This is a genomic window from Streptomyces sp. Ru71 (genome assembly GCF_002920535.1).
In the GTDB taxonomy this organism is placed as follows: Bacteria; Actinomycetota; Actinomycetes; order Streptomycetales; family Streptomycetaceae; genus Streptomyces.
The window spans coordinates 1-57,671 of record NZ_PQSS01000026.1; the positions used below are offsets into that span (position 1 = coordinate 1).

At 72.1% G+C, this 57,671-nt stretch carries 40 protein-coding genes (1 of these 40 running past the window's edge); 17 read left to right on the plus strand and 23 right to left on the minus strand.

What is annotated here, in order from left to right; genetic code table 11:
• Positions 1-416: 416 nt before the first annotated feature.
• Complete coding sequence (locus tag C3489_RS17575) at positions 417-1,256, minus strand: 5,10-methylenetetrahydrofolate reductase (RefSeq protein ID WP_103782790.1); 840 nt, start codon at positions 1,254-1,256, stop codon at positions 417-419.
• A 3-nt stretch (positions 1,257-1,259) separates the two neighbouring features.
• A complete protein-coding gene (gene betA / locus C3489_RS17580) occupies positions 1,260-2,930 on the minus strand; it encodes a choline dehydrogenase (protein WP_103782791.1) in 1,671 nt (556 codons plus the stop codon).
• A gap of 157 nt (positions 2,931-3,087) precedes the next feature.
• On the opposite strand from betA, the gene C3489_RS17585 reads away from it, so the two are divergent.
• Positions 3,088-3,885 (plus strand): IclR family transcriptional regulator, encoded by a 798-nt coding sequence (locus C3489_RS17585; protein WP_103782792.1) that lies wholly within the window; start codon positions 3,088-3,090, stop codon positions 3,883-3,885.
• Positions 3,886-3,967: 82 nt separating this feature from the next.
• On the opposite strand, the gene C3489_RS17590 is transcribed toward C3489_RS17585, so the two are convergent.
• The 5 genes from C3489_RS17590 to C3489_RS17610 form a co-directional block, all read right to left on the minus strand.
• Entirely contained in the window at positions 3,968-5,101 is a 1,134-nt protein-coding gene (locus C3489_RS17590) for an aromatic ring-hydroxylating dioxygenase subunit alpha (RefSeq protein WP_103782793.1), read from the minus strand.
• A 158-nt stretch (positions 5,102-5,259) separates the two neighbouring features.
• Positions 5,260-6,420 (minus strand): NAD(P)/FAD-dependent oxidoreductase, encoded by a 1,161-nt coding sequence (locus C3489_RS17595; protein WP_103782794.1) that lies wholly within the window; start codon positions 6,418-6,420, stop codon positions 5,260-5,262.
• The gene (locus tag C3489_RS17600) at positions 6,417-6,779 is read right to left on the minus strand and encodes a bifunctional 3-phenylpropionate/cinnamic acid dioxygenase ferredoxin subunit (protein WP_103782795.1); all 363 of its coding nucleotides are present in this window, start codon (positions 6,777-6,779) and stop codon (positions 6,417-6,419) included. The genes C3489_RS17595 and C3489_RS17600 overlap by 4 nt, the downstream gene beginning before the upstream one ends.
• Before the next feature lie 266 nt (positions 6,780-7,045).
• Positions 7,046-7,678, minus strand: coding sequence for an MBL fold metallo-hydrolase (locus C3489_RS17605; RefSeq protein WP_103782796.1), 633 nt, complete (start codon positions 7,676-7,678; stop codon positions 7,046-7,048).
• Positions 7,678-8,763, minus strand: coding sequence for an S-(hydroxymethyl)mycothiol dehydrogenase (locus C3489_RS17610; protein ID WP_103782797.1), 1,086 nt, complete (start codon positions 8,761-8,763; stop codon positions 7,678-7,680). The genes C3489_RS17605 and C3489_RS17610 overlap by 1 nt, the downstream gene beginning before the upstream one ends.
• Before the next feature lie 222 nt (positions 8,764-8,985).
• On the opposite strand from C3489_RS17610, the gene C3489_RS17615 reads away from it, so the two are divergent.
• Positions 8,986-10,173, plus strand: coding sequence for a hypothetical protein (locus tag C3489_RS17615; protein ID WP_103782798.1), 1,188 nt, complete (start codon positions 8,986-8,988; stop codon positions 10,171-10,173).
• Here C3489_RS17615 and C3489_RS17620 read toward each other — a convergent pair.
• Positions 10,154-11,041, minus strand: coding sequence for a N,N-dimethylformamidase beta subunit family domain-containing protein (locus C3489_RS17620; protein WP_146075329.1), 888 nt, complete (start codon positions 11,039-11,041; stop codon positions 10,154-10,156). The genes C3489_RS17615 and C3489_RS17620 overlap by 20 nt on opposite strands.
• 395 nt (positions 11,042-11,436) lie before the next feature.
• Here C3489_RS17620 and C3489_RS17625 point away from each other — a divergent pair, with 395 nt between their 5' ends.
• From C3489_RS17625 to C3489_RS17635, 3 genes are all read left to right on the plus strand, one after another.
• On the plus strand, positions 11,437-12,165 hold the full coding sequence (locus tag C3489_RS17625) for a GNAT family N-acetyltransferase (protein WP_103782800.1): 729 nt from the start codon (positions 11,437-11,439) through the stop codon (positions 12,163-12,165).
• Between the two features lie 66 nt (positions 12,166-12,231).
• A complete protein-coding gene (locus C3489_RS17630) occupies positions 12,232-13,320 on the plus strand; it encodes a PP2C family protein-serine/threonine phosphatase (protein ID WP_258054769.1) in 1,089 nt (362 codons plus the stop codon).
• A gap of 130 nt (positions 13,321-13,450) precedes the next feature.
• A complete protein-coding gene (locus C3489_RS17635) occupies positions 13,451-13,768 on the plus strand; it encodes an ANTAR domain-containing protein (RefSeq protein WP_103782801.1) in 318 nt (105 codons plus the stop codon).
• A gap of 26 nt (positions 13,769-13,794) precedes the next feature.
• Here C3489_RS17635 and C3489_RS17640 read toward each other — a convergent pair whose 3' ends face one another.
• Positions 13,795-14,751 (minus strand): helix-turn-helix transcriptional regulator, encoded by a 957-nt coding sequence (locus tag C3489_RS17640; protein ID WP_103782847.1) that lies wholly within the window; start codon positions 14,749-14,751, stop codon positions 13,795-13,797.
• A 283-nt stretch (positions 14,752-15,034) separates the two neighbouring features.
• Here C3489_RS17640 and C3489_RS17645 point away from each other — a divergent pair, with 283 nt between their 5' ends.
• Positions 15,035-15,388: an STAS domain-containing protein gene (locus C3489_RS17645; protein ID WP_103782802.1), complete on the plus strand. Its 354-nt coding sequence runs from the start codon at positions 15,035-15,037 to the stop codon at positions 15,386-15,388.
• A gap of 42 nt (positions 15,389-15,430) precedes the next feature.
• Here the strand turns inward: C3489_RS17645 and C3489_RS17650 are convergent, their stop codons facing one another.
• Positions 15,431-17,605, minus strand: coding sequence for a twin-arginine translocation signal domain-containing protein (locus C3489_RS17650; RefSeq protein ID WP_103782803.1), 2,175 nt, complete (start codon positions 17,603-17,605; stop codon positions 15,431-15,433).
• A gap of 168 nt (positions 17,606-17,773) precedes the next feature.
• Between C3489_RS17650 and C3489_RS17655 the strand changes: the two genes are divergently transcribed.
• Positions 17,774-19,756: a beta-N-acetylglucosaminidase domain-containing protein gene (locus tag C3489_RS17655; protein ID WP_103782804.1), complete on the plus strand. Its 1,983-nt coding sequence runs from the start codon at positions 17,774-17,776 to the stop codon at positions 19,754-19,756.
• Positions 19,757-19,850: 94 nt separating this feature from the next.
• Here C3489_RS17655 and C3489_RS17660 read toward each other — a convergent pair whose 3' ends face one another.
• Together C3489_RS17660 and C3489_RS17665 are read right to left on the minus strand one after the other, a co-directional pair.
• Positions 19,851-20,333, minus strand: coding sequence for a (2Fe-2S)-binding protein (locus tag C3489_RS17660; protein WP_103782805.1), 483 nt, complete (start codon positions 20,331-20,333; stop codon positions 19,851-19,853).
• Between the two features lie 8 nt (positions 20,334-20,341).
• Positions 20,342-22,624, minus strand: coding sequence for a molybdopterin cofactor-binding domain-containing protein (locus tag C3489_RS17665; protein WP_103782848.1), 2,283 nt, complete (start codon positions 22,622-22,624; stop codon positions 20,342-20,344).
• A 222-nt stretch (positions 22,625-22,846) separates the two neighbouring features.
• On the opposite strand from C3489_RS17665, the gene C3489_RS17670 reads away from it, so the two are divergent.
• A complete protein-coding gene (locus tag C3489_RS17670; RefSeq protein WP_146075330.1) occupies positions 22,847-24,055 on the plus strand; it encodes a CdaR family transcriptional regulator in 1,209 nt (402 codons plus the stop codon).
• Positions 24,056-24,171: 116 nt separating this feature from the next.
• Positions 24,172-24,921, plus strand: coding sequence for a L,D-transpeptidase family protein (locus C3489_RS17675; RefSeq protein ID WP_258054749.1), 750 nt, complete (start codon positions 24,172-24,174; stop codon positions 24,919-24,921).
• Positions 24,922-24,934: 13 nt separating this feature from the next.
• Here C3489_RS17675 and C3489_RS17680 read toward each other — a convergent pair whose 3' ends face one another.
• Entirely contained in the window at positions 24,935-26,581 is a 1,647-nt protein-coding gene (locus C3489_RS17680; RefSeq protein ID WP_103782807.1) for a sigma-70 family RNA polymerase sigma factor, read from the minus strand.
• A gap of 536 nt (positions 26,582-27,117) precedes the next feature.
• Here C3489_RS17680 and C3489_RS17685 point away from each other — a divergent pair.
• On the plus strand, positions 27,118-28,626 hold the full coding sequence (locus C3489_RS17685) for an MFS transporter (RefSeq protein WP_107499745.1): 1,509 nt from the start codon (positions 27,118-27,120) through the stop codon (positions 28,624-28,626).
• A gap of 68 nt (positions 28,627-28,694) precedes the next feature.
• Here the strand turns inward: C3489_RS17685 and C3489_RS17690 are convergent, their stop codons facing one another.
• From C3489_RS17690 to C3489_RS17700, 3 genes are read right to left on the minus strand one after another with little or no spacing between them, the layout of a single operon-like run.
• A complete protein-coding gene (locus C3489_RS17690) occupies positions 28,695-31,451 on the minus strand; it encodes an alkaline phosphatase family protein (RefSeq protein ID WP_103782808.1) in 2,757 nt (918 codons plus the stop codon).
• Positions 31,452-31,455: 4 nt separating this feature from the next.
• Entirely contained in the window at positions 31,456-32,814 is a 1,359-nt protein-coding gene (locus tag C3489_RS17695) for an ABC transporter permease (RefSeq protein WP_103782809.1), read from the minus strand.
• Positions 32,811-33,758, minus strand: a complete 948-nt coding sequence (locus tag C3489_RS17700; RefSeq protein WP_103782810.1) for an ABC transporter ATP-binding protein — start codon at positions 33,756-33,758, stop codon at positions 32,811-32,813. The genes C3489_RS17695 and C3489_RS17700 overlap by 4 nt, the downstream gene beginning before the upstream one ends.
• Before the next feature lie 318 nt (positions 33,759-34,076).
• Between C3489_RS17700 and C3489_RS17705 the strand changes: the two genes are divergently transcribed.
• Positions 34,077-42,713 carry a DNRLRE domain-containing protein gene (locus C3489_RS17705; protein ID WP_103782811.1) on the plus strand — a complete coding sequence of 2,879 codons (8,637 nt, stop codon included), beginning with the start codon at positions 34,077-34,079 and terminating at the stop codon, positions 42,711-42,713.
• A gap of 22 nt (positions 42,714-42,735) precedes the next feature.
• Positions 42,736-43,278 (plus strand): SMI1/KNR4 family protein, encoded by a 543-nt coding sequence (locus C3489_RS17710; RefSeq protein ID WP_103782812.1) that lies wholly within the window; start codon positions 42,736-42,738, stop codon positions 43,276-43,278.
• 93 nt (positions 43,279-43,371) lie between these two features.
• On the opposite strand, the gene C3489_RS17715 is transcribed toward C3489_RS17710, so the two are convergent.
• The 5 genes from C3489_RS17715 to C3489_RS17735 all read right to left on the minus strand — a co-directional run bounded on the left by C3489_RS17715 (position 43,372) and on the right by C3489_RS17735 (position 47,536).
• Positions 43,372-44,319 carry a hypothetical protein gene (locus tag C3489_RS17715; protein WP_103782813.1) on the minus strand — a complete coding sequence of 316 codons (948 nt, stop codon included), beginning with the start codon at positions 44,317-44,319 and terminating at the stop codon, positions 43,372-43,374.
• A 67-nt stretch (positions 44,320-44,386) separates the two neighbouring features.
• Positions 44,387-45,751, minus strand: a complete 1,365-nt coding sequence (locus C3489_RS17720) for an APC family permease (RefSeq protein ID WP_103782814.1) — start codon at positions 45,749-45,751, stop codon at positions 44,387-44,389.
• Positions 45,748-46,650 carry a carbon-nitrogen hydrolase family protein gene (locus C3489_RS17725; protein ID WP_103782815.1) on the minus strand — a complete coding sequence of 301 codons (903 nt, stop codon included), beginning with the start codon at positions 46,648-46,650 and terminating at the stop codon, positions 45,748-45,750. The genes C3489_RS17720 and C3489_RS17725 overlap by 4 nt, the downstream gene beginning before the upstream one ends.
• A 59-nt stretch (positions 46,651-46,709) precedes the next feature.
• The gene (gene rpmG / locus C3489_RS17730; RefSeq protein ID WP_103782816.1) at positions 46,710-46,874 is read right to left on the minus strand and encodes a 50S ribosomal protein L33; all 165 of its coding nucleotides are present in this window, start codon (positions 46,872-46,874) and stop codon (positions 46,710-46,712) included.
• A gap of 104 nt (positions 46,875-46,978) precedes the next feature.
• On the minus strand, positions 46,979-47,536 hold the full coding sequence (locus tag C3489_RS17735) for a pyridoxamine 5'-phosphate oxidase family protein (RefSeq protein WP_103782817.1): 558 nt from the start codon (positions 47,534-47,536) through the stop codon (positions 46,979-46,981).
• A 313-nt stretch (positions 47,537-47,849) separates the two neighbouring features.
• On the opposite strand from C3489_RS17735, the gene C3489_RS17740 reads away from it, so the two are divergent.
• From C3489_RS17740 to C3489_RS17750, 3 genes are read left to right on the plus strand one after another with little or no spacing between them, the layout of a single operon-like run.
• A complete protein-coding gene (locus tag C3489_RS17740) occupies positions 47,850-49,184 on the plus strand; it encodes a uracil-xanthine permease family protein (protein ID WP_103782851.1) in 1,335 nt (444 codons plus the stop codon).
• Positions 49,185-49,213: 29 nt separating this feature from the next.
• Complete coding sequence (locus tag C3489_RS17745; RefSeq protein WP_103782852.1) at positions 49,214-50,602, plus strand: amidohydrolase family protein; 1,389 nt, start codon at positions 49,214-49,216, stop codon at positions 50,600-50,602.
• Entirely contained in the window at positions 50,599-51,309 is a 711-nt protein-coding gene (locus C3489_RS17750; RefSeq protein WP_103782818.1) for a sulfite exporter TauE/SafE family protein, read from the plus strand. Before C3489_RS17745 ends, C3489_RS17750 begins: the two co-directional genes overlap by 4 nt.
• 219 nt (positions 51,310-51,528) lie before the next feature.
• Here the strand turns inward: C3489_RS17750 and C3489_RS17755 are convergent, their stop codons facing one another.
• Together C3489_RS17755 and C3489_RS17760 are read right to left on the minus strand one after the other, a co-directional pair.
• Positions 51,529-52,533, minus strand: coding sequence for a LacI family DNA-binding transcriptional regulator (locus tag C3489_RS17755; protein WP_103782819.1), 1,005 nt, complete (start codon positions 52,531-52,533; stop codon positions 51,529-51,531).
• Positions 52,534-52,634: 101 nt separating this feature from the next.
• Positions 52,635-54,266, minus strand: coding sequence for a glycosyltransferase family A protein (locus tag C3489_RS17760; RefSeq protein ID WP_181139721.1), 1,632 nt, complete (start codon positions 54,264-54,266; stop codon positions 52,635-52,637).
• Positions 54,267-54,753: 487 nt separating this feature from the next.
• On the opposite strand from C3489_RS17760, the gene C3489_RS17765 reads away from it, so the two are divergent.
• The gene (locus C3489_RS17765; RefSeq protein WP_103782821.1) at positions 54,754-55,965 is read left to right on the plus strand and encodes a glycosyltransferase; all 1,212 of its coding nucleotides are present in this window, start codon (positions 54,754-54,756) and stop codon (positions 55,963-55,965) included.
• A 215-nt stretch (positions 55,966-56,180) separates the two neighbouring features.
• Positions 56,181-57,671: the 5' portion of an RNA polymerase recycling motor ATPase HelR gene (gene helR, locus C3489_RS17770; protein ID WP_103782822.1), read on the plus strand. 666 nt of this gene lie beyond the right edge of the window; only the first 1,491 of its 2,157 coding nucleotides appear in the window; the start codon lies at positions 56,181-56,183; the stop codon falls past the right edge of the window.

The window sequence follows — 57,671 nt, forward strand, 5'->3', positions numbered from 1 at the left end:
GACAGGCCCGGGGGGCGCCAGCCGCCGAAGCCGGAAGGCCAGGGACGACACCCCAAGACGGCGGGTCGAGAGGCCCCCCAAGACAGGGCGGGGGGTGGCGGCCCCCAAGACAGGCCGGGGGTGCCAGCCCCCAGGACGGGGCGGGGGGCCGTAGCCCCCAAGACAGGGGCCCGGAGGGCAAAACCCCCAGACGGGTCCGCGGGGCGGCGCCCCAGGCGGGGCCGGGGGCGCCAGCCCCCCACGACGGGAGCCGGGGGGGCGCCAGCCCCCAAGACGGGCGCCGTGGGGCAACGCCCCAAGACAGGACCGGGGGCGGCAGCTCCCAAGACGGGGCCGGGGGCGACAGCCCCAAGGCAGGGGGCCGGGGCGCCGGCCCGCAGGCCGGCTGTCGTGCCTACGGGCCGTCGGCATCCGGCTCAGTCGCCCAGTCGGTCCAGTGCGGCGCGGCGCCACCGCTCCGTCTCCGCTATCTGGTTGAAGGTGAACAGGTGCAGGCCGGCCACCCCGGCCGACGGTGCCGTGAGGGCCTGCGCAGCGCGGTCCAGGAGCCTGTCGGGCGCATAGCCGCCGGGCGTGGCGAAGCGCACGAACCACGAGGCGTGCTTGGTGAGGAAGCGCGTCGACTCCCCCACCCCGATCTTCGCCGCCATGGCGAGCAGCTTGGCCCGCTGCACGGGCCCCGCGACACCGACGTACACGGGCAGCGTGACGTCCCGGCGCCGGACGCGGGCGATCCAGTCGCCGAGCACGCGCGCGTCGAAGCACAGGTTGCTGACGACGTACGTGGCGTGCGCCCGCTTGTCCCACATCGCCTGGATGGTGATGTCGTCGTGGATCAGCGGATGGCTCTCGGGGTAGCCGGTGATGCCCATCCGCGCGAAGGGCCTGCCCAGCTCGTCCAGCCGGCGCAGCACCGGCAGCGCGCCCTGGTAGGGCCCGGCCGGCGGGTCGGCGTCGCCCGCCGGCACGAAGACGTCGTCGACGCCCACCGCGCGCAGCCGCTCGGTGACGTCCTTCAGGTGTGTGTCGTCCCGCAGGAGCCGCGCGGGCACGTGCGGGACGACCCGGTACCCGTGCTCCGCGAGCCGCCCGGTGAGGGCGAGCGTCGGCTCCAGGCCCTTGACCGGCGACGCCGTGACCGTGATCACGACGTCGCGCGGGACATGGGCGAGCACCTTCTCCTCGGTCGCCTTCGCCGGCAGCACCTCGTAGCGGACGCGGCCGAGCAGCGAGCGCAGGGACCCGGCGGCGGCCATCGGCTACCCGACCTGCTGCTGGGCGTCGCGGTGCCGGTAGTACGCGGCCTTGGACGGCTCCAGCGGTGTCCTGCCGAGGATGAGGTCGGCCGCCTTCTCGGCGACCATCATCACGGGCGCGTAGATGTTGCCGTTGGTGACGTACGGCATGACCGACGCGTCCACCACGCGCAGCCCCTCCGTGCCGTGCACCTTCATGCTGAGCGGGTCGACGACCGCCATGTCGTCGGTGCCCATCTTGCAGGTGCAGGAGGGGTGCAGCGCGGTCTCGCCCTCCTTGGCCACCCAGGCGAGGATCTCCTCGTCGGTCTCGACCGAGGGTCCGGGGGATATCTCGCCGCCGTTGTAGGGAGCGAGCGCGGGCTGGTTGAGGATCTCGCGGGCGACCCGGATGGCCTCCACCCACTCCCGGCGGTCCTGCTCGGTGGACAGGTAGTTGAAGCGCAGCGCCGGGTGCACGCGCGGGTCGCGGCTCTTGATCTTCACTGAGCCGATGGCGTCGGAGTACATGGGCCCCACGTGCACCTGGTAGCCGTGGCCGCCGGCCGGCGAGGAGCCGTCGTAGCGGACCGCGACGGGCAGGAAGTGGAACATCAGGTTGGGGTACTCCACGTCCTCGTTGCTGCGCGCGAAGCCCCCGGCCTCGAAGTGGTTGGTGGCGGCCGGGCCCTTGCGCATCAGCCACTGCAGCCCGATGAACGGGGCACGCCACTTCGCCATGTACGGCTGCATGGAGACGGGCTGCTTGCAGGCGTACTGGACGTACACCTCCAGGTGGTCCTGCAGGTTCTCGCCGACGCCCGGCAGGTCGTGGACGACGTCGATGCCGAGGGCGGACAGCTCGGCGGCGTTGCCGACGCCGGACAGCTGCAGCAGCTGCGGGGAGTTGATCGCGCCGCCGCACAGGATGACCTCGCCGGCCCTGACCTGCTGCGGGGCGCCGCGCCCGCGCCGGTACTCGACACCGACGGCGCGCTTGCCCTCGAACAGGACGCGGGTGACGAAGGCGCGGGTGGTCACGGTGAGGTTCGGCCGCTTCATCACGGGCTTGAGGTAGGCCTTGGAGGCCGACAGCCGGCGCCCGCGGTGGACGTTGCGGTCGAACTTGGCGAAGCCCTCCTGCCGGTAGCCGTTGACGTCGTCGGTGGGGGCGTAGCCGGCCTCCTGGGTGGCTTTGAGGAAGGCGCCGAACAGGGGGTTCTCCGCCGGGCCGCGCTCCAGGACGAGGGGCCCGTCGTGACCGCGGAACTCGTCGTCCGGGTCGGCCGCGAGGCAGTTCTCCATGCGCTTGAAGTACGGCAGACAGTGGGCGTAGTCCCAGGTCTCCATGCCGGGGTCGGCGGCCCAGCGCTCGTAGTCCATGGGGTTGCCGCGCTGGAAGATCATGCCGTTGATGCTGCTGGAGCCGCCCAGCACCTTGCCGCGGGCGTGGTAGATGCGCCGGCCGCCCATGTGGGGCTCGGGCTCGGACTCGTACTTCCAGTCGTAGAAGCGGCTGCCGATCGGGTAGGTCAGCGCCGCGGGCATCTGGATGAAGACGTCCCAGGGGTAGTCGGACCGACCCGCCTCCAGGACGAGCACCCGGTTGCCGGGGTCGGCCGAGAGCCGGTTCGCCAGTGCGCTGCCGGCCGATCCACCGCCGACGATGACGAAGTCGTAGTGCAGGACAGCCATGGGGGCCTCGTCTCACTCGGTCGCGCCGTCGATACGCGACGGATGCTAGTACGGGTCGCGCTATACGCACCAGGTTGCGGACGGCGCAACTTGCAAGATTCTTTGTTCACACTGCGTTACTTGCATTCGCGTTGTTTACCGCGCGTATAGTTCCGCTATGAGCAACTACAGTCCGGATACCGAAACGAACGGCTCGCCGTCCGGCGGTGTGCAGTCCGTCGACCGTGCCATCAGCGTGCTGGAGATCCTCGCCCAGCGGGGAGAGGCCGGCGTCAGCGAGGTGGCCGGCGAACTGGAGGTGCACAAGTCCACCGCGTTCCGCCTGCTCGGCGCCCTGGAGGCGCGCGGCCTGGTGGAGCAGGCGGGCGAGCGCGGCAAGTACCGGCTCGGCTTCGGCATCGTGCGCCTGGCCGGCGCCGTCACGGGGCGTATCGACATCACCCAGCAGGGCCGGCCGGTGTGCGAGCGCCTCGCCGAGGAGATCGGCGAGACGGTCAACATCGCCGTGATGCAGGAGCACTACGCGATCAACCTCTACCAGGTGCGCGGTACGGCCGCCGTGACCGCGCACAACTGGGTCGGCCAGCTCACCCCGCTGCACGCCACCTCCAGCGGCAAGGTCATGCTGGCCCACCTGCCGGCCAAGCAGCGCGCGGCGCTGCTGGCGGAGTCCGGCCTGAAGAAGGTGACCCCGCACACGATCTCCTCCAAGGCGAAGCTGGAGAAGAACCTCGCCGAGGCCCGGGAGCGCGGGTACGCCTGGACGCTGGAGGAGCTGGAGGTCGGGCTGCACGCGATGGCGGCGCCGATCCGGGACCGGGAGGGCCAGGTCATCGCCTCCATCAGCGCCTCCGGGCCGGCGTACCGGTTCACCGAGGAACGTATGCACGAGCTGGCTCCGGTGCTGGTCAAGGGTGCCGAGGAGATCAGCCACCGCATGGGGTACCTGGGCTGAGCGCCCGGGACCGCCCGCCGCAGAAGAGCCGCACGGCCCGCGTACGCCCCCCGCGCGGGCCCCGGGCGCCCCTTGCCCTACGTCACCTCGGCTGCTGCGTCCCGAGCCGCTCGTTCACCCACTCGTGGAAGGCGCCGATGTGGTGCTCGCTGGGCACCAGCACGCCGCCCTTGGCGTACAGGCGCGAGCTCATCCCGGGCTGGGTGCGCTCACAGGCGTCGAAGTCCTGGCGGTTGACCCGGTCGAACAGCTCCACGGAGCGGCTGACGTCCTTGCCGCTCTCCACCACGCCGGGCAGGTACAGCCAGTCGCACTCGACGATCGTGCGGTCGACGGCGACCGGGTACATCCGGTGGAAGATCACATGGTCGGGCACCAGGTTGATGAACACCTGCGGCTTGACGGTGATCGCGTAGTAGCGCCGGTCCTGGTCGTCGGAGACCCCGGGGATGCGGTCCAGGCCCTCGGAGCCGTCGACCGTGAAGCCCTTGACCTCCTCACCGAACTCCGCGCCGTGCCCGACGTAGTACTGGGCGGCGTAGCCGTCGGCGAACTCCGGGAGCACCTCGGTCAGTTCGGGGTGGATCGTCGCGCAGTGGTAGCACTCCATGAAGTTCTCGATGATGAGCTTCCAGTTCGCCTTGACGTCGTAGACGATCCGCTTGCCCACCGCGAGGTTGTCGATGTCGTAGCGCTCGATCGACTCCACGTCGCCGAGGCGTTCGACGACCGCGCCGATCACGTCCTCCTCGAAGGACGGCGGGTTCTCCGCCAGGCACACCCAGACATAGCCGAGCCACTCCCGTACGGCCACGCTCACCAGGCCGTACTCCGTGCGGCCGACGTCGGGCATCTTGGTGAGGTTGGGCGCCGCGACGAGCTTGCCGTTCAGGTCGTAGGTCCAGGCGTGGTAGGGGCACTGGAAGGCGCGCTTGACCTCGCCGCTGTCCTCGGTGCACAGCTTGGCCCCGCGGTGCCGGCACACGTTGAAGTAGGCGCGGACGGACATGTCACGCGCGCGGGTGACGAGGATGGACTCGCGGCCCACGTCGACCGTGCGGAAGGCGCCGGGCTTGGGCAGATCGGAGGCGCGCGCGACGCAGAACCACATCGCCTCGAAGATGCGCTCCTGCTCCTGGGCGAAGACGCCCGGGTCGGTGTAGGAGGAGCCGGGGAGGGTGGCGATCAGGCTGTCCGGCAGGCTGGTCGAGGTCACGGGGCACTCCTCGGGGGAACGTCACGGGTCGGTGGGGCACGCGCCGGGAAGTGCGTCTTCGACCGGCGTCGTGCGGGAGAGGCGATACGGAGCGAGTTGCGTTGAGCGCAACCTCATTCAGGATGTGCAACGCAGCATCGGGGCCCGCGTGAGCGGTGTCAAGAGGTCGCGGCGAGCTGCTTGCGCCAGCGGGTGAACAGGCGCGGCTGGTTCATCCCGAGCGCGGCGACGGGCGTGCCGGCTCGCCGGTAGACGGCCAGGAAGCTGCGCTCGTCGGTGCGCCCCTCCTCGACCGTCACGCTGTCGGCGCCGGCGGCGTGCCCGACGAACTGGATCTTCACGCCGTACTGGTCGGACCAGAAGTACGGTGGCCGGGGCGTCCCCGGTTCGCTCGCGCCGTGCGCGAGCAGTGTGGCCACGGCGGCGTCGGGCCGCTCCAGCGCGCCGGTCCAGTGCTCGACGCGGCGGTGGGTGCCGGTGTGCGGGTCGTACCAGTTGGCGCAGTCGCCGACGGCGACCACCTGGGCGAGGCTGGTACGGCCGTCGGAGCCGCAGGTGACGCCGTTGTCGAGGGCGACGCCGGAGCCGTGCAGCCAGTCGACGCAGGGCCGTGCCCCGACACCGACGACGACGATGTCCGCGGGGACGGTGCGCCCGTCCTCCAGCAGCACGGCGTCGACGCGGCGCTCGCCGCTCAGTCCCTTGACGCCGACCCCGCACAGCAGCCGTACGCCGTGGTCGGTGTGGAGGGCGGAGACGACGGCGCCCATGTCCGCGCCGAGCGGCCCGGCGAGCGGGGTGGGTGCCGCCTCGATCACGGTGACGTCGAGGCCGAGGGCGTACGCGGTGGAGGCGACCTCGGCGCCGATGAACCCGCCGCCGATCACCACCAGCCGTCCGCCGAGGGCCAGTTCGTCCCGCAGGGCGCGGGCGTCGTCCAGGGTGCGCAGCGTGTGGACGCCGGCGAGGCCGTCCGTGCCGGGCAGGGTGCGGGCGGCGGCGCCGGTCGCGAGGACGACGCCGTCGGTGCGTATCTCCCGGCCGTCGGCGAGCCGGACGGCCCGCCGGTCGCGGTCCAGGGCGGTGGCGCGGGTGCCCAGCACCCACTCGGCCTGGAGCTCCTCGCCGTCCCGTTCCAGGGCCAGGTCCCCCTCACCGAGGGTGCCGGCGAGGAACTCCTTGGACAACGGGGGCCTGTCGTAGGGGCGGTGGGGCTCGTCGCCGATGACGACCAGCCGGCCGTCGTACCCCCTCTTCCGCAGTGCGCGCGCGGCCGACAGACCGGCCAGCGACGCGCCCACCACGGCGACCGTCCTCACGCGGGGCCTCCGGCCAGGCGGGCGGCGACGCAGGGCGGCAGGTTGGGTGCCTCGGTGGACAGCCGGACGAAGATCATGCCGTCCTCGACGACGACCTCGTGGGTGCGGACCGGGAGCTTGGCCGGCGGGGCGTCGACGGCCCCGGTCCTGAGGTCGAACTTGGAGGCGTGCAAGGGGCATTCGACCTCGCATCCCTCCAGCCAGCCGTCGGCGAGCGAGGCGTCCTGGTGGGTGCAGGTGTCGTCGATGGCGTAGAGCTCGCCGTCGTCGGTGTGGAAAACCGAGACCGGCGGGTCGATGTCGAGCCGGTGGGCCTCGCCTCGCGGCAGATCCGCGAGACGGCACGCGGGAATCATCATGACACCTCGGTGCGTATAGCGAAACGGATTGCGATTAGCGCAACGTCAGTCTGCGGGCCGCCGAGAAGCGTTGTCAAGGCATTCACCGCCCTGGTTGCGCGGGGTCGCCCGGCGTTTTCCGGGCATGCTGGGGCGCCTGCGAAAGCGCAGGTCACAGGCGTACGGGAGGTGCGGAGGGCGCGCTGCGGCGGGCGCCGTCGCGAAGGTGCGGCGACGGCCCTGCCGCCGGTGCCGGGGCAGGGCCGCTGGACGCCGTTCGGAGCGGCTCAGAAGCCGCGGTCGATCCACTCCTGCAGATGCGGCGCCTCGGCGCCGACGGTGGTGGTGTCGCCGTGGCCGGTGTGCACGACGGTGTCGTGCGGCAGGGCGAGAAGGCGTTCCCTGATCGAGGCGATGATGGTCGGGAAGTCGCTGAAGGACCGCCCCGTGGCCCCCGGCCCGCCCGAGAACAGGGTGTCACCGCTGAACAGGGCGGTGAGCTCCGGGGCGTGCAGGCACACGGCTCCCGGGGCGTGGCCGGGCGTGTGCAGCACGGTCAGCTCCGTGTCCGCGACCGTGAGGCGCTGCCCGTCGGACAGTTCGCCGTCGGGTTTGCGGTCGGGGTGGGCCTGCTGCCACAGCGGCAGATCGTCCGGATGCAGCAGGATCGGGGCGCCGGTGCGGTCGGCGAGGGCGGGCGCGGCGTCGATGTGGTCGTTGTGCGCGTGGGTGCACACGATCGCGCGCAGGGTGCGTCCGCCCAGGGCCCGTTCGATGGCGTCGGCGTCGTGGGCGGCGTCGACGACGATCGCCTCGTCGTCGTCGCCCACGATCCACACGTTGTTGTCGACGTCCCAGGTGCCGCCGTCCAGCGAGAACGTGCCCGAGGTGACCAGGCGCTCGATGCGGGCGCCGGGCATCAGAGGACCACCACCGAGCGCAGGACGTCACCGTGGTGCATGCGCTCGAAGGCCTTCTCGACGTCGTCCAGCGCGATGGTCTCGGTGACGAAGGCGTCGAGGTCGAGGCGGCCCTGGAGGTAGAGGTCGACGAGCATCGGGAAGTCGCGGGAGGGCAGGCAGTCGCCGTACCAGGACGACTTCAGCGCCCCACCCCGGCCGAAGACGTCCAGCAGCGGCAGCTCCAGCTTCATCTCCGGGGTCGGCACGCCGACCAGCACCACGGTGCCGGCGAGGTCACGGGCGTAGAAGGCCTGCCGGTAGGTCTCCGGACGGCCGACCGCCTCGATGACGACGTCGGCGCCGAAGCCGCCGGTCAGCTCGCGGACCGCCTCGACCGCGTCGGTCTCCTTGGAGTTGACCGTGTGGGTCGCGCCCAGCTTCTCGGCGGTGGCCAGCTTGCGGTCGTCGATGTCCACGGCGATGACCTTCGCCGCGCCCGCCAGCTTGGAGCCGACGATCGCCGCGTCACCGACGCCACCGCAGCCGATCACGGCGACGGTGTCGCCGCGGCCGACGTTGCCGGTGTTGATGGCCGCGCCGAGGCCCGCCATCACCCCGCACCCGAGCAGGCCCACGGCGGCCGGGGAGGCGGCCGGGTCGACCTTGGTGCACTGTCCGGCCGCCACCAGGGTCTTCTCGGCGAAGGCGCCGATACCGAGGGCCGGGGAGAGTTCCGTGCCGTCGGTCAGGGTCATCTTCTGCTTGGCGTTGTGCGTGTTGAAGCAGTACCAGGGCCGGCCGCGCAGACACGCGCGGCACTGGCCGCACACCGCGCGCCAGTTCAGGATGACGAAGTCACCGGGCGCCACCTCGGTGACGCCCTCCCCCACCGCCTCCACGACGCCGGCGGCCTCGTGCCCCAGCAGGAAGGGGAAGTCGTCACTGATCCCGCCCTCGCGGTAGTGCAGATCGGTGTGGCAGACCCCGCAGGCCTCGATCTTGACCAGCGCCTCGCCCGGACCGGGGTCGGGCACGACGATCGTTTCCAGACTGACGGGGGCACCCTTGCTGCGTGCGACGACAGCGCGGACCTGCTGAGCCATGGTCACTCCTCGGCTGACAGAGGATCGAGATGTTGCCTATTGCGATACGCATCTCGTATTTCGCAACACAGCATTGCGGAGAGGGGGGCGGGGGTCAAGGAATCCGGCAGCGAAGGGCCGAAAGGCAGAACAGCACACCCGGCGGCCGGGGTCGATCCACCCCACTCCGAGTGAAGCCAGGGCCTAAGCTCAGGCGTCACATTGCTTCTGAGGAGTTGTCACTTGATCAAGCTCGCCGCCCCGGTCACTCCCCCGCTGCTCTCGGGCGCCACCCTCGCCTCGGCCACCAGCGTCGCGCAGTCGCTGTACTGGGAGTCCGTGGACCAGTACTGGTACGTGTGCCAGCCCGACGACACGCCGGAGGACATGGACCGGCTCACCGTCTCACGGCTCACCGCCGACGGCGCCCTGGTGGACAAGATGGTCGTCGGCCGGGCCGGTCACGGGGCCAACCTGGGCGTCGAGCGCGACGCGACCGGCACCTACCTGTGGATCGACGCCGTGCCGAGCGGCGGCTGGGCCACGGCACTGGCCCGCGTCCCATACGTCCCGAACGGCACCGCCGACGCCTCCGCCCCCGCCGTGGTGCGCACCCCGCGCACGGGCGTGTACCGGGTGTCGGCGACGGTCGACCCGACCCGGCGGCAGCTGATCTACCGCTGGCAGTCGAACGACGTCGCCTCGCCCCAGGCCACCGGCGGCATCGACCGCTACGACCTGGCCGCCGCCGCTGCCGGCCGGTTCACCCCGCTGCAGACCCTCTCCTACGGCGCGTCCGGCAAGACGCTCCAGGGCTTCACCGCGCTGGGCGACCAGGTGTACCACCTGTACGGCGACCAGGGTCAGGACAACGCCACCCTCACCTGCACGGACTGGGCCACGGGCACGCTGCTGCAGTCCCAGCACATCACCGCCTTCGCAGGCCTGGCCTACCGGGAGCCCGAGGGCGTCTGCGTCTTCGAGAACAGCCCCGGCGACCCCTCGGCCACCCTGGCCTTCGGCATCGCCGCGCGGACCGACACCGGGGTGCGCCACCTCAACGTCGCCCGCTTCCCGCACCCCGGCACGAACCCGTGGGTGCCGGTGGCCTACAACACCGCGCTCTACAAGCCCAACAGCGACAACTACACCCCCCAGTACCGGCTCGCCGGCGACCAGGTGTTCCTGCACTTCTCGCTGTCCAAGGTCGACGGCACGGCCTGGGGCCAGGGCGAGACGCTGTTCCAGCTCCCGCTGCGCGCCCGGCCGGACCGCACCCAGCGCCTGCTCGGCGTGGTCAGCGGCTCGGCCGTCACCGGGGACACGATGGCCGTGCGGTTCGAGGTCACGACCGACGGCAAGGTGAGCGTCTGGGACGAGCGCAGCCTGGTCGGCTGGATCGGCGGGGACGTCAGCTTCTGGGTGTGCTGACCGGGGCGGCGAGGACCCGGTCGAGCCGCTCGGCCGCGGTCCGCCGCGCCCCGTCGTCGACGCGGCCCGGCTCGCTCAGCTCCAGCGGCCGGGCCAGGACCACGCGCGCGGGCGCGTGGCCCAGCGCGGCCCGGGTCCGCGGGGACCAGCGGGCGTCCCCGGCCGGGCCGGCCTGGACGACGGCGCGGTAGCGGGCCGGGTCGACGCGCCCGGCGTGCAGGTCCTCCTCGGTCGCGTACGTGACGTCGTAGCCGGCCGACTCCAGCCAGCGGGAGGCGCTGGTGTCCGTGCCGAAGTCCCCGGGCAGGCCGAGGCCGGCGTGCGGGCCGCGGGCGGTGCTCAGCGGCACGACCACCAGGACGTCGGAGAGCCGGTCCGGCTCACGCACCACGAACGGGGCGTAGGAGCGGTGCCCGGCGGGGGTGGTCAGGGCGGCGAGGAAGACGCCGGACACCCAGGTGCGCGGCACCGCCGCCCGCCACACGCGGTCCACGGGGACGTCGGCGGCGGTGAGCAGGTGGCGGGCGCGCACCCCGGCGTAGTGGCCGAGGCGGTAGATCTCCACAGTGCACACGGGGGCCGTACGGCCGGCGAGGCGCAGGCCGAGGGTCTCGCCGGGGGCGACGGAGGCCGTCGTCGCCCACCCCTGGATCTCGGGCCGTCGCGCGTCCACCCCGCGCGTCTCGTGCCGGCCCAGGCACCAGTCGTCGCAACCCGGAGCCCGGTTCTCGCGCACCACGGGGTTGTCGCCGGTCCGCGGCGCGGGCAGCGCCTCGGCGGCCCCGGCAGCCGCCCACTGCACCCCGGTGACGGCCACGGCCGTGGCCGAGGCGGTGCGCAGCACCGTACGACGGGAAAGCTCCGGCATGGCTCGACCTCCGCTTGTCATGGAGCGATCATCCTACGGTGATCAGCAGGGCCGCGGACCTGCGCCGCGACCGCGGATCCGAGGCGGCGTCCGCAGTCCCCGCCCGGGCTGTCCGGCCCTCCGGATCACGCCGCCGAAGGCCTGCTCAGCGGCCCTGACGCGGGCCATTCGCCCGGGCGTCGGGCCCTTCCCGCCCGATACGCCCGACTTCCCGGCGTGACCTGCACAGACGACCCAGCGCGCGCCTTGCGGATTCACGTCATCGGGCCGTCTACTGTCCTTCACGTCCTCGTTGCGCGCACAACGGGGCCTCTGACGCATCCTGTCTCTCTCCCCGCCACACCGGGCATCCGGTGGCCGGGAGCACCCCCCATCACCAGAAAGACCGAAGGTCCGTGCCCGTTGCCGTCGTTCTCACCGGTCGCCTCACGCGGCTGGAGCCCCTCGCGCCGCACCATGTCGAGGGCCTGGCTCAAGCCGCAGCCGAGGACCGCAGCTCCTATGCGTTCACCCCTGTCCCGCACGGCCTCGACGCGGCCGCCGGCTACGTCGACCGCGCCCTCGCCGAACAGGCGGCGGGTCGGGCACTGCCGTTCGCCGTGGTCCGGGCCGACGACGGACGCGTCGTCGGATCGACCCGCTTCCTGGAACTCGACTACTGGCAGGGGCCCGTGGTCTGGCCCGCCGTGCCCGGCCGCCCCTACGGCGACCCGGTCACCGCGGTGCCCGACGCCGCCGAGATCGGCAACACCTGGCTCGCCGCGCACGCCCAGGGCACCGGCATCAACACCGAGGCCAAGCTGCTCATGCTGCGCCATGCCTTCGAGACCTGGCGGCTGCGCCGCGTCTGCCTGCGCGCCGACGCACGCAATCTGCGCTCGCGTGCCGCGATCGAGCGCCTCGGCGCCACGAGCGAGGGCGTGCGCCGGGCCCACTCCCGCGGACTGGACGGGGTCGTGCGCGACACCGCGTTCTACTCGATCCTGGACGAGGAGTGGCCCGCCGTCCGCGCCATCATCGAGCTGCGGATGACCGCGGCGCGCACCCGGCCGGCGCTCGGCCACGCGCAGCGGGACGCCGGCCCCCAGCCCGGCGGCTACGACGAGCGGCTCGTGCCCGCCTGAGCCGGGCCGGACCGGGACGCGGTGTGTGGTGGTGACGCGGACGAGGTGAGATCATGACGTGTGCCACTGCAGGAGTTGCGGCACTCACGGTCCGGGCGGGCGTTGGTCCTGCTCCCGATCGCGCTGATCGTCGCGGTGTGCGTGGTGGACGTCCTGGCACCGTCGGACGTCCACCTGGGCCCCCTGCTGGTGGCGGCACCCGCGCTCACCGCCGCGTTCGCCGGGCCCCGGCTCACCGCGCTGATCGGGCTGCTGGCGGTCGGGGCCCAGATCTTCATCGGGGCCGCGCGGGGCGTCCTCGCCACGGAGAACCTTCAGGCCCAGATCGGTGCGCTGGTCCTGGTCTCCGGACTCATCGTGTTGTCCTGCCTGTTCAGGGAGAGACGTGAGCGCCAGCTCACCGAGAGCCGCACGGTCGTCCAGGCCGTCCAGGAGGTCCTGTTCCCGCCGCTGCCCCGGCACAGCGGCGGGCTGGAGCTGGACAGCCTCTACCTCGCCGCGCAGGACGAGGCGACCATGGGCGGGGACCTCTTCGCCGCCGCCCGCACCCTGGACAGCACCCGGCTGCTGATCGCGGACGTGCGCGGCAAGGGCCTGCCCGCGATCGTCCACGCCGCCCTGCTGCTCGGCGCCTTCCGCTCGGCGGCCCACCGCCGGCCCACCCTGCCCCGGCTCGCCACCCACCTGGACGGCAGCATGCGCTGGGAGTACCGCCAGTGGAACCCGCCGGAGGCACCCGACACCGAGGAGGCCTTCGCCACCGCCCTGGTGCTCGACCTTCCCGACCGGGAGCCGGTCGTCCACCTCGTGGTGTGCGGGCACCCGCCCCCGCTGCTGCTCAGCGCGGGGCACGCCGAGCCGTTGCCGGTGAAGCGGGTGGCGCCGCCGCTGGGGCTGGGCCAGCTGTCCGGCGACACCGTGTACACGGTGGAGTCGTTCCCCCTCCGCCCCGGTGATGTGCTGCTGCTGTACACGGACGGCATCACCGAGGCCCGCGACGAGCGCGGGGCGTTCTTCCCGCTGTCCGCCCGGGCGGGCGTCTGGGCCGCGCAGCGCCCCGACGACCTGCTCCACCGCCTGCGCGACGAACTGCTCACCCACACCCACGGCCGGCTCGGCGACGACGCCGCGGCCGTGACGATCGCCCGCCGGTGAGGCGCGCGGGACGGTTTCGTTTTCCGGACTGCCGGTGCGCCGGGTGTTCGTTCCTGGACTTCCGTGTCGTGCGCGCCCCGGGCAGAAGCACCGGTGACCAGCACAGTGTCGCGTCAGGAGCAGCACCACCATGCCCGAGCACCAGGACCAGGCGTGTGACGTCGCCTCCCTTCGGGAGGAGATCGCGCAGCTGAAGCAGGCCGTCGTCTCGCACGCCGTCGTCGACCAGGCCATCGGGGTCGTGATCGCCCGGGGCAGGCTGCCGCCCGAGTCGGCCTGGAGCGTGCTGAGGGAGATCTCCCAGCAGACGAACACCAAACTGCGGGAGGTCGCGGAGCACATCGTGCAGTGGCCGTACTGCGGGTGGCTGCCCCCGGAGATCGGCCGGGCCCTGGCCGGAGCACTGGCGCGGCGCCGGCACCCGGGGCCACCCGGGGCAGGCCGGTGAGGGCCGCCGCGCCGAGGCGGGCCCGCTCAGCCGCGCAGGGTGCTGGACGGACTGGTGCCGTACACCTCGCGGTACAGGGCGGCGAACCGACCCGGATGGGCGAAGCCCCAGCGTGCGGCGATGTCCGCGACCGTCCTGTCGCCTTCGGGGTCGGCGGCCCGCAGCTCCTGGTGGGCGTGGGCGAGACGGACGCGGCGCAGATACGCGAGGGGGGTGGTGTCCAGGTGGCGGCGGAAGGCGTACTGCAGCGCCCGCACGGTGACGTGGCAGGCGGCGGCGATCTCGGCGACGGTCAGCGGCTGGTGGGCGTGGTCCTCGATGTGGGCGACGGCCCGGCGCAGCGTGGTCGAGTGGGCGTCGTTGCGGTCCTGCGCCGTGGGATCGGTGCGGGCGGTGTTCGGGAAGGCGGCGAGGACGTTGGCCGCGAGCAGCTGGCCGGCGGTCGAGGCGATCAGGGGTTCGGCGGCGATGTCCGGGTCGGCGAGGACGTGGTCGCGCAGATGGACGATCGTGCTCTTGAGCCGGCGGGCGGCGGCGGGTGAGTACGGCCGGTGCCCGGTCAGCCGGACGGGCTCCAGGACCGGCTTCGGGCCGGTGGCGGCGACCTGGTCCAGCAGGGCGCTGTCCAGCATGGTGATGTTGTAGCGGGCGGTGCAGATCCGTCCGGCGTACGGCAGGTCGGGCGGCGCGAACAGCACCATGTCCCCGGGGCCGAAGCTGTCCCGCACACCCTGGAAGACGTGGTCCTGGACGGTGCCCTCGTGGACCATGCACAGGCAGATCCTGCCCAGGGGGGTCACCGCGTAGCTCATGTCGAATCCGAGGTCGAGCTCGTCGACGGTGACCGACGGCATGGCGTCGCGGCGGATGCGCGCCCGGCTGTTCTCCGGTGTGCTGCTGCCGATGGTCATGCGGGCGTAGGCCCGGCACAGGAAGTCCTCGGTCTCCTCCAGGTCCTGGCTGTCGAACACCAGTGAGTCCATCACGTCACCGCCCTGCCGCAATCGGGAGTCCTGCACGGACCGGCAGTGCGTGAACACACGCGTCGGTGACCGGGCCTGCCCTCCGACGCTACCCGCTTCCCCGGCCGCCGAAGCCGCCGGGGGCGCGGCGATCTTCGTTCTCCGGACAGATCGGCAGGCGCGTCTTCGCCCCCGGGGTCTTGCGCCGGGCCCGCACGGGGAAGAAATACGCGAGCAGCGTCGCTGCTCCGGGACCGCGTCGCGTCGTCGGCGGCCGGAGGGGGAAACGACCGAGGGGGCCACCGTGAACGACGAGGTGTGCATCCGGGTGACGGAGGAGGCGGGCCACCTGCCGCTGGTCACCGTGACGGGCCCGCTGGATCTGTACTCCGGTCCTCAGCTGTACCGGCAGGCCACCGCGGTGCTGGCGAGGCATCCGTCGCTGATGGTGGACCTGGCCGGGGTGACCACGTGCGACTCCTCCGGGCTCAACACGATCCTGCGGCTGTGCCGACGCGCCCGCGAGGCCCGTGGCCGCCTGGTCCTCGTCTCCCCGCCGGCGCTGCTGGACCGGCTGATGCCGCTCGCCGCCGGGGAGAGCGCCCTGGTCGTCCACCACAGCGTGGAAGAGGCACGCACGAGGCGTCTCGCGGCCTGACCGGTGACACGGCCCGCCGAGGAGGCAGCGCGGTGCGCGTGCTCAGTCCCAGTGCACGTGCGCGGTGGCCGGTGCGCCCCGGGTGCCGTCCGGGGCGACCGCCTCCAGGCGCAGTTCCGTCGTCCGCTCCTGGCCCGCCCTGGTGAGGGACTTGACGTAGTAGACGTCGTCGTAGATCCGGCCGACCGCCTCGCGGTCGCCGCCCGGCAGGTCGCGGGTGATGTCGTAGTACCAGACGCCCGAGCGCGCGAGCCGCCAGGACAGGAACACCTCCGCGCTCGCGCCCGAACGGTGCACGGCGTCCACGGAGAACGCCTGGGGGCGTCCGGGGCGGGGTGCGGACTCCTTGGGGAGCAGGGCCAGTTCGCCGATGTGGATGGTGTACGGCCCCCGTTGCCGGCTCGCGCAGCGCAGGCCGATCGCGGCGATCGTCCGGTCGCGGTGGGCGGACAGCCGGGCGGTCGAGGTGCGCCAGCCGTCGCCCTCCCCGTCCGTCCCCGCGTCCGCCTCCGACGAGGAACCGTCGGCAGCCGGGGCGGTGGCGAGGGGCAGCCGGACGAGGCGATGCGGGTCGTCGGCGAAGACCAGGACCGCCTCCAGGGTGGTGCCCCCGTCCGTGGGCGTGTGGGTGACGCGGACCCGTTCACCTCCCGTGCGCACCGTCAGCGCGGTCTTGAACAGCCGCAGGGTCGTGGGGTTGTCCGGGCCGAGGTCGCCGCTGATGCGCAGCGAGCTGCCGCCGTCGTAGGCGCGCGTGTAGTCGAAGTCGACGTCCAGGGGCAGGCCCCGGCCCTCGCTGCGGGTCCAGAACTGCCACGTCGGCAGGATGTCCTGGATGCTCGCGTTGTTCCACTCGCCGGGGCTCGCCCGCCGGCCGGCCAGGAAGAAGGCACGTCCGTGGCCGGTGTTGAAGCGGGTGACGAAGGGGAAGGCGCCGATGACGGACCGTTCGGTGATGTAGTGGGCGACTCCGTCCCACTTCTTGGGGTTGTCGGCGTCGCGCGGCCTGCCGTCGTCCTGGTCGGGCCAGGGGACGTACTCGGTGCGGCCGGTGCGGGTGGGGTCCTCGTTCGGACCCGACCAGTAGTGCCGCTCGCGGGTGAAGACGCCGTCCTGGGCGTCGGGGTTCTCGCGGTCCGGGTAGCGGTCCCAGACGAAGTGCGAGCCGAACAGGCCCCAACTGGTGCGCGCGGGTTGGCCCTCGGGGAAGATCAGCCGGGGGTCGTAGGGCGGGTTGTAGCCGTACTTCTCGTTCTCCGTGCTGTGGAAGACCACCTGGTACGGGTCGAGGCCGAGCCTCTCGGCGGTGGTGCGCGAGGTCTCGACCTGGGCGGCGTCCGGGAGCCAGTAGTTGGCGAAGAGGCTGTGGGCCGCGGCGGTGCCCGCGTGCTGGATCCAGGGGGCGTTGTTGTCGTTGAGCTGGTTCTGGTAGTCGAGCCGGCCGTCGACCATGATCGTATCGTACCACTGCAGGTGGAAGCCCTTCGGCGCCCGGGAGCGCCAGTACACGATCATCTCCATCAGCTTCTCGGCGTCGGCCGGGGAGATCGCGGCCTCCTGGTTGACGAAGTAGCCGTCGAAGCCGAAGTACGCGGCCATCCTGGTGAGTTGGTCCGCGACGGGGAAGGAGCCGTCCGGGCGCCGTTCCAGGTAGTCCGCGAAGTGACCGGGGCGGGGCCAGAACCAGCAGCCGAGGCTGCGCACGCCGTTGCGGTGTGCGGCGTCCGTCCAGGCGGGGTTGGGCAGGTTGATCAGGCCGTGCACGGGTGCGTCGACCGGGGAGCCGTCGACCGGCAGGCCGTGCCAGGAGCCGTAGAGGTCGGAGTACTGCCAGAAGCGCAGCAGGCGGCGCGAGAAAACGTTGTCATACTTGTACGCGGTGAAGAAGGAGTTGTCGTAGTCGTACGTCAGGTTCATCACCTGCGGCCCGGTGACCAGCCGGGGATCGGCCTGGGTCGCCGCGAAGGGCGCGATGCGCGGGGCGAGCGGGACCCGGGAGCGGAAGTACCGGGCGAAGCGGTCGGTGCCGGGGCTCCAGCTCTTGATGGCGGCGGCGTCGTAGCCGTGCATGTAGGGCTGGTGCGGTGCGCGGCCGGCGGTTGGGTCGCCGTCGCCGTCCGCTGCGTGGGCGGCGGGCACAGCGGGCCCGAGGGGGGCGGTCAGGCCGACGGTCACGCCCGCGGCGCCGAGCATCGCGAGGAAGGTCCTGCGGTCCATGTGTCGCTCTTTCCTGGATCGGGGAGGGCGAACTGACGGGGTGCCGGCGGGAGTGAACGTAGTCGCTCAAGTGGTCTAATCCAATAGGGCAGACCCCTTGACAGTGGACAGCAATTCCGCAGTAACCTTTCGGAATCCCCAATAGGTCTAGACCACGAGGTGCACACCATGGGAAGACCCGTCTCACGCAGGATCACCGCCGCAGTGTTCGCCCTCGCCAGTACCCTCGCCCTCGGCGCGCTCCCCGCCGCACCGGCCTCCGCCGACGCGGTGCCCGCCGGCACGCGTCCGCTCCCACCGGTGTCGCCGGTGCCCCAGAGCCTGTCGCGGACCGGAGACGACGCCGTGCTCACCGGACGGGTCGTGCTCGTCGCCGGCGACGACACCGACGCCCCCGCCCGCGACCGTCTCGTCCGCGAACTGAGAGACCACGGCGTGGACAGGGTCGACGTCGTCCCGCCTGACAACGTTGCCCGTCTGCCCGCCGGGGCGCTGACCATCCGGCTCGGCCCGGCCGATCGCCCCGACATCGCCCGCGCGCTGGGCTCCACCGCCGTGCCCGACCACCCCGAGGGCTACGCCCTGAGAGTCACCGGCGGCCCCGCCGCAGGCGCCCAGATCGCGCTCGGTGGCACGGACGCCGCCGGACAGTTCTACGCCGTCCAGACACTGCGTCAGCTCCTGCGACCGGACGGCACCGGCTGGCGGGTGGCCGGCGCCCAGATCAGCGACTACCCCTCGATGCCCCTGCGCGGCACCATCGAGGGCTTCTACGGAAAGCCCTGGACCCAGGCCGAACGCCTGGACCAGATGGACTTCTACGGCGACGTCAAGGCCAACACCTATGTGTACGCGCCGAAGGACGACCCCTACCACCGCGACAAGTGGCGCGAGCCCTACCCCGCGGAGAAACTCGCCGAACTCGGCGTGCTGGTCGGCCGGGCCCGGGCCAACCATGTGCGCTTCACCTTCGCGGTCTCCCCCGGCGGCTCCATCTGCTACTCCGACCCGGCCGACCGCACCGCCCTCAAGGCCAAGCTCCAGGCGATGTACGACCTGGGCACCCGCGCCTTCTCCCTCCCGCTCGACGACATCAGCTACACCAGGTGGAACTGCGCGGCCGACCAGCAGACCTATGGGCAGCCCGGCCGCCAGGCCGCCGCCAGGGCCCAGGTCGACCTGCTCAACGACGTCCAGCGCACCTTCATCGCCACGCACGAGGGCGCCCAGCCCCTGCAGACCGTCCCGACCGAGTACGGCGACCTCACCGACACCGCCTACAAGCAGACGATGCGCGCCACCCTGGACCCGGCCGTCGTGGTCATGTGGACCGGCACGGACGTGGTCCCGCCCACGATCAGCAACGACCAGGCCGACGCCGCCTCCAAGCTGTTCGGCCGCAAGGTGTTCGTCTGGGACAACTATCCGGTCAACGACTACGGCAACACCCGCGGCCGCCTCCTCCTCGCCCCGTACGACAAGCGTGAGGCGGGCCTGTCCGCGCATCTGTCCGGCATCGTCGCCAACCCCATGAACCAGCCGTACGCCAGTCAGGTCGCCGTCTTCGGCACGGCCGGCTTCACATGGAACGATACCGCCTACGACGCAGGGGCGAGCTGGCCGCAGGCCATGGCCTATCTCGCCGGGGGCGACCGCCGGGCGACCGGGGCGCTGCTCGTCTTCGGCGATCTGGAGCACATGGCACCGACCTTCGGCGCCACCCCGTGGCAGCCGCAGGCACCCGAACTCGCCCGCCGTGTCGCCGCCTTCTGGGCCGACTGGAACGCCGGCCGACGTGCCGAGGCGGTGCGGGCGCTGCGCGACTACGCGGTGCGCATCGAGCAGGCCCCGTCCGCCATCCGGGGCGGCGCGGTGCGGCCGGGCTTCGTCACCGACGCCGGGCCCTGGCTGGACGCGACCGAGCTGTGGGGCAGGGCCACGGTGGCGATGCTGGACGCGCTGGACGCGCGGACGGCCGGTGACACCGCCGGGGCGCAGGCGCGGCTCGCCGAGTCCGGGGACCTGCAGACGCAGGCCCGCGCGGTACGCGTCCAGCCCGCCCGCAACACCTGGGGCAGCGCCCAGCCCAAGGTGGGCGACGGGGTCCTGGACACCTTCCTCGCGGCGGCGGCCGGGCAGGTGCAGCAGTAGGCGCCGCCACCCCCGCCGGTCCGGCGTGCGGCGCACCTGCCGCCCGCCGGGCCTGCGCCGCCCGGGCGTCGCTCAGCCGAGGTACGTCGTCGCTTCAGCCGTCGTACTTCTTCGCTCCGGCCACGATCGCCTCCCGGATGCGGTGATAGGTGCCGCACCGGCAGACATTGCGGATCTCGTCGAGGTCGGCCTCGGTGATCTCGCGGCCCTGAGCGCGGGCCTGGCGGACCTTGGCCACGGCGGTCATGATCTGGCCGGGCTGGCAGTAGCCGCACTGCGCGACGTCGTACTCCAGCCAGGCCTCCTGCATCGGGTGCAGGTCCCGGCCGACGGTGGCGGGCAGGCCTTCGATGGTGGTGATCTCGTCGTCGGGAGCGACGGCACCGACGGGCACCGAACAGGGGTTGAACGCCTTGCCGTTGATGTGGCTGGTGCAGGCCTGGCACACGCCGAGCCCGCAGCCGTACTTGGGGCCCGTGACGCCGAGGACGTCCCGGAGCACCCACAGCAGCCGGACGTCGTCCTCGATGTCGACGGTCACCCGCTCGCCGTTGAGGATGAAGGTGTGTTCGGGCACGGGTTCTCCTAGAAGGCGCGGTCGAGGCCGTCGGTGGGGGACGCGGGGATCGGCGGAGTGGTGGGCAGCGGTTCGAAGCCCAGCGGCCCGGTGTGGTTGACCGGGAAGCTGGTCGGCATCGTGCCGGTGGCCCGGGCGTAGGCGCAGGCCACGGCGGCCGCCGCGCCCGCCACGGCCAGTTCGCCCGCGCCACCGGGCTGCCCCGTGGTGGGCGGCATGACGACGATCTGGAGCTCGGGCGGGGTGTTCCACTGCCGGGTGTAGAAGTAGTTGTCCCAACTGCCCTCCAAGAAGTGCCCGTCGTGGAGGTGCATGCCCGAACTGAGCGTGATCGCGATGCCGTCCATGATGCCGCCCATCATCTGCGCCTGCAGCCCGCGCGGATTGACGGCCAGGCCCACGTCGACGGCGCAGACGACCTTGGTGACGCGCGGCCCGGTGTACCCGTCGCGGACGGTGCGGCCCGTGGTCTGCGGGCGGCAGTCGATCTCGGCGAGGACGGCCACGACGGCGTGGTACTCGGGGTGCAGCGCGATGCCCTGCGCCGTGCCGGCGGGCATGGCGCGGCCCCAGTCGCCGATCTCGGCCACCTTGTCCAGGACGGCTCTCGCCCGCTCCTCCTTGAGGAACTCGCGGCGGAACCGGTAGGGGTCCTTGCCCATCCGCTTGGCCAGCTCGTCCACCACCAGTTCCTGCGCGCAGCGCGTGTTGGGCGAGTAGATGTTGCGCATCGAGCCGGTGGGGAAGCCCTTGTCGGTCTCGCTGAGCAGCTGGGTGACGACACCGAAGTGGTACGGCGTCTGCTGGCTGAGCGCGAAGATCGTCTCGGAGAAGGTGAGGTCGCCGACGGGCAGGGACGCGGCCTCGGCGGTGATGATCTCCCCCACGCCGTGGCCGAAGTCGGTGGCGACGGAGGTGTGCCGCTGGTCGTAGGTGAGCACCTGGCCGAGCGCGTAGGTGGCACGTACCCGTGAGGTGGCCATGGGGTGGGTGCGGCCGTGCCGGAAGTCGTCGGTGCGGTGCCACATCAGTTTCACCGGCTTGCCCATGGCCCGGGAGACCTCGGCGGCCTCGGCGGCGGCGTCGTGGAAGAGCTTGCGGCCGAAGGAGCCGCCGCCCTCGGTGACATGGACCTTCACCGCGGACACCGGCAGCCCGAGCCGCGCCGCGATCTGTTCCTGGGCGGTGATCGGGGACTTCAGGCTCGCCCAGATCTCCGCCGAGTCCGGCCGTACGTCGGCGACGGCGCAGTTGGTCTCCAGGGCGCTGTTGCTGGCGAAGTGGAAGGTGAACCGCACGTCGACCGACTTGGTCAGCAGGTCGAGGGCGGGAAGCGGCAGTTCGGCCCTGCGCAGTTCGTCCCGGACGGTGTCGTCGCTCTCCCCCTCGGCCGATCCCGGGCCCCAGGTGACCTCCAGCGCGCGGACGGCGTCGATGCACTGCCCGAACGTACGGCCGCGCACGGCGACCCCGGTGGAGACGGTGACGACGTCGGTGATGCCGGGCATCGCCCGCACCTGGGCGAGGTTGTGCACCGCGCGAACGGTGCCGTTGATCGTGGGCGGCCGGCACACCATCGTCGGCAGGGCGTCGGGGATGTGCAGGTCCATGGCGAACGTCTTGCGCCCGGTGACCGCCGCCAGCGCGTCGACGCGCCGCTGGGCGGTGCCGATGACCTTGAAGTCGGCGGCCTGCTTGAGGGTGACCGCTACCTGACCGGTGGTCAGGGCGGCTGCCTTCGCGGCCAGTTCGCCGTAAGTGAGGCTGTGCCCTGTCACCGACGAGGTGATGACCCCTGCCTTCACGGTGAGGGTGTCGACGGCCTCCCCGAGTTCCAGGGCCGCCGCCCTCAGCAGCCGGCCCCGGGCCACGGCGGCCGCCACCCGGATGGGGGTGAACGTCGAGATCGTGGTGTTGGAGCCGCCGGTGAGCTGGTTGAACAGCAACTCCGGGCGGGCGTCGGCGAGCGTGACCCGGATGCGTTCCAGCGGCAGGTCCAGTTCCTCGGCGATCAGCATGGCGCTGGACGTCGTGATGCCCTGCCCCACCTCCGCCCGGGGCAGCGCGAAGGAGGCCGTGCCGTCGGCGTCGACGCGGATCGTGATCAGGTTCGCCGTCGGCAGGGCGGCATGGGTGAGCATGTCGTTGAGGTCGTAGACCTCCGCCGGCCCCGGCACGGACGGAACGACGGCCGCCGCCTCGTCGGGCGCCAGGACCGCCTCGCCGAGTTCGGCGGCCACGGTCAACGTCGAGGCGGCCAGCACATAGCCGAGGAACCTCCGACGCCCCATCCCCGCCGCCGGGGCTGCGTCGTCGTGCCGGTTGCCGTTGCCGTTCACACGACCTCCTTCGATCCGCCCTCATGTGTGCACACGCCCCGTGCGCCGGGACCACGGTGGACGGCGCTGCCGGTGATTCCACAGCTCGCCGCCGGTTTCGGCCATGGGCCGGGGGCGGGAAATAGCGGCGTGCGACTGTGCGGGCGCACAAGCGCGCCGCACTACACTGCGCCCGTGCCCACACAGTTGAAGGCCGGGGACCGGGTCGTCGCACAGGTCGGTCGGCTGCTGAGCGAGGTGGACCGGCTCGCGGAGGACCTCACCGAGGAGATCCTCGGCGGTGAGCACGCCTACGCAGAGAGCACGCTGCTGGGCCGCGACCGGCTGCGCGCGGCGGTGCGCGACAACCTGGCCACCCTGTTCACCGCACTGCAGGGCAGACCCACCACACTCGACGCGCCCCGGGCCGCGGGCCGGATGAAGGCCGAGCAGGGCATCCCGCTGGCCGCGCTGCTGCACGCCTACCGGCTGGCCGGCCGCTTCATCTGGGACCGGCTGCTCAGCGGCGCCGTGGACGAGGAGAGCACCGCCCAGCTGCTGCACATGGCGTCCGACATCTGGGTGGCCGTCGACGAGTACTCCAGTGCGGCCGACGACGCCTACCGGGCCGCCGTCGAGGAGCGGTCGCGGCGCGACGCGGCGGCGCGCGGCACGATGCTCACCACCCTGCTCGACGGCAGGGCCGGCACGAGCGCGAGCGCGTGGGAGATCGCGCGCGTCCTGGAGTTGGACCGGCAGGGGCCCTTCCTGGTGGTGTGCGCGGAGGTCCACGACCGGACCGAGCCGCCCACCGCCGTGCGTGCCCGGCTGCGTGCCGCCGGCATCGCCTCCGAGTGGATCGAGCACATAGGGGCCTGGGTGGGGCTGTTGTCCCTGCCGAACGACCAGGCCATCGCGGGAGCGGTCGAGCAGCTGAGCGCGATCGACCTGTCCCGGGTCGGCGTCAGCCGCGCCTTCACCTCCCCCGTCGACGCCCCCGCGGCGTGGCGGCAGGCGCAGCTGGCCGTGCAGTGCCTGCCGTACGGCACCCACGGCACCCACCTGTACGGCAGCGCCCCGGTCTCGCTCCTGGCGGCCGCCTCCCCCGACACCGCCCAGGAGGTCGCCCGCGCGGTGCTCGGCCCCGTCCTAGCCCTGCCGCCGCGGGAGCGGGACACGCTGCTGGGGACGCTGCACGCCTGGTTCACCGCCGGCGGCTCGACGACGCAGGCGGCCGACCGGATGCACTGCCACCGCAACACGGTCCTGTACCGCCTGAACCGCGTCACGGAGCTGACCGGCCGCCCCACCACCGACGCCCGGTCCTCGGCGGAGCTGTACATCGCCCTGGAGGCCGTACGGCTGACGGGGAAGCCGCAGACCTTCGGCGTACCGCCGTCGTAGGTCCCGTCGCCGGCGGCTCCGGACGCGCCATACGGGGGAGGAATCCGGGTCGGCGGGCAGCCCGGCGGGCGAGGTGGTTATGCATCACTCGTCCACGCCCCCCGTCGGAGGTCGCAGTGAACCGCAGCAAGGCCCTGGCCCTCCTGGTCGCCGCCGTGTTCGTCGCGGCGGCGGGCACCACCGGGTGCGAACGGCAGACCGGGCAGCCGTCCCCGCGCACCGCGCCGCCGGCCGGCGGGCCCCGGGCCCACTCCGCTCCCCCGCGGGCGGCCGTCCGCCCCCTTCCCGGCATCGGACCCGTCATGCGTGCCCGCATCCCCGCGACCGCGCGGCAGGCCCTGGTCGTCACGGGCGCGACCGAGGACACCAACGAGGCCCGGGTGATGCTCTACGAGCAGGTGCCCGGCCTGGGCTGGCACGCGGTCGCAGGTCCGTGGCCGGCCCGCAACGGTCTGCGCGGCTGGACCGACGACCACGACGAGAACGACCTGCGCACCCCGATCGGTGTCTTCCGCCTCAGCGACGCCGGAGGTCTGCTGCCCGACCCGGGTGCCCGGCTGCCGTACGACCAGGACGAAGGCTTCACGGCCTCCGGCACCGGGCACCTGGGCGAGCCGCTGGACGGCTCCTTCGACTATGTGATCGCCATCGACTACAACCGCGTGCCCGGCACCAGCCCCCTGGACGAGGACAGGCCCCTGGGCGCGGACAAGGGCGGCGGGGTGTGGCTGCACGTGGACCACGGCGGGCCGACCAACGCCTGTATCGCCCTGGACAAGGCCCATGTGCTCGCGCTGCTGCGCGTCCTGGACCCCGCCATGGAGCCGGTCGTCGTGATGGGTCCCGAGGCCGCGCTCAAGCAGTGAGGGGCGGGCGGTCCTAGAGCAGGCTGCCGAAGTCCTGCGTCCACCAGGGGCCGCCGTCCCCGTCGTGGATGCCCACCCCGAGGTTCTTGAAGGAGCAGTTGAGGATGTTGGCCCGGTGGCCGGGGCTGTTCATCCAGGACGTCATCACCGACTGGGCCGTCTGCTGGCCCTTGGCTATGTTCTCGCCGTACGTCGACCAGCGGTAGCCGGCGGCCGTGATCCGCGCGCCGGGGTCGGTGCCGTCCGGGCTGACGTGGTCGAAGTAGTCGCGGGCGGCCATGTCGTCGGAGTGGGCCTGCGCCGCGTCCCGCAGCCGGTCGTCGTCGGTGACCGGAGCGCAGCCGGCCGCCTGCCGCTCCTTGTTGACGAGGGCGATCACCTGAGCGGCCAGGTCCGAGGAGGCCGGCTGGGCGGCCGCTCCCCGTGCCGGGGCCGGCGCGGACCGGGCGGGGCGTGTCGCGGTGGGCGCCGGGGTGTCCGTGCGGTGTGCGGCGGAGGGGCTCGCGCTCGGCGAGGCCGGGGCCGAAGCCGACCGGGACGCGGACGGAGACGGCGTGGGGCGGGCGCTCGCCGGCGACGACGGCGAGCCGGTCGCGGAGGGGGCGGACGTGGCCAGGTCGGGGGCGATCGCCTGTTGACCGCCGCGCGCGGCGGTCTCCTCCTCGGCCGTACCGCTGCCGGGCAGGGTGGCGAGGTAGGTGAGGCCGCCGCCGACCAGGCACACCGCCACGACCGCGCCGCCGACGGCCCGCCGGCGCAGCCTGCGTCTGCGGCGTGCCGCACCGCGGGTGAGGGACCTGGCGCCGCGGTGTCCCCCCGGCCGCGGGGAGACCGCGTCGGCGGCCGACCCGGCCAGGGCCACGGTGTCCGCCGCGTAGCGGACCCGGTCCAGCAGCGAGCCGGCGACCGGGACGAGCGCCAGGCCCGCCAGCAGCCCCTCCGCCGGCATCAGGCCCTGCCACAGCCCCGAGCAGCGCGCGCAGCCGCGGGCGTGCCGGGCGACGCGCTTGCGCCACAGCGCGGAGGGCCGGCCGTCCCAGCCGGCCAGGTCGGCGTGCAGTTCCGGGCAGCGCGGCCGCGCGTCCAGCGCCCGCACGACCACCCGCGCCGCCTCCAGCTGGGCCTTCATCCGCTGCACGCGCACCGCCGTGTGCTGCGGGGTGAGTTCGAGTGCGGCGGCGACCTCGGCCCGGGTCAGCTCACCGGCGGTCTCCAGCCACCACAGCGACAGCAGTCCCCGGTCGTCGGGTTCCAGCCAGCGCGTGGCCCGCGCGGTCTCCTGACGCTGGCCGGACAGCTGCAGCCGGGTGATCGTCAGGTCGACGAAGTCGGCGCCCGGATCGGCGACGTCCCAGGCCTCCTCCACCGGCCCCTGGGCCGGCTGCCGCCGCTGCCAGTGGGCGCGCACCTGGTTCATCGCGATGGCCACCAGCCAGGAGCGGAAGCTCCCGGCGTCCCGCAGGCCGTCCAGGGAGTCCAGCGCCCGGAGCATGGTGTCCTGCACGACGTCGTCCACGTCCACCGAGCCGTTCAGCGCCCGGCCCACGATGTTGTAGACCAGCGGCAGGAACGCGGCGACCAGCGCGTCCTGGGCCTGCTGGTCGCCGTCCCGGGCGGCGGTCACCAGCGCCGCCACCTCCACCGTGTGCCGTGTGTTCATGCGCAGCTCCCCTGTCCTCGACGTCGAACGTTGCGGTCCGTCACATGGGAGATCCCTGCGGGAGCACCGGATAACGGTTCTTCGGCCAAACGTGCGAGGAAAGGTCACCGCATCCGCGCCGTGCGTGCAAGGAAGGGCGTCACACCAGGGTGGGCCGCCCGGTGGACGGCGGGCGCGCACGGCGCGTCCGTTCGAGTGGAGGCGGCCGGTGCGGCGATGCGGCGCGGCGGCGGCCGGCGTTGAGCAGAACCCGTCACACCCTCACCCTCGACCTCACGGTCACCGTCCTTCGGACCGGGGCCGTCCCAGGAAAGGAACCGACCATGCGACGTACCGCACTGCTCGCCCTGTGCGCCCTGATTTCGGCCGCGGCCACCGGGTTCTTCACCACCGCGGCCATCCAGAGCCGCTGATCGCGGCGCGAGCTCTCCGGTTGCGGGCCGGGGTGTGTGCCCGTACCCCGGTGGGGGAACCTGATTCGTCCCCGGGGTGCGGCACTGGTCCTTCCCCGACGCTCCAAACCGAGAGGAGCCCTTGTGACAGCACGGGCGTCAGCGGCGAGCGACCGGAACCCGGACACCGGGTACCGGCCCGACCCGCACCGCTGGCGGGCCCTGTGGGTCACTCTGGTGGCCGGATTCATGAGCCTGCTCGACGTGACGATCGTGGCGGTCGCGCTGCCCACGATCCAGCACGACCTGCACGCCTCCCCGGCGCAGGTCCAGTGGGTGGTCTCCGGGTATGCCCTCAGCTTCGCGCTGGCCCTGGTCACGGCCGGCCGCCTCGGGGACGCCCTGGACCGGCGCCGCATCTTCCTGCTGGCCCTGAGCGGCTTCGTGCTCTTCAGCGCGGCCTGCGGGGCGGCCCCCGACATCACCCTGCTGGTGGTGGCCCGTCTCGCCCAGGGGCTGGCGGCCGGGTTCATGGCACCGCAGAACTCGGCGCTGATCCAGCAGATGTTCCGCGGCGCCGAGCGCGGACGCGCCTTCGGCTTCTTCGGCGCGACCGTCGGTGTCTCCGCGGCCGCCGGCCCGATCACCGGGGGTGCCATCCTGGCCCTGGCGTCCGGCGCGCAGGGCTGGCGGTGGATCTTCTACGTCAACGTGCCCATCGGCATCCTGGCCGTGCTGCTCGGCCGCCGGCTGCTGCCCCGGACCCGGCGCTCGGGTCGCGGGCGTGTGGACTGGCCCGGGGTGGTGCTGCTGGGTCTCGGTGTGCTCGCGCTGATGTATCCGCTGGTCCAGGCGGACTCCGGGGGCATCGGCCGGGTGTGGTGGCTGTTCCCGGTGGGCGCGGCGGTGCTTGCACTCTTCACCTTCTGGCAGCACCGGCTCGTCGCGCGGGGCGCCCAGCCGCTGCTCGATCCCCGCCTGTTCACCAGCGTGCGCGGGTATGCCGCCGGTGCCGCCGTGGGCACGCTGTACTTCGTCGGCTTCAGCGGCGTCTTCCTGGTCTTCGCGCTGTTCTACCAGCACGGCCTCGGCTTCTCGCCGCTGCGCTCGGGTCTGGCCGTGACGCCCTTCGCCTTCGGCTCGGCGTGCGCGGCGGTGGGTTCGGGCCGTCTGGTGGACCGGTTCGGGCGGCTGCTCACCGTGTGCGGCCTCGCCGGGGTGATCGTCGGCCTGGGCGGCACCGCGCTGCTGCTGCTCCTCGCGCCCCTGGACGTCGCTCCGTGGATCGCGGCCCCGCTGCTGCTCGTCGGGGGCGTCGGCAGTGGTCTGGTGGTCTCCCCGAACATCACCCTGACCCTGCGGGACGTCCCGGTGCGCATGGCCGGCGCGGCGGGCGGCGCCCTGCAGACGGGGCAGCGGCTCGGTGCGGCCGTGGGCACGGCGGCGCTGCCCGGCCTGTTCTACCTGGTGCTGGGCCGCGACGACGACTACCGCCGCGCGGTCGTGACCGCGCTGGCCGCGGCACTGGTGGGCATGCTCGCCTCGCTGGCGCTGGCGACGTTCGACTGGCGGCGCGACCGGTGCGCCAACGGGCCGCGCGGGAAGTGCCCGGACGAGGTCGCCCACGACCCGGTGCACGCCCGGCACCCCTGACCGGTCCCGTACGTCGAAGGCCCCGGTCGGCGGAAAGTGCCGACCCGGGCCTTCTCACGGCATCCGGGTCAGCCGTCGGACTCCGCCGACGGGATGGCGGCGCCGGGCACGTCCTGCGGGGCGTAGATCTTGCTCTCGCCCGGGTACGGCTTCTTCCACTCGTGCGTCTGGTACCACGTGAAGTGGTTCATCTGCGCGGGGTTGGCGAAGTCCGGCACCGCGTGCGGACCGGTCAGGCGCTGCTTCGCCTTCCAGGCGTCCCACTCGGCCGCGAGCTGCTCCTTGTCGGCCGGGACCTTCGCCGACGGCACGGCCGCGGCCTGCGGGTTCTGCGGGGCCGGCGTGTCGGTGCCGCACGGGGGCGGGGTCTTCAGGCCGTCGGTCAGCGAGGCCCGGTTGGGCAGCGCCGTGAACGGCGTGAGGTCCGGGTGCTGGGTGAAGGTGCCGCGCATCGGGGTGGCCGCGCTGTCCTTCTGGTTCATCGGGTGGATCCCGAGGATCTGCTCGATGGTCCGGATCATCGTGATCTGGGTGTAGTAGTGGCTGTCGACCACGCCGTGCCGGGCCCAGGGGCTGATGATCTGGATCGGGGCGCGGTGGCCGTCGACATGGTCGAGACCGGCCTGGGAGTCGTCCTCGACGACGAAGATCGCCGAGTCCTTCCAGTACTTGCTGTGCGAGATCGTGTCGACCATCCGGCCGACCGCGAGGTCGTTGTCCGCGACCTGGGCCGTCGCGCTCGCCGGGCCGCCGGTGTGGTCGTTGGAGAACCAGAACATGTTCAGGTTCGCCGGACCGTTCTTCTCGAAGTCCTGCTTCCAGATCTCGTACTTGTAGACGTCCGGGACGTCGAGGTCGAACATCGGGAAGCCGGGCGCCGAGACGGCGTTGAGCGACGGGATCGCCGAGCCGGTCTGGATCGGGTAGGCGGTCGGCTTGCCGGTGGCGGCCATGTCCTTGGCGTCGCAGTACAGGTTCTGCCAGGTCGCGCCGGCCGGCTTGCTCTCGATGGACTGGAACTCGCCGAAGTCGCGGACGGTCTTCCCGGCCGCCTGCGCGCCCGTCCAGATGAAGCCGGACCTCTGGTGGCCGAGCGCGTCGTTCTCGGTGTCGTAGCTGCGCTGGTACTCGCCGGCCGAGGACTCGGTGTACTCTGGGTCGTCGGCCTGCATCAGCCAGTTGTGGCCCTCGGCGGAGTTCGTGCCGATGTCGTAGGTGTTGTCGTACAGGCCGAACTGCCTGGCCAGCGCGTGCTGGTTGGGCGTCACGTTCTCGCCGAACTGCGTCACCGACGGGTCGCCGTTGCCCTCGGGGATGTCACCGAAGACCTGGTCGTAGGTCCGGTTCTCCTTGACGATGAGGAAGACGTGCTTGATCGTCGAGGGGTCGCCGAGCCGGACGGGCACCGGTATCGGCCTGGCCTGGTCGCGGGCCTGGCTGAACGCGACCCGGCCGCCGGTCCAGCCGTTCTGCTCGAAGACCTTGGCGGTCTGGGAGCGGATGACGCTGTCGTCGGGCAGCGTGAACCGCTGCACGCTCGACGTCGTGTCGTGGGTGGCGTGGCCGGCCTTGGTGGTGGGCCGGCGGGCGTCGATACCGCGGGTGTTGGAGACGTACACCTGGTCGCCGACGGTGGCGATCTCGGAGGGGAAGTAGTCCGTCGGGAGCAGGCCGACGTAACTCACCGGCTCCTGCGCGGTGGTGTACCGGTAGACGGCGACGGCGTTGGCGCGGCCGAGCGTCACCAGCAGGTGACCGTCGTCGGTGAGCGTCACCGCGTCGGGCTCGTAGCCCACGGACGCCTCGGGCCACGGCTGGGTGGCGATCGTCTGGACGACCTTGTCGCGGGCGGTGTCGATGACCGACACGTCGTTGGTGGCGGTGTTGGTGACGAACAGCGCGCCCTTCTTGGCGTACAGGGCCGTCGGGTGCAGTCCGACGTCGATGCTCGCGGGGGCGACGTCCGGGTGCGCGAGGTCGATGACGCTGACCGTGCCGGTGGTGGTGGCACCGGTCCTGGGGTCGGCCGGCACCTGGGTGCCGTAGGAGTTCATGGTGGTCTCGCCGGGCTTGGCCGGGCGTCCGCCCTCGTTGCTGACGTAGAGCTTGTCGCCGACCCGGACGAGGTCGCGGGGCGCGTTGCCGACGGCCCAGCTCTGTTTGATCGCGCCGGTCGCCGCGTCGAGGGCGACCACCCGGTTCTGGCCGTTGACGGCGGCGTACACGGTGGAGCCGTCGGCCGCGAACACCGGCTCGCCGACCAGCGCGTGCTTGGTGCCGTCGGCCGGGATCGGGACCGGCACCGGGTTGGTGACGCTGCCGTCCGGGTTCACCGTGAACCGGGTGTAGCCGTCGGTCTGGCCCAGCCACAGCTGTTTGCCGTCGGGCGAGTAGGTGGGGCCCTCCTGGCCCACGCTGTTGCTCTTCAGGCGCGGGGTGGAGGCGGCTGCGGTGCCGACGACCTGCTGCACCTGGTAGTTCTTCAGGTCGACGAGGGCCAGCGCGGCGCCGCCGTCGGTGATCGCGGCGGCCAGGTGGGTGCCGTCCGGGCTGACGGACGACGACATGATCTTGCCGTTGTTGATGACCAGGCGGTCGCCGTACGGGGCGATGTACTGGTCGCTGGAGACGACCTGGCCGCGATCGGTCGTCTGGCCGACCTGGTCGGTGCCGAACTGGTGGGTCTGGGCGTAGGCGACACCAGCGGCCACCACGGCGAGGGCGGTGGAGCCCGCCGTGACCAGGGGTATCCGCTGGCCGATGTGTCTGGCGAGAAGGCCGGGGGTGTCCTTCTCGACACGCCTGCGACGGCGTGTTACCTGCATGGAGTCATCCCTTCGAGGTGGCGGGGAGAAGCTCGACGTTGCCGTCGAACTGCCAGAGGGGGTTGGGCGCGTCACCGGTCGCGGTGCGCACCAGGAAGTAGCCGTTGACTTCCTTCGGACCGTCGCCGTCGGCCATGAAGCGGCCGTCCGCGGTGACGTCGAGCTGGTAGACGGCCTGGCCCGCGGCCTGGACGCCGGGCAGGTGCCAGGTGACGACGCAGCGCCAGTCGTTGCCCGGGCCCTCGGCGGCGACCTTGAGGCTGCCCTTGGTGCACGCCGCCGTGGCCTTCAGCGCCGCCTCGGTGACATCCGGGCGGTTGAGCTGCTCGGTCTGCATGCGGTACAGGTGCGCGAACTCGGCGGCGAGGGAGCGCTGCAGCTTGTCCTGCTCGATCCCGGAGCCGGTGGCGCCGGTCGTCGCGGCGACCACGGCCGCGCCCGCGCCGACCAGCGCGACGAGCGGCAGCACGCCGGCGGTGAGGGCGCGGCGGGCCGATCCGTCGTAGGCCGGGTCGGTGAAGTCCCGCCGCAGGAAGAGGACATACGCCGCGGCGGTCGCGGTCACTGCCCACACCAGGCTCACGGCGACGCCGATGAGGAGCGGGGTGAGCTGGCCCGGGCTTGTGAACAGGCCGTTCCAGGAGATGAAGGCGTAGCCGGGCAGGGCCAGGCGGACGGCCACGGGCAGCGGCAGCATCTGGGCGAGCTGCATCGCCAGGGCGACGAGCGCGGGCAGCAGCAGCCCCATCGGGGAACGGCCCAGCAGGACGGACCCGAGCAGTCCGATCGCGGCCAGCGCCAGGGTCGGGGCAAGGGCGCAGGCCCAGGCGAGCAGGACCTTCGCGGCGGCGTCGCCCGGGGTCAGCAGATGGCCATCGAGGCCGACCAGCGGCTGGTTCCCGACGGCCAGGAGGCCGCCGGCGACGCCGGAGACGACGAGCCCGGCCACCATCAGCAGGATGACGGTGAGTCCGGCCAGGGCCTTCGCGGCGAAGATGCGCCGGGGTGAGCGCACGGCCACGAGGAGGTGGCGCCAGGTGCCGAGCCGGTCCTCGGCGGCGAACACGTCACCGGCGACGACCGAGGTGAGCAGCGGCAGCGCCCAGGTACCCGCGAAGCCGAGCAGCACCAGGGGCCCGGCCCAGCCGGTGGCGTGCATCCAGCGGCCGAAGAGGGTGTCGACGGGCAGGGTGCTCTGCCCGCTCACCGCGGCGACGAACAGCCCCGGGGCGAGCCAGCAGGCGAGGACGAGCAGGCGGATCCGCCACTGCGAGAGGAGTTTGACCAGTTCGAAGCGGTAGCCGCGGGACACGGACACGCGCGGGGTGATGGCAACGCTGTCACGGGTGACGGTCGCGGTCATCGGCCGGCCTCCTGCCGCTGCTCGGTGAGGGCGAGGAACGCGGCTTCCAGCGGCGAGACCACGGGGGCGAGTTCACGCACGGCGACGCCGGCGTGGACGAGCGCGGACACCAGCGCGTCCAGGGCCGGCACGGCGGCGCGCACGACGATCGCCTCACCGTCGTGGCGCGGTACGGCGTCGTCGGCGACGTGGACTCCGCTCGCGCCGTCGGCCAGTCGGCGGGCGGCCCGCGGGTCGGAGGTGAGCAGGCGGTAGTCGAGTGCGTCGTTCTCGGCGGCGAGTTTGCCGAGCGGTCCGGAGAAGACGACGCGTCCGGTGGCGAGGATGGTGACCTCGGAGCACAGCGCTTCCAGGTCGTCCATGCGGTGGCTGGAGAGCACGATGCCGGTGCCCTCGGCGGCGAGGCGGGTGAGCACGCCGCGCACGTGCCGGGTGCCGGCGGGGTCCAGGCCGTTGGCGGGTTCGTCGAGCACGAGCAGCCGGGGCCGGGTCAGCAGCGCGGCGGCCAGCCCGAGCCGTTGCCGCATGCCGAGCGAGAACCCCCGGACGCGGTCGTCGGCGACGTCGGTGAGGCCGACCTGGTCCAGGACGTCGTCGAGGCCGGCCGTCCGCGCGTCGCCGCCGCGCAGGGCGGCCAGCGCGGCGAGGTTCTGGCGGGCGGTGAGGGACGGGTAGAGCCCGGGCCCGTCCACGAACCCGGCGACCCCGTCGGGTGCGGCGAGTGCCCGGCCGACGGGCGTGCCGAGGATGTGCAGGCTGCCGCCGTCGGCGACGGCCAGGCCCAGCAGGAGGCCGAGCAGGGTCGTCTTGCCGGCGCCGTTCGGTCCGACCAGGCCGTGGATCTGACCCCGCGTCACATCGAGGTCGACGCCGTCGAGGGCGACGACGTCACCGAAGCACTTGGTGATCCCGCGAGCCTGGACCACGAGAGGTGTGCTGCTCATGAGTCCCTTTCTTCGCAACGCTCAGGGACCTTAGGGACGGCACACGGCTCCGGCGACGACTGCCGGTTGAACCTGGATCAAACAGATTGCCAAAGCCTCGCAAGAACCCGGGCGCGAAAGGGGGACCTCCACGCAGAGTCGGGCAATACGCCGGCAACTCCCCTCCAGTTGCTCGAAAAATCACCGAATCTCCCCTATGTCCAATCGGTTGACATGTTCAAGACGACCTCTCGATCATCGGCGGCACCGAGGTCGCGGCGGCGCCGCGACAGTGACGAGGGGATGGGTGTGAGACACAGACAACGGCACGTCAGACGCATGCGGACCGTGGCCGTGACGGCCGCGTCCGCCGTTCTCGTTTCGTTAACCCCGCAGGTGGCCTTCGCCGCCTCCGGGGACGACACCGACGGCACAAGCATCGCCGACACCATCAAGGGCTGGTTCTCCGACGACGACGGGGGCGGCCTCCGGACACCGAAGGCACCGAAGACCGGCGGGGACCCGGCCCTCCCCAGCCGGGACAAGCTCCCCAAGGGCGCCAAGGCCCCCAAGGCCACGCGTGTCGCCGAACTCACCACCCGCCGCACGCCGTTCGCCCGCTACTGGCGGATGTCCGACGGACGGGTGCAGGCCGAGGTCTCCGCGGTGCCGACCGCCTACCGGGCCGGGAAGGCCTGGAAGAGCATCGACTCCGGCGTCACCGCGGCCGCCAAGCCGGGCTACGCCTTCGCCAACACCACCAACACCGGCCGCAGCTACTTCGGTACGGCGTCCGACCGGCTGGTGCGGTTCGAGGCCGCCGACGGCCACGTCGTCACCCTCGGCCTGCGCGGCACCGGCGGCGCCCTCGCGCCGAAGGCCGAGGGCAACACCGTCACCTACCAGGACGCGGTCTCCGGCACCGACCTGGTGTACGAGGTCGGGCCCGGGCGGGTCAAGGAGAACATCGTCGTCAGGCAGCGCCCGGCCACGGCTCCCGTCTTCACCTTCACCCTCGACACCGGCGGACTGACCCCGAAGGCCGGCAAGGACGGCGCCATCCGCCTCTACGGCGACGGCGACTCGCCCGTGCTGGAACTCCCGCCCGCGTTCATGACGGACGCGAAGAAGGACGCCGAGTCCCCGTACGGCACCCGGTACAGCACCGCCGTACGCCAGCAGCTCACCCGCGACGGCAAGCGCTGGACGGTGACCGTCACCCCCGACGCACGCTGGCTGTCCGCACCCGAGCGGCAGTACCCGGTGACCATCGACCCGACCATCACGGTCGCGCCGCCGCCCTCGCAGGCGCAGGACGTGATGATCTCCTCCGACGGCCCGGCGGAGAACTACGACTCCTCCTGGCGGCTGTCCGTCGGCAACACCAGCACCGGCAGCTCCCGCGCCCTGCTGCGGTTCCCGGTGACCGGCATCCCCGCCGGCACCAAGGTCGACTCGGCCGAATTGAAGCTCTACTACGACCAGACCCACACCTCCAGCTCCAGCGAGGTGCAGCTGGAGGCGCACCGCGCCACCGCCGCCTGGGACGAGTCCACGGCGACCTGGAACAGCGCCTCCGGCATCACCGGCGAGCTGTCCGGCACGTCCGTGGTCGTCGACGACGGCGACACCGGCACCACGGCCGCCAAGGGCTCCTGGCCGGCGTCCGGCAACACCGCCTACACGCAGTACGCGGTCAACAAGGACTACCTGTACAACAAGGACTCCGTCGCCGGCGACACCTACACCTGGCAGCCCAGCCTCCCCGAGGACGGCACCTACCAGGTCGAGGCGCACTACGTGCCCGCCGAGGACCGGGCCACGTCCGCGCCGTACACCGTGACCTACGACGGCGGCAGCAAGACGTACACGGTCGACCAGCGGGCCGGCTCGGCCGGCGTGTGGAAGACGCTGGGCAGCCACCCCTTCAAGGCCGGCACGCTGGGCAAGGTCGTCCTCGGTGACGGGCCCGCCTCCACCTCCACCTCGGTGATCGCGGACGCGGTCCGCTTCACCAAGGGCGGCGTCGTCACCAAGCGGCCGGAGGAATCCAACACCTGGCACTCCTTCCCGGTGACCAGGACCGTCCAGCAGTGGGTCGACGGCACCTACCCCAACTACGGCTTCGTCATCAAGGCCGGGGACGAGAGCCCCACCGGCCCCAAGGGCGGACCGCGCTACGAGGGCAGCGAGTACGCCTACGGCGGCGAGCACGCCACCTACCCGCGGCTCGTGGTCACCTTCGGCCGGCAGGGCGTGGACCTCGCGGCGCCCACCACCATCCACGCCACCGGCGCGGAGCTGGACTGGTCCGCGTACCAGGACCCGTCGGCCAACCTCGGCGACGACCTCGTCGAGTACCAGGTGCACCGCTCGGTCTTCCAGAACTTCACGCCGTCGCAGTCCACGCTGGTCGCCCCCGTCGCGCCCGGCACCACGGCGTACACGGACTCCTCGGCCGTGCCGACCCGGGCCGACGACGCAGACCCGCTGGGCCGCGCCTACTACTACATGATCGCGGTCAAGACCCGGGACGGACAGGTCATCCCGGCACCCACGCAGCTGGTGCGGCTGCCCAAGGCCGGCCGCATCACCAAGCTGGTGGAGGCGTCCCAGGACACCACGCTCACCGCGGCGCAGCCCACGACGGCGCACGACACCATCCTGGACGCCGGCGTCGCCAACAACTGGCTGATGGTCGGCAACAACTCGGCCACCTACGGCACCAGCCGGGCCGTGGCCCGCTTCCCCGCGCTCGGCGTCCCGGCGACCGCCCGCGTGGTGGACGCCCAGGTGAAGATGTGGTCGTTCTCCACGACCACCACCTCCGGCGGCGCCCAGTACGAACTGCGGCCGCTGACGCGGGACTTCGACGAGGCGAGCGCCACCTGGCAGAAGGCCGACGCCGCCACGGCGTGGACCGGCGCGGGCGGTGACACCGGCGCGGCCGTGGCGAGCACCGGCAACTTCACCAACGACCCCGTCGCACGCGGCTGGGACGTCACCTCGCTGGTGCAGGGCTGGGTCAAGGACCCGGCGAGCGGGCACGGTGTGCTGGTGAAGCTGGCCGACGAGGCGGGCCCGCAGGAGCGCAGCCTGTTCGTCTCCGGCGAGGGCGTCGAGTCCCGGCTGCGGCCGAGGCTGGCCGTGACGTACATCGACTCCACCACGGACTCGACGTACTACGCGCCGCAGACCCCGGCGCGGATGACCCCGAACTCCGACCACACGGTCGAGGTCACCCTCACCAACACCACCACGAGCACCTGGCAGGCCGGCCGGCACGTGCTGACCTACCGGTGGGAGCTGCCCGACGGGAGCGATGTCACCAACGGCGGCAACCAGGTGCTCACCGCGCTGCCGGCCGATCTGCTGCCCGGTGACTCCGTCACCCTCCAGGCGCGGGTCAAGACACCGATCAACTCCGACGCGGGCAACAAGCGCACCGACTACGCGCTGATCTGGGACGTCCGCGACACCCAGGCCGGCACCTGGGTCTCCGGCACGGACGGCATCGCGGGCCTGCGGCAGAGCGTCGCCGTCGAGGACCCGACCTCCGACCAGCTGGGCCTGGAGAAGTTCTACTCCTACAGCGGCATCAACACCGGCGCGGGCTCTTCCCTGATGAACAGCACCGCCGCGGGCAACGCCGTGTGGCAGTACAACGCCTTCAACAACCCGGGCCGGGGGCTCAACACCTTCCTGCGCTTCGCCTACAACACGCAGGACACCTCCGACACGGTGGCCGGCGCGGGCTGGTCCGTGCAGGCGTCCGGGCCGATCCGGCTGGGCAGCCCGCTGGACTTCCACCCCAACCCGCGTCCGACCGAGGTGCGACTGCCGGACGGCGACGGCACCACGCACGTCTTCCGGCTCCAGGGCGACGGCACCTGGAAGGCGCCCGCGGGCGTCCACTTCCGGCTGTCGGCCAAGCCCGGCCTGGACTGCACCCCGAACAAGGACCCGATACCGGACGCCTGGACGCTGACCCGTCCGGACGGCACGCGGTTCCTGTTCGGCTGCGACGGCTATCTGACCTCCACCGTGGACAAGAACGGCAACACGCAGACGTTCACGTACGAAGAGCGCAAGTCCAACAACAAGCCGACGAAGTTCCTGAAGTACATCACCGACCCGGCGGGCCGCCAGTCGCTGACCGCCACGTACTACACCAAGGCCGACACCGGCAATCCGAAGATCGTCGACCACCTCAAGTCGGTGACCGAGATCTCCGGCCGCAAGCTGACGCTGGAGTACTCGGACAAGGGCCTGCTCACCAAGCTCACCGACGGCGCGGGCTCCGCCCAGCCGAAGGTGTTCGGCTTCGAGTACGACGCCACGCAGGGCAACAAGAACGTCAAGCTGGTGAAGATCACCGACCCGCGCGGACACGCGACGGCGCTGGCGTACTACTACCCGCGTGAGGGCGACGACCCGAAGTATCACTGGTGGACGCAGACCCTCACCGACCGCCTCGGCGGCAGTACGGACTTCGCCTACGCGCCGGACACCGCCAACACCCGCTACACCTCCACGAAGGTCACCGACGCCGAGGGCCACGCCACGACGTACGTGACGGACGACTACGGCCGTCCGGTGCAGTCGACGAACGCCAAGTCGCAGGTGACCAAGCTGGCCTGGGACGCGGACAACAACGTCACGTACATGGAGGAGGCCAACGGGGCGAAGACGGCGTACTGCTACGACCCGCTGACCGGCTATCCGCTGTGGAAGCGCACCGCCGAGCAGAACCAGGGCGGGGTGCCGCCGCAGAGCGACTGCGCTCCGGGCAGGTACCCGGTGAACTCGCAGCAGTTCGAGTACGTCAAGCGCCTCGACGGCTACTCCGCCGACCTGGTCCGCAAGACGTCGCCGCAGGGCCGTACCTGGGGCTTCGGCCATGACGCCTTCGGCAACCTCACCACGGTCACCGACCCCAAGGGCGTCTCCACGCCCGAGGACGGCGACTACACCACGCGCTACGCGTACGACTCCTACGGCCAGCTGACCACGTCGACCGACGCCAACGGGCACGCCACGAGGAACAGCGAGTTCGGTCCCACCGGCTACCCGGCGAAGATCACGGACGCGCTGGACGAGACGACGGCGTACACCTACGACGAGCGCGGCAAGGTGCGCGAGGTCCTCGACCCGCTCCAGCACAAGACCACGCAGACGTACGACACCTACGGCCGCCCGCTGGTGCGCACGGTCCCCAAGGACCAGGCGAAGAACGACCTGATCACCACGCCGGCCCCGGTGTACGACGCCAACGACAACGTCACCAGGGCGACCGCGCCCAACGGGGCGGTGTCCACGGCCGTGTACGACGCGGCCGACCAGATCACCGAGGCGGTCGCGCCGAAGGACTCCGACACCGCGCCGGAGCGGAAGACCACCTACACCTACGACCGCACCGGGCATCTGAAGTCGACGACCGAGCCCAAGGGTTCGGCGACGGCGACCGACCCGGACGACTACACCACGACCAACACCTACGACGAGATCTACCAGGTCACCGATGTGGTGAACGCCCTCGGGGAGAAGATCTCGTACGGCTACGACGAGGTCGGCAACAACGTCAGGGTCGTCGACCCGAAGAAGAACCGCACGGCCGACCCGGACGACTTCGCCTCCACGATGGAGTACGACCTCGAACACCGCCTCACCAAGGTCACCGACTCCGCGGGCAAGACCACCTCGCGCAGCTACGACAAGGACTCGCTGCCGGTCTCCGAGACGGACCAGGCGGGCAGCACGACCCTGATCAGCTACGACGAGCGGGGCAAGCAGACCGAGGTGAAGGTGCCGCACGACGGCTCCGGTTCCGGCACGGTCTACCGCACCACCCGCACCGAGTACGACCAGGTCGGCAACGTCATCCGGACGATCACCCCGCGCGGCACCGAGACGGCGAACGAGGACGACTTCACCGCGCGCACCGAGTACGACGCGCTGAACCGGCCGGTGAAGAAGTACCTGCCGTACGACCCGTCGGACAGCCGCTACAACAGCCCGAACGTCTACACGCAGACGTTCTACGACGCGGCGGGCCGGGTCACCCGGACCTCGCTGCCGCCGTCGCAGGGCCAGAGCGTCCGCAACGACACCGAGTACACCTACTACGACAACGGCTGGGCACGGACGTCGACCGACCCGTGGGACATCCAGACCTCCTACGAGTACAACGAGCTGGGCCTGCAGACCTCCCGCACGCTCACCTCGGCCGGCGGGTCCGTCAGCCGCACCATGGGCTGGAGCTACTACCCCAACGGCAAGCTGAAGGAGAAGACCGACGACGGCGTGCCGGTGGGCACCGCGGTCCCGCTCGTCGACAACTCCGACTTCCAGCACACCGCCTCCACCGGGACCTGGAGCACGGGCAGCCAGACCGGCCAGCAGGGATACGACCACCGCGTCCACGCGGCGGGCGCCGGCGCCGACTCCTTCACCTGGACGCTGGACATCCCCAAGGACGGCACGTACACGGCCTATGTGAAGTTCCCGCAGACCAGCGGGGCCAGCAAGACCGCGAAGTACCGTGTCACCCACGCCCAGGGCAGCGCCGACAAGACCGTCGACCAGTCCACGGCGGCCGGCACCTGGGTGAGCCTCGGCTCCTACGACTTCACCCGGGCGGCGCCCGGCAAGGTCGAGCTGTTCACGAGCGCCGACGGCCCCGTCGTGGCCGACGGCGTGAAGCTGGTCCGTGACCTGTCCGGCGAGGTCGACGCGGAGAAGCACCAGTTCCGCTACGCCTACGACCTCAACGACAACCTCTCGCTGATCGACGACCTGTCGCCCGGCGCGAAGACCGACAAGTACACGATCTCCTACACCGACGTGAACAAGGTCTCGAAGATCACCGAGTCCCTCGCCGGTGCGGAGACCACGACCACCAGCTACACCTACGACCCCAACGACCAGCCGGAGACGGTCACCCATCCCGACCAGTTCTCCAAGTACACCTACGACCTGAGGGAGAAGGTCCAGTCGGTCTCCGTGGGCACCTCGCCCGGCGACACCGACCCGAAGGTGTCCACCTACACCTACACCGACCGCGGTCAGGTGGGCAGGCAGGTCAAGGACAACGGCAACACCGTCGACACCACCTACTTCCTCGACGGGGCGGTGAAGACCACCACCGAGAAGAAGTCCGACGGCACGCTGGTCGCCTCGCACACCTACGCCTATGACGCCAACGGCAACAAGGCGAAGGACGCGTCGAAGAAGATGAACGCCGACGACCACGCGGCGTATCTGGAGTCCACCACGGACTACGCGTACGACCCCGTCGACCGGATCGCGAAGGCGGTCAAGACCGGTCACGGGGCCACCACGGAGACCTACGTCCACGACGACAACGCCAATGTGATCGAGCAGTCGGTCGGCGACGTCTCCACGGAGTTCCGCTACGACCGCAACCGGCTGCAGACCTCGACGACGGCCGGGTCCGTCACGTCCTTCACCTACGACCCGCTGGGCCGTCAGGAGTCGTACTCCCGCGACGGAAAGGTCGTCGCCCGCAGCGTCTACGACGGGTTCGACCACGTGGTCGAGTCCCAGCAGATGGACGCGACCGGCGCGATGAAGTCGACGAAGTACACCTTCGACCCGCTCGACCGCACCGCGTCCAAGACCGCCGACGGCAAGACCACGGACTACCACTACCTGGGCCTGTCCCAGGAGGTGCTGACCGAGGAGGTCGCCGGCAAGCTCACCAAGTCCTACCAGTACAGCCCGTGGGGCGAGCGCCTGTCGCAGATCACGCACAAGGACGACGGGACGTCTGAGGACGCCTACTACGGCTACAACAGCCACACCGACGTCGAGACGCTCACCGACGACAAGGGCGACACCCGGGCCACCTACGGCTACACGGCCTACGGCAACGCCGACGCCACGGAGTTCACGGGCATCGACAAGCCGGACCCGGCGAACCCGCAGAAGGAGGAGTACAACCCCTACCGCTACAACGCCAAGCGGTGGGACACCAACTCCGGCACCTACGACATGGGCTTCCGTGACTACGACCCGGGTCTGAACCGCTTCACCACCCGGGACATGTACAACGGCGCCCTGGCCGACATGAACCTCGGCAACGACCCCTTCACGGGCAACCGGTACGCCTTCACCGGAGGCAACCCGATCAGCAACGTGGAGATCGACGGGCACTTCTTCGCGATCGCGCTGGCCGCCGTGGGCCTCGCGGCCGTCGTCGAAGCGGTGGTCGTCGCGGTCGTGGTCGTCGCGGTCGTCGCCGCCGTCGCCTACGTGGCCACCCAGGTCGCGGAGCGCATCCAGGAGAGCACCCGGGACGAGGCGGACGAGGACACCGAGGAGGAGCCCGCACCGGACCCGAGGCGCGTGCCGCGACCGGTGCCCGACGACGACGGCCGGCGCGGCAACTGCGGCGACGGCTGGGTCAACTACAAGGACACCGACGCGGCGAACGGCAACCGGGCCCAGGGCGTCGACGCCTGCCTGACCAAGGACTACCTGAACAGCCACCAGGGCACGCCGACGTCCAGCGTGCTGCCGCCCGGCTACCGCTGGGCGCAGGACTTCGCCCAGAGCAAGGGCCTGGTCCCGCAGACCAACGTCAACAACTGCCATCTGCTGGGCAACAAGCTGAGCGGTTCCGGCACGGACGCCCGCAACCTCGCCACCTGCTCGCGCGGGGCCAACGCCAAGCAGCGCGGCTCCGACCAGGGCGACGACCACATGTACAGCTACGAGAAGCAGGTGTACGACGCGGTCATGTCGGGGCAGGACGTCATGTACTCGGTGACACCGGTCTATGACGGGAACCGGACCGTGCCGACCGGCTTCCAGGTGTCGGCGTACGGTGTGTACCCGGACGGCACGATCGGGATCAACCTCACCACCCTGATCCCGAACACCCTGAAGACCGGGGACAACCTGGGCTCACAGTCGCAGAACGGCTCGCCCGTCCCCACGGGATCGACACCATGACGGCACTCGGGAAGGACAACGGATGAGTACGGCAGCCGACGTGGATCTCCTGATGCGGCTGATGCCACCGCCGGCGGACGGCGGCAGGACCGTCGACTGGGACGAGATGGCCCGGTCGTGGGGCCGGCCGTTCCCGCCCGACTACATGCGGTTCATGGAGGTGTACGGCGCCGGGGTGGTCCAGGACTTCCTGGTCGTCGTCGCGCCGCAGCCGAACGGGCCGCTGGCCGAGGTCGGCTGGGACGGCATGGTCGAGGAGACCGGCAACGCCGAGGACACCTGGGCGGACGCCTACAAGGCGCCCGGTCTCGAAGGCACCTCGCCGCGGCTGATCGCCTGGGGCGCGGCCTCCAGCGCCGATCTGATGTGCTGGGACGCCTCCGGCGAGGACCCGGCGGCCTGGCCCGTGCTGGTGTTCAACCGCGGGAAGATCGAGTTCAGCCGCTACGACTGCGGGATGGCGGAGTTCCTCACCCGTCTGCTGCGGGGCGAGTTCCCCGAGTGTCCGCTCGGGGACGTCACCCTCTGGGAGCGGGGGGAGGCCGCGTTCAAGAAGCTGGGGTGACCCGGCTGAAACGCTGACGAGCGCCGAGAGGCGCTGAGAGAGGAAGGCCCGGACCGGTGACGGTCCGGGCCTTCCGGCTGCTCGCGGCGATGGTCACCGCGCCTTGTTGTGGGCGGCCTCGAACGCCGCCACGGGGTCGCCGTCGGCGTTCCAGGGCCGGCTGGTGACCCTGCCGCCGATGGCGTCGAACACCGGGGCGGTCTCCCTGGGCCCGCCGGCGGCGTTCAGGGCGTAGGCGAGCAGGTTGAGATCGGCGATGGCCGCCGCGTGGGAGAAGAAGGCCGGGCTGGGCCAGGTGACCAGCGCACGGTCCAGGAACTGCGAAACCCGGCTGCCGTTCCAGTGGTTGCGTGCCAGCAGTGCCTCCGCTCCGCCACGTGCCAGGGCCGAGTGGTACTGCATGATGTCCGCGGCGAGTTCCACGGAGGCGCACGGGGCGTTCGCCGGCATCCGGGTGCGCAGGGTGCCGACGAACTCCAGGACCTGGCCGAGGGAGCCCGCCTCCTGCGGGCTGAGATAGGCCAGCATGCTCAGGTACGCCTCGCGGTTCCAGCGGTCCCGGGCCACGATCTCGTTCCAGACGGCGAAGACCTCGCGCTCGGCGTACCGCTCCAGCCGGGCGATGCCCAGCATCACCACCCAGGGCGAGGGATCCGCCGGGTCGAGTTCGGCGGCCAGCAGACATGACTTCCAGGCCGCCGCCGCATCGCTCATGCGACCGGTGCCCCGGCCCCGTTCGAGTTCCGACCAGGCCTGGAGCAGCAGCGCGCGGGGGTTGCGCGGCTCCCGTCTCGCCCAGGCGGACGGCAGATGGGAGTCCGAGAGGAACTCGGCGAGGACGGACAGCCGGTGGGCCCGGCGGTCGGCGCTCAGGTCGTCCGGTTCGAGTACCTGGGCCATCTGGGCCACGCAGATCTCCGTCCCGCCGGCCATGCTCAGCCGGGTCGCCGACTGCAGACGCTTCAGCAGCTTGCCGAGGTCGGCGTCGTCGAGTTCCGGGGTGAGGCGCGGGGTGCGGCCGCGAGGCGAGAAGAAGGGCATGTACGGATGCTATGGGGGGTGAAAGGTGTCACAAGGGACGCACCTGGATCGTTACCGGATGCTTGTGTCACGTACCCAACAGTGACTGCGGGGCGGTCTGCCCGGCGTCCGCCTCGTCGCCGCTGCTCAGCCGGGGCGTGGGGCGCCGCAAGCCCCGGGTGAGCCACAGCAGCCAGGCGCAGCCGACGGCCAGCCAGCACCCGCCGATGGTGAGCGCGGCCGTACTGAGCCGGGTGATGAGGTAGACGGTGACGCAGGCGCCGAGGGCGGGGACGACGACGTGTCCGAAGAGGCCGACGCGGGCGGTGGAGCGGTGGCGGAGGTAGTAGGTGATGACGCAGACGTTGACCACGGTGAAGCCGAGGAACGCGCCGAAGTTGATGAACGACGTGGCGGTGGCGAGGGAGATGTCGAGGCCGAGCACGCACATCGCTCCGGTGATCAGGAGGCAGTACACCGGCGTCATGGTCCGCGGGTGGAGCGCGCCGAAGACCCGCTTCGGCAGCACTCCGTCCCGGCCCATGATGTACATCAGCCGGCTGGAGCTGAGCTGCACGGCGAGGCCCGAGGCGAATCCGCCGACGATGCCGGCCAGGTTGGTCCAGTCGGCGAAGGTCTGTCCGCCGACCTCGACGGACATCGTGTAGGCGACGATCTCGGGGTCGTCGAACACCCCGCCGGGGTGGACGAGTTGCATGACGTAGGCCACCGCCGCGAAGAGCAGGCCGCCGATGGCGATGACGAGGACGACGGCGCGGGGGATGGTGCGTTCGGCGTCCCGCGTCTCCTCGGACAGCGTGGTCACCGCGTCGAAGCCGAGGTAGGAGTAGGCGGCGACGGCGGCCGCTGCCGACAGGCCGCCGAGACCGGTCGCGGGGTTCCACACGGGTGCCGTGTAGGAGGCGGGCGCGTGGTGGGCGAGGTGGACCAGGCAGTAGGCGACGAACAGCAGGACGAGGAAGACGGCCAGGGCGGTCAGCAGCTTGTTGACGCGGTCGGTGAGGGTGAGCCCGATGATGTTGACAAGCGTCGTCAGACCGGCGTTCAGCAGCATCCACACCCACACCGGCACGGCCGGGAACTGCGCGTTCAGATACAGCGACTGCACCAGCCAGGCCACCATGGGCAGGAACAGGTAGTCGAGGAGTACGGCCCAGCCGACGAGGAAGCCGACCGGGGCGCCGATGAGTTCGCGGGCGTAGAAGTACGCCGAGCCGGAGACGGGGTAGTGCCGGGCCATCTTGGCGTAGCTCAGCGCGGTGAGGAACATCGCGCCCGTCGCCACGAGGAAGGCGGTCGGCGCGGTTCCGGCGCTGGCGGTGGCGATCACCCCGAAGATCACCATCACCAGACTCGGCGCCATGTACGCCAGGCCGAACGTCACGACCGAGGGCAGGGACAGCCGGCCCGACAGCTTGACCTGGTCGCTCATCGGGACGCGCTCCCCTCGGCGGGGCGCAGCGCGGCGGGGGTCTCCGGGGAGATCGCCGGGCGCCAGGTCGCGGGGTCGATACGGCCGCCGTACAGCGGCAGCTCCAGGGGGCTGTCGCCGGGCCGGAAGTGGTCCCAGGGCCAGGAGTCGCCGCTCGTGCCGTACTTCCGGGCGGCGGGGACGCGGTCGAAGTCGACGACGCTGAGCAGCGTGATCTCCTCCGCGCCCGGGGAGGACACCTGGATGTGTCCCTCGGGGTCGATCAGGAGGCTGCGGCCGTGGGCGGTGGGTGCGGCGGCGTTGACGCTGGCCACCCAGACCTGGTTGACGATGGCGTTCGCCTGGTTGAGGGGGATCTCCTGGGCGCGTCCGGCCGTCGGGGTCTGCACGATGTTGATCACGAGTTCGGCGCCCATCCAGGCCAGGTGCCGGGTCAGCTCGGGGTACCAGCTGTCGTAGCAGACGGACAGGCCGACGCGGCCGTGGCCGGGCATGTCGAAGACGACGAACTCGCGGCCGGGGCAGACCGGCTCGTAGGGCCGCCAGGTGAAGATCTTGCGGTAGCGCGCGACCAGGTCGCCGTTCGGGTCGTAGACGACGGCGGTGTTGTACACCGTGCCGTCCGCTGCCCGTTCCAGCACCGTGCCCGGCACCAGCCAGATGCCCAGCTCGCGGGCCAGTTCGCCGAGGGCCTTACCGCGCGGGCCGTCCAGCGGCTCGGCGTGCGCCGCGTGGATCTCCTCCTCGGTCAGGGACGGCACGTGCAGGGAGTAGAGGTGGGCCTCGGGATAGACGACGAGTTCGGCGCGGTCGGGTGACTTCATGCGCCACCGCAGGCCCTCGGCGAACTGCTCGAAGGTCTCGGCGGGGGCCTGGACGAGGGCCAGGCGCAAGTTCACGCGGACGGGCCCGGGCCTCGTGCGAGGCCCGGGCCCGTCCGCGCGTCCCGCGCGCTCGTTCAGCGCTCCTCGTGGAACAGGACGTGCTGCCCGGCGACCGGGTCGTACTTGCGCAGGACCAGCCGGTCGGGGTCGTTCTGCCGGTTCTTGCGCGTCACGTAGGTGACACCGGTCCCTGCGGTCGACTTCAGCCGGACGACGGGACGCACGGTGCTGCGTGCCATGGGGCTCTCCTTTCCCGGACCGGCACCACCGATCCTGGTCGGTGCATGTCAGTCACGTGGGCTGCAACAGCGCTCCACGGCCGGACATTCCCGGAGGGTCTCCTTCAGAACGACCACCGCGTGTGGGAGTACACCCCGTCGTCGCGCCCGAAGCCGTACGCCGTCGCCGGGACGACCGCGAACGCGGCCGCGTCGCCCTTGCGCAGGGCGTCGCCCAGGCCGTGGAAGGTGCCCTCGGGCGAGGTGATGTGCGGGCCGTACTTGGTCTCGTACGCCGAGATCACCCGCTCCAGCACGGCCGGATCGGCGACCCGTTCCGCGCTGCCCTCCACCACGAGGTCGAGCCCCGAGGTGAGGGAGTTGCCGCCGGTGGTGAGGGCGCAGCGGGCGTGGTGGGCGAGGTTCTTCGCCTTCTGCTCCCCGGGACCCGTGGCGAAGTACAGCACGCCCTCGTGCCAGGCCGCGATCACGGGCGTGACATGCAGCCGGCCGTCGGGGCGCACCGTGGACACCCAGAAGATCTCGGCACTCTCCAGCAGTCGCTCCGCCTCGGCCCACTGCGTGGCCGTGACCTCCGCGGCGCCGGGGCGGGGATGGAGCGCGGAGCTGTAGCGGGCGTCCAGTTCGGTGACGGGCTGCCGGGCGGCTATGTGTTCCGGCATGGCGGATCTCCTTCCGTTCCTGCGCTGAAAGGGATGACCGGCCGGCCGCGCCGAAGTCATCGCCGTCGCTCCGCGTCGACCTATTGACTCCCCCCACCACCCCTTCCATACTGGCGGCCAAATCGATTTGGCCAAATCGATTTGGCCGCCGTCCGGGCCATCGTGAGGCCGAACCATCGAGCGAGACGACCCCGAAACGGAGCCCCCCGTGTCGCTACGCACCGCTCCCCGCCCCGCCCCGGACCCCGACACCGCCGCGCAGGCCGACGACCGGCAGCGCCACCCCGTCGACGTCTACCGGCCCCTGCACCGGATGCTGCTGTTCGGCATCCAGCACGTGCTGGTCATGGCCGCCACCCCGATCTCCAGCGTCTTCCTGGTCAGCGCCACCCTGCACCTCACGCCCGCCCTGACCGCCAACCTGCTGTCCGCCGCCTTCGTCCTGTCCGGCCTCGGCTCCCTGGTGCAGTCCCTGGGACCGTGGGGCTTCGGGGCGCGGCTGCCGTTCGTCATGCTGCCCGGCGGCGCACCGCTCGTGCTGTTCCTCTCCATCGCCGACCAGCACGGGCTGCGCACGGCGACCGGGGCGGTGATCATCACGGCCGTCTTCTACTTCGTCGTGCTGCCGGTGTTCTCCCGGCTGCTGAAGTTCTTCCCGACCCTGGTCATCGGCACGATGATCGTCATCGTCGGCGTCAACCTGGTGAAGGTCGGCGCCCTGCTGGTCACCGGACGCCCCGGCACCAGCGCCTTCGGCGAGCCGCGCGCCCTGCTGCTGGGCCTGGCCACGGTGGGCTTCACCGTCGTCGCCTACGCGCTGCTGCGCGGCACGCTGCGCCAACTCGCCGTCATGCTGGGCCTGCTGGCCGGCACCGCGCTCGCGGCCCTGCTCGGCCGGGTGCATCTGGGCGACGCGGGCGGCGGGCTGCTGCACGCACCCGAGCTGATGCCGTTCGGCAGCCCGCAGTTCAACCTCGTCGCCGCGCTGCCCCTGCTGGTCTACAGCGTGGCCTCGATGGCCGAGGCCACCGGTCAGACCGTGGTCAACAGCGAGGCCGTCGGCCTGGAGCCCGACGCCCGCCGCGACGCGCCGAGGACCATCCGCGGCGACGCGGTCATCTCGCTGGCGGGCGGGTTCTTCGGCCTGCCCCTGATGGTCACCAGCGGCGAGAACATCGGCATCGTCAAGCTCACCGGCGTCCGCAGCCGCTTCGTCACGGTCGCGGCGGGGCTGGTGCTGATCACCGTCGGCTTCCTCGCCCCCGTGGCCCGGCTCGTCAACGCGATCCCCGCGCCCGTCGTGGGCGGCACCGCCCTGGTCGTCTTCGGCGTCATCACCGTCCTCGGCATCCAGCTCCTCGGCCGCAGCGGCCTGGACGACCACACCGACAGCTTCATCGTCGCCGTGGCCCTGGCCGCCGGCCTGCTGCCGATCCTCGTCCCCGGCGTGTACGGCCAGCTCCCGCCCACCCCGCGCATCCTCCTGGAGAGCGGCGTCGCCGTCGGCGCGTTCACCGCAGCCCTGCTGCACGCGCTGTTCCACCGGGCGCCGTGGATCTCCCGCTCCCTCAAGGCGGCGACCGCCGAGCCCGCGCCCGCGGTGGCCGGCCCGGCGACTGACGCCCCCTCAGACCAACACCGCCCGTGAATCCCCCGCACCTCTACGACAAGGACGACATGCTCCCCCTGCTCAGCCCCGACCCCGGCCCGCTGCTGCTGGTCCCCGACGCCGTCTGGCTGCCCGACGGGCCGGCCGAGGACCACGCCGTCGTCGTGACCGGCGCCGCCTTCACCGACGTCGGACCCGCCGCCCGTGTGCTCCGCGACCACCCCGGGCTCAGCCCCGTGCGGCTGCCCGGCTGCGCCCTGCTGCCCGGCTTCGTCGACGCCCACCACCACCTCACCCAGAGCTTCGGGTCCGCCCTGGCCTTCGGTGAGCCCTCGGAGATCTTCCGCCGGGTGTGGGTGCCGCTGGAAGGCGCGCTCGACGAGGAGTCCGCGTACGTGTCCGCGAAGCTCGCCGCGTGGGAGGCACTGCGCGGCGGCTTCACCACCGTCGCGGACGCCGGCACCCGCGCGCCCATCGACGTGGAGGCCGTGGCGAGCGCCGCACGCGACGCGGGCCTGCGCTGCGTCCTGGGCGCGATCTGCAACGACGCGGACGACAGCGGCGCGGACGACGTGCTCGCCCGGGCCGACAAGCACCTCGCCCGCTACGCGAGCGACCCGCTGGTGCACCCCTCGCTCGCCGTCTCCATCCCCGAGGCCGCCACCGAGCCCACCCTCACCGCTCTGGCCCGGCTCGCCGCCGAGGCCGGGGCGGTGCTCCAGATCCACGTCAACGAACACCTGGCCGCGGTGGAGCGCTCTCTCGTACGACACGGACTGCGCCCGCTGGAGCATCTGCACCGCCTGGGGGTGCTCGGGCCGCATCTGCTCGCCGCCCACGCCACCCTGCTGACGCCCCGTGAACTCGCCCTGCTGCGCGACACCGGCACCGCCGTCAGCTACAACCCCGTCGCCAGCGCCTGGAAGGGCAACGCGGTCGCGCCCGCGCTGCTCATGGCCGAGGAGGGCATCCGCTTCGGCCTCGGCACCGACGGCACCCGCGGCGACGCCTTCCGGCTGCTCGACGCCGCCGAGACCGCCCAGCGCCTCACCCACGGGCTGGCCAGCGGCGACTCCTCCTGCGGCGGCGGCTGGACCTGGCTCGACCACGGCACCCGGCTGGGCGCCGACGCGGTCGGCCTGGGCACGAAGGCCGGTGTCGCGGGCGTGCGCACGGGCGTGGTGTCCGCGGGCTCGGCAGCCGACTTCCTGCTCGTCGACCTCACCGTCCCGGAGCTCGCCGCCTCCCACGACCTGCCCTGGGAGCTGCTGCGCCGCGGCAACCGGGACCAGATCACCGGGGTGTTCACGGGCGGGCGGCTCCGGCTGTGGCACGGCCGGCCCCTGAACTGGGACGGCCCGGCCCTGGTGGCACGAGCCCGCGAACTCGCCGCCGACGTCGTGGGGCGGGCCCCGATCGTGCGGGTGCACAAGCCCTCCACGGAGGCCGCGCGATGAGCGGCGACGCCCTCGCCCTGCTGGCCGTGACCGTGGCCGTCGCCGCCTTCGTCCAGGGCGCCAGCGGCCTCGGCTACGCCCTGATCGTGGCGCCGGTGGCCGGGCTCGCCGACCCCGGGCTGCTGCCCGTCTTCCTGCTCGCGTCGATGATCCCGCTGAACCTGTACGTGGCCTGGCGGGAGCGGTCCAGTATCGATCTGCGGGGCGCCGGCTGGATCACCGGCGCCCGCCTCGCGGCCACGCCGGCCGGGCTGGTGCTGCTCGCCGCCGTCCCCGAACACGATCTCGGGCTCCTGGTGGGGGTAGCGACCGTGCTCGCGGCGCTGGTGAGCCTGGCCGCGCCGGCGTTCGCGCCGGGGCGTGCGGCGTACGTGGGGGCCGGTCTGGTCACCGGCATCACCGAGACGGCCACCGGTGTGGGCGGTCCGCCGCTGGCGCTGGTGTACCAGCACCGGCCGCCGCCGGAGCTGCGGGCCACGGTCGCGGTGTGCTTCCTGCTGGGCGAGGCCGCGTCGCTGGTGCTGCTGTTCGCCACGGGGCGGGCGCATGTGGATCATCTGGGGGCCGCGTTGTGGATGCTGCCCGCGTTGGCCGCCGGCGCTGCGTTGAGCCGGCTGGTGCATCATCGGCTCGATGCGCGGCGGTTGCGGCTGGGGGTGCTGGTGTTCGCGCTGGTGTCTGGGCTGGTGCTCATTCTGGGGCTCTGACATCCCGGGTGCGGCTCGTTGTGCCGGGTGCGGCTCGTTGTGCCGGGTGCGGCTCGTTGTGCCGGGTGCGGCTCTATTTGCCGGGGCGGTCGCGTCTGCCGGGTGCGGTCGTCTTTCGGGTGCGGGGCGGTGGGGGGCTGGTCGCGCAGTTCCCCGCGCCCCTTTTGGTGGGCCGTCGTCCCCGGTGTCAGTGGGTCCTGGTGGAGGATGCTCTTCGGATCAAGCGGGGGCTTGGCATGGTGGGGGGTGGGTGGGGGTGTCGGGGCGTAGGTGGTGCAGGAGCAGGGTGAGGGCTTGGGCCGCCGCCTGTTCCAGGTGCAGGTCCACCGCCGTCAGCGGGGGCATGCAGGTCCTCGCGCGCAGGCCGTCGTAGCGGGTGACGACCAGGACGTCGTCCGGCACCGCGCGTCCGCTCTCGTGCAGCGCGCGCACCGCGCCCACCGCGAACGCGTCGACCATCACGCACAGCGCGTCGATGCCGGGATGCTCGCGCAGCAGCGCCGCGCACGCCTCGTACCCCGCCTGCTCGCCGCCGGACTCCTCGGCGACGGCCGTCACCGGCGGCCAGCCGTGCCGTTCGGCGGCGCGGGCGTAGGCCGCCCGGGCGTCCACGGCCGAGGACCGGGTGCCCGGCGCGGTGAGCAGCGCCGCGCTGCGGGCGCCCTCGCCGGCCAGGTGGTCCAGCAGCAGCTCGGTGACCGCCTCGCCGTTGAGGTCGACGTACGGCGCCTGCCCGGCGTCGGGCATCGGCCGGCCCAGCGCCACCCACGGCAGCCCGCGGTCCTTCAGCTCGGCCACCACCGGGTCGTCCTGCCGGGGTTCCACGACGATGGCGCCGTCGACGTCGACGGTGCGCAGCCCCGCGCCGGACTCCCCCGGCGGCAGCAGCACCAGCGCGAACCCGTGCGCCAGCGCGTGCTCGGCGGCGGCCGCCGCGACCTCCATGTAGAAGCCCAGCCGGGACGGCCCGCCGGCCACGGCGAGCGGCATCGACGACAGCAGGGCGATCGCCCTGGCCTCCCCGCGCCGCAGCCGCTGGGCGCGCAGATTGGGCCGGTAACCCAGTTCCGCGGCGACCCGCTTGACCCGCTCACGGGTGCGCGGGTCGACCTTGCCCAGCCCGTTGAGCGCGTGCGAGACGGTCGTACGCGAGACACCGGCGACGCGCGCCACATCGGCGATCGTCGGCTGACGGGACGCGGAGGCCGGGCGGGGATCGGTCATCGGCAGCTGTTCTCCTCCTACGCTGTGTGCCGCCCAGTCTTCCCGATGTCCCGGCGGTCCGGCACGCCGCCTCCCCGAAACCGCCCCGGCCCCGGGCCGGCCTAGGTGAGGCGGGCGCGTATGGCGCGGGCGGCCTTGCCGGTGATGCTGAAGGCGTAGGCGGTGACCGCGGACGGGGCCTGTTCCAGGTGCAGCACCAGGTGTGCGCCGTCGGGCCGGACCCGGGCGGTGTGCACGCGCTTCCCGGAGCCGGGCAGGGAGACGGCGTGGGGACCGCGGCGTCCGACGCCGTTGCCGAGCGCCGTGCCGAGGCCGCCGCGCGCGCTGAGGCCGTGGGCGCTGCACCGCAGCGACACATGCCAGTCGCCGGACTGCAGGGGCCGGCCGTCGTCGGCGGAGGCGAGGTCGACGCGGACCCGGAAGCAGGCCCGCCCGTAGTCGTACGTCTCCTTGCCGCGCGCGACCGTCAGGTGCGGGGAGGGCACCTGGTCGCAGGTGACGGCGACCTCCTTGCCGCTGCGCGTGTGACGCAGGATCAGCTCGGTGACCAGGTCGTCGGTGTCGACCTGGTCGAGGTAGGCGTAGCCGCCCAGTTCGAGGACGCTGCCCTGCCACAGCAGGTGGTCGAGCCGGCGGCGCGGGCTGACCTTGAGCGCGTCGGAGGTGATCTCGCACAGGTCCTCGTACTCGGCCGCGTCGGGCGCCGGGAACGGCGGTGCCGCGTACAGCTTCCCGTTCCGGACGAGCGACTTGCCCGGGCGGCCGGCGAGCTCCCACTCGATGACCGCGGTGAGTTCGTCCACCAGCCCTTCGCGCAGGCAGTGGATGACGATCCGCTCGTGCAGGCCGAACTTGGCGAGGATCGCGGGCGTGACCCACTTCTCGGCGTAGGGGCGGGCCGTCTCCACGAGTTCGCGGCGGGTGGCGGCGTCGGCGTCGAGGTAGCGCTGGTCGAAGCGGCGCACCATCTCCACCCGGACGTGACGGGTCACCAGGTGGTCGCGCAGCGGCCCGGGTTCGGTCATACCGGTGACCAGGGCCACCATCTCGTCGGCCTGTTCGAGGGCGGTGCGCAGTTCGAGGCCGTTCGCGGTGATGTTCCCGTCGTCGCCGCGCTTGACGACGTAGTAGCAGTCGTAGTCGCCGACGATCGAGATGACCTTGCTGTGCAGATAGGCGCGGGCGACGAAGTGCTGGTCCTCGCTGATGCGCATGTGCTCCGGGAAGCGGAGCTTGTGCTCCTCCAGCATGCTGCGCCGGAACAGCTTGAACGGCATCAGCGTGTAGTAGACGTCGCCCTTGGACAGGTCGGCCTTGTCGACGTTCTTGGCGAACACCTGCTTGGGGACGCGGCGGCCGACGCCGACCAGCTTGGCGAGGACGGTGTCGGAGTTGTTCTTCTCCGCCATCGCGACCAGTCGTTCGAGCGCTTCGGGGCCCAGGCAGTCGTCGCCGTCGAGGAAGAACACATAGGTGCCGGTGGCGTGGTCGAGCCCCACGTTGCGCGGCCGGCTCGGGCCGCCCGACGGCTCCTGGTGGATCACCTTCATCCGCCAGGGCTGCTCCGCCGCCCACGCGTCGAGACGTTCACCGCTGCCGTCGGTGCTGCCGTCGTCCACGGCCACGACCTCCAGCGCGTCCATGCCGATGGACTGCTGCGCGACCGAGGCGAGCGTCTGCTCCAGATAGGGCAGCGCGTTGTAGACCGGTATCACCACCGAGACCACTGGCACGTCAGACCCCTTCACCGGATACCCCCCTATGCAGATGGTGTGAAAACTGCTGACGCCTGCCGCGGGCTCCGGTGGATGTAGGCGCTGGTCAGACCCCAACAACTCAGTGCTCCGGCCGATGATATGCGACCGCGAGGTGAAGAATACGCAACCATACGCACACGTCCGCATGACTCGCCGTCACACGATCGGGTACCGCGGACGGGTCTCGTGCATGCGTACGCGCAGGGGGAGCAGGGGGTTGGCGGTGGAGGCGTCCGCGACGACGGAGTGAGGGTGCGCGAGGGGGCGCGGTCGGAGTGCGCGAGCGCGTGGTGGGGGCGCGCGAGGGGGCGAGAAATCGGCGCAAAAAGAAAGGGAAAGGAGGTCACCCGCTCCTTTCCACTCTCAACGTATAGCGCACAGGGGGGCTTGCCGCAAGGCCCCGGTGGTGCCGCAGAATCGGCGGCCGAAGCCAGAAGCGGGTCGAAAAGGGTGGGGTCGCGCAATGCGTGTGGTGTTGTCTACGTATGGTTCCCGAGGGGACGTCGAGCCGCTGGCCGGGCTGGCGGTGCGGCTGCGGGACCGCGGCGCCGAGGTGCGGGTGTGCGCGCCGCCGGACGAGGACTTCGCGCGGCGGCTGGCCGGCGTCGGTGTGCCGCTGGTGCCGGTCGGTCCGTCGGCGCGGGCGCTGACGAAGGCGGCTCTGCCGGCGTCCTCGCTGCCGGAGCGGGCGGCCCGGTTGATGGCCGGTCAGATCGAGGCGGTCGCCGAGGCGGCCGAGGGATGTGACGCCCTGGTGGCGACCGGCATGCTCCCGGCGGCGGCCGGCGCGCTGTCAGTTGCGGAGAAACTGGGCGTGCCCGCCGTGTCGGTGACGTTCCAGCAGGTCACTCTGCCGTCACCGGTGCGTCGGCCGCTGGCCTATCCGGGCCGGCCGCTCCCGCCGGAGGTCACCGACAACGGGGTGCTGTGGGAGCTCGACGCGCAGCACATCGACGCGCTGTTCGGTGAGGCGCTGAACACCAATCGGGCGTCGATCGGCCTGCCCCCGGTGGACCGCGTCCGCGACTACGTCGTCGGCGAGCGGCCGTGGCTGGCGACGGACCCGGTGCTCGACCCATGGCAGGGGATGCCGGACCTCGGCGTGGTGCAGACCGGCGCGTGGCTGGTGGCGGACGAACGCCCGCTGCCGGCCGAGCTGGTGGCGCTCCTGGAGGCCGGTGAGCCGCCGGTGTACGTCGGCTTCGGCAGCATGCCGATGCACGGGGCGGCGGACGTCGCCGAGGTGGCCGTCGAGGCGGTCCGGGCGCAGGGGCGCCGGGTGCTGCTCGGTCGCGGCTGGGCGGATCTGTCCCTGATCGACGCCGAGGACGACTGTTTCGCCGTCGGTGAGGTGAACCAGCAGGCGCTGTTCGCCCGGGTGGCCGCGGTGGTGCACCACGGTGGCGCGGGCACCACGACGACGGCCACCCGGGCCGGTGCGCCGCAGGTGGTCGTGCCCCAGCTGGCGGACCAGCCGTACTGGGCCGGCCGGGTGGCCGAGCTGGGCATCGGCGCGGCGCACGACCGCCCGACGCCGACCGTCGAGTCCCTGTCGGCCGCGCTCAGGACGGCCCTGGACCCGGCGACCCGCGCCCGGGCCAGCGCGGTGGCGGGCATGGTCCGCACGGACGGTGCGGCGGTGGCCGCACGCCTGCTGCTCGACGCGGCCGGCTGAGCCACGGGGGCGCCCGGGGCCGGCCCGGGTCCGGCCGGACCGACCTGGGCCGGCCCTTCGCGGCCGGCCCGGCGGGACCTCCCGGACCGCTGTCCCTGCCTCTAGGCCCCGGCCCCAGTCCCTGCCCCCGGTCCTCGGACCCCGTCCCAGGCCCCCGGCCCCACCCCGAGAGACCACGACACACCCGCGCGCGGCCCGTGAACGGAGCTGATCCTTTGAACCCCCTGACCACCAGCGCCTTCGACCTCCCCGACCGTCTGTCCGCCAAGGCCGACCCGGCGCTCATCGCCGGCGACGAGCGGCACTTCGCGGCCATCGCCGCGTGCCTGGAGCAGACGATCGCCGAGGTGTCCGACCGGCTCGCCGCCGAGCTCAGGGCGCCCGGCGGCACGGGCCAGCAGGCGATGGACCGGGACATCGAGGTCCACCGGCTGAACGGCCGGCTGCGCACCCTGCGCCGCTTCGGCCTGGACCTGTGCCTCGGGCACATGGTCGGCGCGGACGACTCCGAGCCCGTGTACATCGGCCGGCTGGGTCTCACCGACAGCGAGGGGCGGCGGCTGCTGATCGACTGGCGCTCCCCCGCCGCCGAGCCGTTCTTCGCGGCCACCCACGCCGACCCGATGGGTCTGGCGAGCCGCCGCCGGTACCGGTGGCACGGCGGCCGGATCAGCGACTACTGGGACGAGGTGTTCACCGAGGACGGTCTGCAGGGGCGGGCCGCGCTCGACGACCAGTCCGCGTTCATCGCCAGCCTCGGCGGCAACCGCTCGGACCGGATGCGTGACGTGCTCGCCACCATCCAGGCCGACCAGGACGCCATCATCCGGGCGGGGTCGCGCGGTGCCCTCGTGGTCGACGGCGGGCCGGGCACGGGCAAGACGGTCGTCGCGCTGCACCGCACCGCGCATCTGCTGTACTCCGACCCGCGCCTCGGTCACCGCCGCGGCGGTGTCCTGTTCGTCGGCCCGCACCGGCCCTATCTGGCGTACGTCTCCGACGTGCTGCCCAGCCTCGGAGAGGAGGGCGTGCAGACCTGCACCCTGCTGGATCTCGTCGCGGAGGGCGCCTCGGCGACGGTGGAGAGCGACCCCGAGGTCGCCCGGCTGAAGGCGTCCGCGGACATGGTGAAGGCGATCGAGACCGCCGTCAGGTTCTACGAGGAGCCGCCCACCGAGCCGCTCACCGTCACGGTCGACTGGTCCGGCATCCGGCTGACCGCCGCCGACTGGGCCGAGGCCTTCGAGGCACCGGAACCGGGCACCGCGCACAACGAGGGACGCGAGCAGGTCTGGGAGAAGCTGGTCGAGATCCTCGGCGACAAGTACGACGGTGATGTCTCCCCGGAGCTGTTCCGCAGGGCGCTGCGGCAGGACGAGGAGCTGAACGCCGCCCTCGGCCGTGCCTGGCCGCTGCTGGACGCGGCCGACGTCGTCGGCGACCTGTGGTCGGTGCCGGCCTACCTGCGGATGTGCGCGCCCTGGCTCACCCGCGACGAGGTCCGTGCGCTGCAGCGAAAGGAGCCGCAGGCCTGGACGGTGTCCGATCTGCCGCTGCTGGACGCGGCCCGGCAGCGGCTCGGTGACCCGGCCTCGGGCCGCCGCAAGCGCCGGCAGGAAGCCGCGGTCGCCGCCGAGCGCGCGTACCGGGCGCAGGTCACCGAGAACCTGCTGCGGACCGACGACGACTGGCAGGGCATGCTGATG

Excerpts from the sequence above, each read along its gene's own strand:
- C3489_RS17690 (WP_103782808.1), bottom strand. The coding sequence starts at position 31,451 with ATGCAGGTAACACGCCGTCGCAGGCGTGTCGAGAAGGACACCCCCGGC.
- C3489_RS17740 (WP_103782851.1), top strand. The coding sequence starts at position 47,850 with ATGCTGCTGTTCGGCATCCAGCACGTGCTGGTCATGGCCGCCACCCCG.
- C3489_RS17610 (WP_103782797.1), bottom strand. The coding sequence starts at position 8,763 with ATGGCTCAGCAGGTCCGCGCTGTCGTCGCACGCAGCAAGGGTGCCCCC.
- C3489_RS17585 (WP_103782792.1), top strand. The coding sequence starts at position 3,088 with ATGAGCAACTACAGTCCGGATACCGAAACGAACGGCTCGCCGTCCGGC.
- C3489_RS17650 (WP_103782803.1), bottom strand. The coding sequence starts at position 17,605 with ATGGACCGCAGGACCTTCCTCGCGATGCTCGGCGCCGCGGGCGTGACC.
- C3489_RS17575 (WP_103782790.1), bottom strand. The coding sequence starts at position 1,256 with ATGGCCGCCGCCGGGTCCCTGCGCTCGCTGCTCGGCCGCGTCCGCTAC.
- C3489_RS17640 (WP_103782847.1), bottom strand. The coding sequence starts at position 14,751 with ATGGACTCACTGGTGTTCGACAGCCAGGACCTGGAGGAGACCGAGGAC.
- C3489_RS17745 (WP_103782852.1), top strand. The coding sequence starts at position 49,214 with ATGCTCCCCCTGCTCAGCCCCGACCCCGGCCCGCTGCTGCTGGTCCCC.
- C3489_RS17705 (WP_103782811.1), top strand. The coding sequence starts at position 34,077 with ATGCGGACCGTGGCCGTGACGGCCGCGTCCGCCGTTCTCGTTTCGTTA.
- C3489_RS17735 (WP_103782817.1), bottom strand. The coding sequence starts at position 47,536 with ATGCCGGAACACATAGCCGCCCGGCAGCCCGTCACCGAACTGGACGCC.
- C3489_RS17750 (WP_103782818.1), top strand. The coding sequence starts at position 50,599 with ATGAGCGGCGACGCCCTCGCCCTGCTGGCCGTGACCGTGGCCGTCGCC.
- C3489_RS17605 (WP_103782796.1), bottom strand. The coding sequence starts at position 7,678 with ATGCCCGGCGCCCGCATCGAGCGCCTGGTCACCTCGGGCACGTTCTCG.
- C3489_RS17765 (WP_103782821.1), top strand. The coding sequence starts at position 54,754 with ATGCGTGTGGTGTTGTCTACGTATGGTTCCCGAGGGGACGTCGAGCCG.
- C3489_RS17655 (WP_103782804.1), top strand. The coding sequence starts at position 17,774 with ATGGGAAGACCCGTCTCACGCAGGATCACCGCCGCAGTGTTCGCCCTC.
- C3489_RS17665 (WP_103782848.1), bottom strand. The coding sequence starts at position 22,624 with ATGGGGCGTCGGAGGTTCCTCGGCTATGTGCTGGCCGCCTCGACGTTG.
- C3489_RS17755 (WP_103782819.1), bottom strand. The coding sequence starts at position 52,533 with ATGACCGATCCCCGCCCGGCCTCCGCGTCCCGTCAGCCGACGATCGCC.
- C3489_RS17620 (WP_146075329.1), bottom strand. The coding sequence starts at position 11,041 with ATGCCGGAGCTTTCCCGTCGTACGGTGCTGCGCACCGCCTCGGCCACG.
- C3489_RS17600 (WP_103782795.1), bottom strand. The coding sequence starts at position 6,779 with ATGATGATTCCCGCGTGCCGTCTCGCGGATCTGCCGCGAGGCGAGGCC.
- rpmG (WP_103782816.1), bottom strand. The coding sequence starts at position 46,874 with ATGGCACGCAGCACCGTGCGTCCCGTCGTCCGGCTGAAGTCGACCGCA.
- betA (WP_103782791.1), bottom strand. The coding sequence starts at position 2,930 with ATGGCTGTCCTGCACTACGACTTCGTCATCGTCGGCGGTGGATCGGCC.
- C3489_RS17635 (WP_103782801.1), top strand. The coding sequence starts at position 13,451 with ATGCCCGAGCACCAGGACCAGGCGTGTGACGTCGCCTCCCTTCGGGAG.
- C3489_RS17710 (WP_103782812.1), top strand. The coding sequence starts at position 42,736 with ATGAGTACGGCAGCCGACGTGGATCTCCTGATGCGGCTGATGCCACCG.
- C3489_RS17715 (WP_103782813.1), bottom strand. The coding sequence starts at position 44,319 with ATGCCCTTCTTCTCGCCTCGCGGCCGCACCCCGCGCCTCACCCCGGAA.
- C3489_RS17680 (WP_103782807.1), bottom strand. The coding sequence starts at position 26,581 with ATGAACACACGGCACACGGTGGAGGTGGCGGCGCTGGTGACCGCCGCC.
- C3489_RS17695 (WP_103782809.1), bottom strand. The coding sequence starts at position 32,814 with ATGACCGCGACCGTCACCCGTGACAGCGTTGCCATCACCCCGCGCGTG.
- C3489_RS17720 (WP_103782814.1), bottom strand. The coding sequence starts at position 45,751 with ATGAGCGACCAGGTCAAGCTGTCGGGCCGGCTGTCCCTGCCCTCGGTC.
- C3489_RS17700 (WP_103782810.1), bottom strand. The coding sequence starts at position 33,758 with ATGAGCAGCACACCTCTCGTGGTCCAGGCTCGCGGGATCACCAAGTGC.